We start from the raw sequence: 57,671 nt of genomic DNA on the forward strand, positions 1-57,671 counted from the left end.
GCTCTGCGTTGCAGATGATGAGAGTAACCTCGTCGCGGTACATAAATTCGTGGTTCGCGGGTTTCGGTAGCGGGCTCATCGCGGATAGGACCGGAATTGCATACCAGAATCGAGGAGGTTCGTTCCCACTCGATTCCAATCATCCGAATCGTCTCGAACCGGGAGAACGGCCGTTTCGTACGTTATTCCGGCACTCGTCCAATTTGATACCGATGACTGGGCTGCCTTCGGGACGATGAGCGGCTATATGCGACCACAGGGGCAGGTGCAAATTCTCTCGAACCGTATCGATTACAATCTGCCACTTCAGGCAGCTCTCGATGCGACTCACTGGCGCTACTGGGAGAACGGCCAACTGGCAGTCGAAGCACGGATGAGTGATTCCGTGTCCACGAAACTCGCCCGTCGAGAGTATCAAGTGACGATTCTACGACCCGGAATGTTCGGCGGTGCACAGATAGACTGCAATGATGATGGAACCCTCTCCGGTGCGAGCGAATCTCGTAAGGACGGAATGACCGTTGGTTTCTAGTATCTCGGTACCGCTCTTCCACACTTCGTCGACGTTGGGGCACGAGCGGTGAAGGAATTGGTGAAAAGTACATTGAAGACCCTCACAGCACTTATCGACATCCGTTATCCCAATATCGTGGAATCAGGCCGAATGAGACGGTTATAACGCTCTTCGTGGCGGATTATCCGTATGCGTGAAGTCACCTTGCGAATTCGCCACCATGGTGAACCTGAGAGTGAGGTGAGTGCTCAATTCCCAATGGTAACCATTCAGTCTGTCTCAGCACTCACAGGGAGTACAGCAGAACGCAAACGAATCTATAAAATCATAGGTCCAGAGAAAGACATCAATGAATTCATTACAACATTACAACAGGAAGGAAAAGTGTGCGACGCGAAGCTTCTTTCTCTACCCAAAAACGGTCACGCATTTGTAACGATCTCTCTCTCGATGGCTATCAATGGGATAGCATCATCCAACGACTAACCGACCACGGTGTGTACTACCGTGTCGGTACACGTATTACTGCAGGATGGGAACACTGGACGTTATTCCTTGAGGAAACAGATGAGTTGAGCGCTATCATTGCGGATATCGAGCAGGCTGGAAACGATGTCGAACTAGTAAGAGATATTTCTCTTTCAGAAGTCTCTGGTCGAACACAGCTCTCACTTTCACGGATCGCCGAGGATATCACTGAGCGACAGCGCGAAGTCCTCCTTGCTGCGGTTAATCTCGGTTACTATGGGCCGAACTCGTCGGCTTCGATAAAAGATATCGCACAGTCGATCGGCATTGCGCCGACGACCGCATGGGAACATCTCGCGAGAGCGGAACAAAAGGTGATGACGGGAGTCGCTACAAGCCTCAATACTCAGCAGTGATGTAAAGCAGAGTGGGTCGACCTCCGAAAACTCAGTAGTTCCTCAGGTTGGTGCGAAACTATTCGGGGGGCAGTTCTTCTGCCACCGCAAACAACAGTTAACAAATGATGAAAACTGGAACAGGAGGGTTCGGAATTCAATGAGCTCCTACTCTAAACAAGCATACACCATCCTCGGCAGATCTCGGTGGTGGCAGATCGCTGCTGCAGCCGTCATGATGGCTCTGGTCAGCCCGTATCAGTATGTCTGGTCATCGATCGAAGGTCCATTAGCCGCGGATCTGAGTATCCTACTCCCAGCGCTCGGACTTGTCTTCACATTGTTCGTGGCTTTTCAGTCACTCTCACAGTTTCCAGTCGGCTGGTGGCGAGACCATCACGGACCTCGCCTGATCAGCCTCATCGCCGGCGTCCTCGCGGGCGGCGGCTATCTCGGGCTTGCTTACGCGACAGAGGTCTGGCAGATATATATTCTGTACTCGCTCGGTGCTGTAGGCGTCGGAATCGTCTATACCGTCGCGATCAATACCGCCCTGAAGTGGTTCCCGGATTACCGAGGCCTCACGACCGGCATCGGTACGATGGCGTTTGCCGCTGGGAGCGCATTATTTATTCCATACGTCCGCACGAACGCGACGGTCGCTGGCTATTCGGCTGTGCTCAGAAACATGGGTATTCTTATCGGCATCGGAGTCATCGTCGGTGCTGTCGTCCTCCGTGATCCACCTGCGGACTGGTTCGCCGAATCGACGAACACGGCAGAGACGAGAGCGCACATGACAGCTCAAAATCAACGGGGATGTACATGGCGTGAGATGGTGCGGACCTGGCAGTTCTGGAATTTACTTGTGATGTTCGCGTTCGTAAACACGGCTGGGCTCATGCTGACAGCGAAGGTCGTTTCGTTCGCTCAGCAGTTCGGGCTTGCAGCAATTGTAGGGACTGCCTCGGCCACAATACTCGCTCTTGTCGGCGGGATCAGTCGTATCGTGGTGGGCGGCGTTTCCGATTGGATCGACCGCAAGTGGGCGATCGGCGTTTCATCTATCTTGACTGGAGTTGGCTTGTTCTTGCTCGTCTGGTTCGGACAGATTGGTTCGGGTCTGGGATTCATCTTCGCCGTCATCATTGCGACGTTCTTCTGGAGCCCGCAATTCGCTCTCTTTCCGAGCATTGTCGGTGATTACTACGGCCAGGCACACTCTTCGACCAACTATGCGTTGGTCTACCTCGGGAAAGTCGGCGGGGGAATCTCTGGCGGCGTACTTGCTGGCTCCCTCATCACGATGACCTCCTGGACGACGACCTTCATCGTTGGTGGGGCATTGGCGGTTGTCGCGGGAATCGGTGCATTCCTCCTTCGACCGCCACGAACCGTGAGATAATGCATGATCCAGTCGTACAGTGACCAGAGAGCAACAGAAGCAGTCTCCCGGAACCTCGTTTCAAAACGACCCATTTAACCGCTCATCCCGTATACGAACATGACCGTCGTGACTGTCAATGTCTACGATCACAACTCGTATATCCGAAAAACGTTGAGTTCGCTCGCTGGGCAGTCGACCACATCTTCGTGTTCGCTACCGAATGTGCGCTGTCCGCACTATTATGCGAACTAAAAGAGATAGTTACTAGCGCAATTGAGGCATCGACAGAACGTGCTGTCATCAAAATAGGGCGCAGTCGACGTCATATCAGACAGAGTAGATTTTATACAGCTTGCTGACACAACTGGTTGAAGATACTTGTACAAAGAGTGCCTCTTACTACTCATGACCTACTTGGAGAACATCACAGCCGACATCTCCGTCAGATCTTGTCGGAGATCGAAGGAAAAACCGCAATACAACGGGTACTAGCTGATATCGCCTACAAAGACAGCGTTACTCAGCCAATGATTGCAGAGCGGTATGGCGTCACCGAAATACCGTCCGCAACTGGCTGGAACGACTCGAACGGCTCGAAGATGAGCCGGTTGAGGAAGTCGTCTACGATGTTCATCGCTCTGGATACGATGCAAAGCTCACTGATGACCAACAGTTAGAAGAGACCCTTTTGCAGCCACCGACAGACGTTGGCATAAACGCGCCGGCGTGGACGCCGGTGCTCGTCCAGTAGTATATTGCGGAGACGTTTATCGTTGAGTATCATATTCGTTATGTGCGGAAACTCATAAGTGAGGCTGAACTGTCGTATACTGAGGGAGAAAGCTTTTGAAAGAGACAGCTGATGTCGCAGTAATGAGTCGCGGCCGGGAAAAAACGATCAAGTATCACCTTCCAGAAGAAACAATCGACAAGATGCTCCGTGAAGCCGAAGACGATGACCGTCTTCGGCGTATTGGCTTCGTCAAGAACCTCTATCAAGGAGATACAGTCTCGGAAGCTGCCGATCGTGAGGGGCGTTCTCCATCAACTGGAAACCGGTGGGTAGAAGCCTGGAATGAAGGTGGATTTGCCGAACTCATGCCGAGCTACGGGGATGCAAGTTCCCCGAAGCTCAACGAAGACGAACAAGACGAGTTGCTTGAACTCCTCCGCGACGGCCAGCCGTGGAAATCACAGGAGATTCAGCACCTTCGTAATGAAGAATTCAATGTTGAATATCACTCAGATTATCTCGGCAAATTTCTCCGAGATCTTGGATTATCTTTCACAAAACCCAGTTCAAAGCGGCCGTACCGCCCAGATGACCCAGACGAGATTCACGAAGAGCCCATCGATGACGCGCTTGACGAGGACGGAGATGCTGGACCCTATAGCAAACGAGAGGGTGCCGACGAGGAGGGTTGGGTCGTCGACGAGGATGTCTGTACAGATGGAGGAACTGTTATCGGCTTTCTCGATGCATTACACCCATAACTGTACGACAATTCGCGGCGCGTCTGGTACGTTGATGACCCACACATCGAACGACCATTGGTCAAAACCGACAATTCAGCGGGTGGGGATCTACGCCCTCAATGGAGAAAGTTTGGTACGTTCACTGAAAACGAATGGATAGGTTTGTGAGGTGTTGGTGATGATTCACGATCGGAATCCGCTGTCTCATGAGCTCGTCACAGATGTATTTGAACAGGTGACACAACAAGTTAGCTTCGCTAAGAAGTGGGGTAAGAAATTCTTTGACTTTCAAAATTATCTTGATCGTTACAAGACAGTCCGGCCGGAGTATCAGAACGCTAACCCACGTGCTCAAGAGACGTTCACAGACGGATTCGAAAAAAGCTGGGTACTCTGAAAGACGGCAAGTACGCGGTCATTACAATCGAGCAGACACGAAAAGTGATGCAAGCGTATCTCATCCACGAATGATTTCTAAAAGCTGAGCGCCCGACACCGGCAGCGTCGGGCGCATGGGATAGCGTCCAGTTGCTTAGAGGACTGACAGCAGCGGGTGAAACGGTGTTTTTTCGACTGTGGGAGCAATTTCACGAGTAACGCTACAATCCATTTGCTACAGGCACTTCAGAAACTATTCGGTGAGAAGATTACCGTCGTACTGGATAATGCGCTGTACTTCACGGCGAACGTCATGAAAGACTTCGTTGAGGACCCCCGGTTACATTGATCTACCTTCCACGGGGTTCACCGGAGCTGAACTCCGTCTAAGAGTGCTGGCGCCAGTTCATACAATTTCTTGGAAATCGCTCGTTTGCCTATATTTCTGATCTCAGAGGTACGATTTCAGTGGCGTTTGATGCTATCAATCCACCAGAACTGCACAGCTACTTATGCTTCTAAGTATGAGACCACGGCGCACCGCACTCAGGAGACACAACAGAGCTCATTCCGTCAGCAAGTGAGCGAATAGGTACGAGAGATATTACAGACGTTTGACTGTGAGCCAGGTCAATCCAATAACGAAGGTACCGACGCCGGAAACCAACAGTGTTCGTTGGTATCCGAACACCGTTGCAGCCCCGACACTGAGCGGCGGGCCGATCGTCGTGCCGAGTCTGAGAACGCTCGTCCGGATGCTCATGATACTCCCGCGAAACTCGTCTGGTGCTCGTTCGTTGAGTGCAGTATCCGTAATCGGTTCTGCGAGGCCCTGACCAAGGTCGAATAGTAAGAGTGCGCCAGCGACAATATAGATAGAGTCCGCGATGGCGACGGCGGGAGTCCCACGAACCGGGGACAGGCGTCGAAGAAAGTGACATCCAGATGTGCATAAATCTCCTCCAGGCGGGCCTCGTCCTCGGCGGAAAGTCCCACCACCGGCCGCGGCCCGGACCGCCGTTGAGCCCTGCCAGTTTCAAGCCGCGCTTGATCACGGGAGCGTTGCTCCCCGCCGATAGGGTGCTCCCGGTGCCCGGCTCCTTGCGGAGGTCCTCCAACGACCGAAGGCGCGCTGGCATCCGCGGGCCTGGGCCCAGTCCCCGGCGTCGAGCGCGTCGAACAGGCCAGGGCCGCCTCCGGCAGGAAGTCTCCGATGCTGGTCGTGTAGCCGGTCGCCCCCTCGATGGGTAGGGAGAACTCGACAACGTTGTCGACAGTGAACTTCACAGAGACCTCCTCCTCGCGCTTGCTGAGGTGGACGAGTACGGAGCGGGGAACCGTCAGACCGCGCTTGTAGATGACGATCAGAAGGTCGATCTCGTCGCAGATCCGGTGTTAGTAGCCGGCCAGCCCCTGCTCGTGGTTGTAGGTGTGGTTTGGGTGCATGCTCTCAGTCTGTCCAAAACGACGACCTCGTAGGCCTCAGCCAGATCCTTGATCTCGGGGACGTTCCCGGCGGCGCCAGCGACGTCGGTAGCGTCGTCGGCCGTCGCCTCGACGTGAGTCTCAAAGATCGCTTTCCACTCGGCGTCGATCAGTGAGTAGTACTCGCCGGTGTACCGCAGGAGACGAGCAGATCCGTCCCCGCAGCCTCCAGCGCGGCGAGGTTCTCGTCCAGCGCGTCGTGATCGATCGCGTGTCGTCGGCGAAGGGGACGACGGTGGTGAACCCGATGGTTTAGAAGTAAATGAGCAAGTGACTCCTGTCCATAACTCCTAAAAATCTACTTTTATTGGACTATTATATAGTCATTTATGAATTGAGATTCTTTGAATTTCACTAGTGTGAGCAGCGTATGCTTGATAGCAGTGCTGATTTATGACCTGGTATCAGCTGAGACCGAATCGAGTACAGGGGTTTTGAGATACCACTAATAACGGCGCTCCGTCAAAAGGAGCATGTGTCAGATTAGTTAACAAGACTGGCGGACACGCCCACTTTCTATCTAATAATCTCATATCAGAGATACTAGTTGGATCAACTCAGTGCTCTTCGGAGCACCCAGTTTAACCCCGATTTAGCAGTGCCATATATTCTGTGACGATCGATATTATTAGACTGAAACAATGATCGAACTGTTGGGATTACAAGCGTAGGTCTGTAATTCCAGTCCTACTTATTGAATCGGGTACACTCGGAACCGCGAATAACAACAGTTCACTTGTTATGATGATTGGGTAGCGTATACCAGATTAGATCGCTAGTCCAAGTATACGGGACTTTTATAAGTGTCGAGTGGCCTGCTACATCTACCATCATTTCCTAAGCTACTAAGCTAGAATCAGCACTCTGGCTCTGTTGTTACTCTCATCTATTGATATTCAATTGAGGGTTTCTACCATGCACTCACGACCGATACAAAGAAAGAAATCGCTCTGCGAAATCGCACGATGACAAAAGGATTTCAACAAGGCCAGTATTCCAGAGTTCAAACAGTGAATTCACCAGCTAAGAACTCTCCCACTACACCGGGGAGACACGTATTGAATCCGTGAGTTGGCCGGAAAAGTGCCTCGTACCTTATCTCTAGTAGGGCGCGAGTTAGGGTCTCATCACTGCTCTCCATTTCTAGATATCGGTTTGAAGCATCGTCGTCAACCATTTAAACGTCTGGACGACAGAGCATCATTCAGTCAATTATTTTCCCGAGTGCATCTACAACATGGTCAGCGTGGTTTTTATCGATGATTAGTGGAGGTAGAAGTCGTACGACAGTCCTGCCTGCAGGCAGTGCAAGGACACGATGATTTATCGCCAGCTCCTGTAGGATACGGTTGGCTCCACGTTTAACCTCAACACCCACCATCAACCCCTCGCCGCGGATATCCCGGACTCGATCACCGAGTTCCGCCTCTAACTGCTTCTGCAGGTATGTTCCGATCTCGGCAGCATGGATGGGGAGGTTTTCATCGGTAATCGTCGATATTGTTGCTTCAGCTGCCACTGAGATAAGAGGGTTCCCGCTGAATGTCGACGCATGGTCGCCATATTCTTCTGCAATCCAGTCGCGACAAAGCGTTGCACCAATGGGCAATCCGTTTCCGAGTCCCTTTGCACTTGTGAGTATGTCTGGCACAACGTCTACACGCTCACAGGCCCAAAGTTTGCCTGTCCGACCCAACCCCGTTTGAACCTCATCCAGAATTAGCGCTGCTCCAGCTTCTGTGGTCGTCTCACGGATAGCCTTCATAAAATTGGGAGAGGCAGGGTTGATGCCTCCCTCGCCTTGGACGGGTTCGATTATGACAGCCGCTGTATTGCCATCAATTGCCGTCGTTATCGCGTCAACATCGCCATATTGGACGAACTCTACGTTCTCAAGAAGTGGCTCATAAGGATCTTTGTATTTGTCCTTCCACGTAGTGGAAAGCGCGCCCATTGTACGACCATGGAATCCCCCTACTGTGGTGATGATTTTCGTGTTACCGGTGGCTGCACGAGCAAACTTCAGTGCAGCCTCATTAGCCTCGGTTCCGGAATTACAGAGCCATACCTTCTCGATACCACCGGGCGCTACATGTCCCAGTGTTTCGTAGAGCTGACTCCGCACTGCAACGGGATACGAGCCTTGCACATAGGTCAGATCCAAAAGCTGTGTTGTGATGGCATCTGTAACTCTATCGTGGCCATGACCCAACGGGACACAGGCGTAGCTCGCACCCATATCGAGGTATTCGTCCCCGTTGTCATCGTAGAGATACGGACCATCCCCTTCAACGATCTCGATAGGTTTCTCAGAATACACGAATCCACTCATGGTCAGCTATCACAGATACTACTCTGAAACGTGCTGGGAAATATCTGTCCCACTCCGCTACAGCAGCAATTCTGACAGACCTCTATCGAACGGTCTAATTATTCCTTGTGTTGTCTTGACACACATCCGCTACGCTTATTGGTAACCCCTTCCAAGAATTAGACTCATATGGGTATGGGTAACTTCGATGAACGCGAGTTTGAACGCCGTGAGAAGAAACTCTCCGAAATTGAATTAGACTCCGAAGAGCAACCGACGGAATATCAGGGTCAAATAACGTTTGACACGGAGGACACTACGGAAGCGTTGCTCGATCGTCTAAAAGAGATGAAGTCCAAGGATGACTGATAAATGATCAAGAAATAAAACAATTGTCCCAACTCGAGTGGATTGATACTGGGCTGGGGTTAAGTTCGATACAAGGTTAGTTGCCATATGGAATCCCTCCTGCTTGATTCAGAAGCAACACAATCAGTTCCGATAGAGGCAATAAACGATGCCGTAGTAGAAGCATTCCAAGCCTACGAACGAGGGACTGTGGTTATGCCACCGAAGTCATATATCGATCTGCCCCAGTATAATGGTGATTCTCGGTCAATGCCTGCATATGCGGGGACTGATTCGTGAGAGGGTGCTGCAATTAAAGGGGTTAACGTCCATCCAGATAATCCATCAAACAATAACCTGCCAACGGTAATGGGGATAATTATCTACTCCGATCCAGAGACGCTTAGTCCGTTAACTATCATGGACGCCACCGTTCTTACTCGGAAACAGACTGTGGCAGCTGCGGCCGTCGCTACAGATCATCTCGCGGTTGACGATGTTCACAGTTTAGGCCTTATCGGTGCTGGAACGCAATCGTATGCACAATTTGAAGCTCTCATCCAAGTCCGGCCAATCAACAAGGTCATCGTGAATGATGTGGACGATGACGCGGTAGACACATTCATTGACACGTATCCTGATTTCGAGATTCAGGCCGGTACCGTTCATGAAGCGGCCGCATGTGATATTGTCTCAACTGTTACCCCTGCTGAAGAACCAATTGTTCCGCTTAGCGCGGCCAATCCTCAAACACACATTAATTCGATCGGTGCCGATGCCGAAGATAAACAGGAACTCAATACGAATATTCTCACTGGAGGGTGTGTTTTCGTCGATAGTTTTGACCAAGCAATTCACGCAGGTGAGATCAACGTGCCGTGGGGTCGAGGAGATCTTGATGAAAATGATATCTACGCCGAGCTTGGTGAGTTAGTAAGTGCAACCGATGGGTTGGCAATACCACAAAATGAACTGACGATATTCGACAGCACCGGTCTCGCGATTCAAGATGTCGCTGCCGCGCATATCGCATACGAATATGCAACCGGACTAAAGGATATCCCATCTACGATCTTATTCTCTAAATGATATCTTCTGCGCTGCTCACGTCGCGATTTACCGTGCGTTGGGATATTATGGACCGTGGGTCACCCGTTCTTGTGAGACTAATAGCCCCATAGATTTGTCGAACAGGCGCACCGCAGGATGTGTCATCCAGCCGGTATCCCTATCTCCTCCGTTACAGGTGAGATTCGGGAGTCCCTTCTGTCGGATGTTCTCAACTCCATTCACGTCAGCAATGGCGACCAATCCACAATCTTCGTAGACGTACAACCCACGCTCGATACGCTGGCTATCGTCCGTGATCCCTCACGAGGTGCACGATTTTGACGTGTCATGTTCGCTCACGTGATCGACGCTGATGCTGTGTTCGGCAGCTTTGTATTCCACCATCTCGGTGAATCGGTCGAACGCCAACCCGTGCAAATCGAGGTTGCCGTGGTCGCCTCAATTAGTACCATCACTGAAACCAATCAGGTCGCCCACGGCGATCGTCCCAGCATTTCAGGTGGCACTTCGGCCACCACATCCTTCGAAACAGCGTGGAAGAAGTGGTGGCAGCGTTCGCGGCGTTTCCGGTCCAGCCGTTAGCCTCACGAGAATCGCTGTCTTCGCACGTCATTCGCACCTTCTGGAAGTAGTAATCGTCCTCCTTGAGTTAACCACCAGGATGCAGCAGGAGTCGTCACCGACTGCAACTGCCGGTAAATATAGATATCGGGTCGATATCCGCCACCCGGTGGATCGCCAACGTCTCGTCGATAATGCATATGTTTCACACGTGGATCGACATATGAACGGCAAAGCGGAAGATCGACTTGGAAACGACTGCGATTTTCTCAGATACCGACGGTGATCATTTAGTGCCCGGGTTGGTCGGCTGGCGCTTCCATGCTCTTGATCCGGAGGATGAGGATGTTGTTGGTATCATCCTTGTCCTCGAGAACTCCGTTGATGACCAGTTTCGATAGCGGCGTCGGCCGACGTTAACTTCGTCGCCCTCGGAGAAGCTACGGATGGAACCCTGGAGGTGGATTTCTGCACGGCAGAGTTCGGGGTGGTGGACGCTTAAGAGGTCAATTTCCCCGACATTGGCGTTCTCGACGGTTTCGCCGTCGTGGAAAAGTGGGACTGACGCCGGCTCTTTCATCTGTTCGACATCTAGCGCCTCGTAGGCATTCGCAGTGGGTTTGTATCCGCCCTTCGGCCCGGGACGCCCTCGACCAACTGGAGCACCTTGAGGCTCTGCATCTGGTTTCTAATTGTACCAGGGTTACGGTCGACTTCAGCGGCAATATCCTCGCCCTTGACGGCGTCCTCCGTCTCAGGATAGAGATTAATCAACGCCGTAAGAATAGTTTTCTGATTCGACGTAAGCTCGACCGACGACATACGATAGCCTTGGGTGAGCAACCGATTAAAGGTGTATGAAAGAAGAACACCTCGAAAGCGATCTAGGCGGCGACAACCGAAAACGAATTTGTGGCTCTCGCTCCCCGATCACGTTATCGAAGGCGAGCACATCTTCAGAACCGGTGTCGAGACTTTATCGATTAAATCTCGCATCCAATTCTCTGCCAACGACCACTCCCTCGGAATACCCGGCAACCTCGCCGACGAAATCAAATTCGTGCGGGTGAAGGACTCAATGATGGCTTCCTGGTCAACGTCGATGTCTGCTTTCACCTTGTTACAATCATCTCCATCCGTGTTCGGTTTAGCCGAGAAATTGGGAGATAGTGCATCGTTGACGAGGTTAGTGGTGTAGACCAGTGGGAGGTGATCACCGAAGACGTGAAGCCACTGAGCGTGAAGGGACGAGAGTTCTTCTGGGAACTCTCGCTCCCGACGTCGTATGATGTGCTCTGTTGAATAGCGGTGCTAGTCGGGATGGTCGAAATTTGAGCCACCCTGTTGGCCGCTGACGCTAGTGATCTCGAAGTCGGTGTCGTCTTACTGTGGCTCATAAGCCGCTATTCAACAGAGCAGTATGATGAGTTGTTGGAGTCGTAACTCAACGTGGTAGAGACCTTGACCGAGAAAAATGGCAAAGCTCGAACTGCGATCGAGGAACGCACTGGGTTTTCTTCAGAGATCCAAGTGCTGATGACCATCCCATATGTCAGCTACTTCCCAGCGTTACTGATCTACGCGAAACTTGAAGAAGTCGATCGGTTCGACACTCACTGGGAGGTTGTGGGTTATATGAGACTGAATCCGACGATCCGCAAGTCGTCCGACTCGTGGATCAACGGAGGTGTCTCGAAACACGAATCTGGACGGGTTCGGTGGTCCAAGTTCAGAGTGCGTACACAGCGGTGTACAACAGTAAAAGCGAGTCTCTGATCTGGTTCTTCTACCGGTTGAATTAGTCGAATGAATTTGAAGAAGGTGATTGTCGCAACGGCACAGAAACTACTCGACATTCAGCCGCCGCTCACGCATTCAACAATTCCCTCGCAAGAGCGTAGCAGATTTTCCCATTGAGTCAGTAGATGCTCGAATTCGGCGAGTCTCTTCGAAATGTCTTGGCTCGGCATCGCTGGATCGTCAGTCGAATCTTTCTTAGATCCACCATCCCTCGCTATTTATAGCGGGTCTGACTATGTCGCAGATGTCATCGTGAACTTTTTCTGATTGAACCGACAGTATAAGAGCGCCGATCGCCAACATCTGCGTATGGCGTGGTTAGAGCTTTCCATGGCTCAAAAGAAAATCCTAACTGCACTGATACAATTGTATGAACAGGATAAAGGATATATAAAGAGTGAACTCATCGCTGAGAGCACCGGATTCGAATCTGATAGCGTGCACTCGCAGATGCAGGAGCTCAAGAAGTTACAACTTGTCAAAGGTGTGATTGGACCGGTGGGTGCTTACAAGCCTACTGTTGGCGCATATGAAGTGTTGAACCGCGATGAATCGCAGAACACACCTTGATTTCACTGGTTCATAGCCATTTTTTATGTTGTGAATCCACACATCAGGACAAGTCCACGGAGCTCATCATATTGAGCTCGTACAAGCACTGTGTCGCCGAACGTGCTCTTGATTATCGAAATGACGGTTTTACAATCTATCGTTTTCGGTCGTGAGTTCCATCAATCCGCGTGTTGTACGCGTGATTGATGGGCCGGAACTTCCGATGTTTGATTAAGAATCTCACAGTGTTTAGGGGAGATAGTGGGATCGCTTCTATGGCATAGATTATTGGTGGGTTAGAGAGAGTTTCGAAGATGGGGTTGAGCGCTTCTTCTCCTGGTTTCGGAAAACCTCACAGAGGAGATAGAACGCTCGTAGATGCGTTGTGAATTTTTTGGAGTCGATACGATGCGGTGAGAGCCACCGTTGCGTCAGCGACGCGCGGGTCTCGAAGGTATTCATATAGGTATCTCTATAAACGTACTCACCGTCGCCGTGGATGATATATTCATGGTTGAATGCGTCGTTCTCGTCTAGCGGTTCGTACGCTCGAAAACCGTCGGTATCGACAGTCAATAACTCCTACTGACCGACCGCCTGCAGGAGTCAAATCATCGATATGTCGACGGCTTTCATCGGGATCACGGACCGCTCACCGCCGCCGCGATTCGCGAGAATAAATATGGGGAGTTTGTCCTCAGCGTACGTTTCACGTCCACGCGTCAACAGCCCACTTGAGCGCGATCAGCAGTCTCTCTCGCAGTCTTTGAGTCCGGCTTTCACGTAGAGTTCGTCGATCCGTCGGCAGCACTTCCCTTTGGAATTTGAATTATATGCAGCAAGTGCCAAACGACACTCCGGACGCTTCCCGCCGATCGGCGCGACTACTACGACGAAGTGGAGGTCCAGAACCGGAACAGCGAGTAACTCGCCACGATTAGTTTCGTCGGCTGTGTGGTCGTGCCGGACGGCATCCCAGGGTCACAAGTCGTGGATTGCACTTCATATCATTACGGTCGTAGTTGCGGTGGTCTGGCTATAGCTAGCGGCAAGGGTCGACGGGATTCTCTCTCGTCAGGGTCGCGGCGGAATCCTCAGTTCGCCATCGACTTCGTAGAGATAGCCCTTCAAAAGCAGTTGTTTGATGTGGGCCCGTGCATCAGTCTGTTCGACATCTTGCTCTATAAGATAGGTGATAGCATCCTTTTGGGTGATGCTCTGGTCATTCCCGGCCGCGTCGCGGTACTGCTCGATGTGGTTGAGTGCGTCTTCCTCACCGGAGCTGATCGGTGTCCGTGAATTCTCCATTGCAGGATGTATGTACGTCCCCAGAAATATATTCGCTGTCTCTCCGACGACTACATCGCCTGTACAGACCGTAACCGAATCACGATGCGTCATCCGCGGAGGATTTCAATATCATCCATCCTGACCACATATTTGTTTCAAGACAGACAAATACGTAAGTGAAAATATTATTACTCGACGCTATCAACCTCCTGAATACGCCCAATCATCGACCAAGTATCCTCATCTGGTCCCTTTCGGCCGACAAGAACGGATTCATTATCTTCACTCGACACGATCCGAGATAGGTTTTGGTCATTTTCACGGGTCCCTTCTGCCTGAAATTCCTGCTGGAAAAACTCCGCCTTGGATATCTGGAATATTATTTGCGTTCCATCGTGAAGTATTATCTTGACGGGACCAGGACTGAGGTTATGAATTCGTTTAGCAACGGGGTTGAGATCTGCCATAAGCTACCTACAAGAGGGTATAGTAAATCGTGTCGATTTGTGATAACTGGTATCATTGTTACTCGTTCACACTCCAACAGAATGTCTGGATTGGGGTTTATCTTCTTCGAAGATCTTCGCCAAACCTCTTGTAGTGAACGGAAGGATGCTGAGTTAGTCCGGACCCACTATAGTAATCCCGATGAGAAGCACATTCTGAAATCAAGAGCCGATCATCTCAATTCTCCGAGATAGGTGACAGATATATAATTCAAACTTTATGCTCCAGCGGTTCTACTGTTAAGAACCAATGGTTTGGTCTGTCCGGCTCGATGACGAAGAGCACGAAACAGAGCAATCTAACGACGAAATTGAAGGTACTACCTGCCCAAGATGTGGTTCAGACAAAATTATCCAACAGTCTAGCCGAGGGGAGCGGATCTGTGAAGAGTGCGGGCTCGTCATTGAAGAGGACTTGGTAGATTCTGGCCCAGAGTGGCGGGCATTCAATCATCAAGAACGACAGGAAAAGTCCCGTGTCGGGGCCCCGACCACCAGCACAACGCATGATAAGGGTCTGACCACCCAGATCGACTGGAAAGACAAAGACGCGTATGGGCGAGCAATCTCGTCAAAGAAGCGGTCGCAAATGCACCGCCTACGGAAATGGCAGGAGTGAATCCGGACGAAGGATGCTGGGGAACGGAATCTCCAATTTGCGCTCAGCGAGATTGACCGGATGGCGAGTGCACTCGGTGTCCCGCGAGACGGTCGTGAGGTAACGAGTGTCATCTACCGCCGGGCATTGGATGAGGATTTGATTCGCGGACGGTCGAAGGCGTGGCCACGGCTGCGCTCTATGCGGGCTGTCGGCAGGAAGGTATCCCGCGGTCACTGGAGGAGATAGCGGAGGTTTCACGTGTTGAACGCATCGAAATTATCGAAGAGACTGCTGATCCGTTACTGTCGGGCCGAGGACCATCCGGATTCGCTGCGACTGCGATTTATGCCGCCGCAATGTTCTGTAACGAGAAACGCACACAGCACGAGGTATCGGACGTGGCGCAGGTGACCGAGGTGACTATTCGCAACCGATACCAAGAACAGATCGAGATGTTAGATATACATCACTAGAAATGGCTACGAAATTCATCCGAGAGACATGATCAAACCCACAGCCGTCTCGGTACGCGACCTTGCGTGTGAAATTATGACTGGAGGGCAGACTCCTCTAAATTTCCTTGAGTCAGTTCTTGATCGTATTGAGGAAATCGATGAGTTGAACGCGTTTATTACGGTAACCGAAGAATCGGCACGGAACCGTGCTCAAATGGCCGACGGTGCAGCCGAACGTGGTGACGATCTCGGCCCACTCCATGGCGTGCCGGTCGAAATCAAGGACCTTCGGACTCGAAAGGCGAGGGTCCGGCATACGATGGGACTCGCACCGTTGACTGATAACGTGGCCGACGACGATTCCATCACGGTTGAGCGGCTGGAAGCCGCAGGAGCAGTGGTCGTCGGAACGAGCAATACGCCAGCCCTCGGTCACATCATCAAGACGGAGAACAAGCTTGTCGGAGTGACTCCGACACCGTTCGACCATGACCGGTCCGCTGGTGGGTCTTCCGGAGGGTCTGTAGCGGCGCTTGCGGCCGGTGCGGTACCGCTCGCGACCGGATCAGACATCGGTGGCTCACTCCGAGTGCCCGCCTCCTGCTGTAACGTCGTCGGGCTGAAGCCGACGTTCGGACTCATCCCCGAGCGCGTCCCCCGTGATGGCTTTAATACACACTCTCCGTTTTTTGTTGGTGGACCAATGCCACGGACAGTCGAAGATACGGCGGTTTTGCTTGATGTCCTTGCGGGCCAAGATGACCGTGATCCATTAAGCGTTCCTCAACCAGAGACAGACTACACGGGAGCGACTGATCGACCAACTAATGAGCTATCAGTTGCGTATAGCCCGAATCTGGACTTGCAGCCGGTCTCACCGGTGGTGCGTGAAATGGTCGACGACGCTGTTACAGAGTTGGCGGCTGCTGGCGCTACTGTTGATACTGTCGACATCTCACTGCCGTCTTATGAGGACCTGTCGATGGCGTATGTCACACAGGTTGGCGTCTTTTTCAGTGCGTTCGCCAAACATCTCGGAGACCAATACGGCATCGACTTTGCGACCGCCGACGTCGAAGACACAGTACATTCGACGATTGCATTAGGAACGGAAACAGACGCTGCCACCGACCGGTTACAGAACGTACCTCGCACTGCTGCATACGAGGAAATTCAGGACACATTGGCTGGCTACGATGTCCTCGTGACACCAACTCTTACTGTTCCACCATACAGTAAGCGTCTCGCTGACGGCTATCCAACGGAGATTGACGGACACTCAGTGATGGGTGTCCCGACAGACGTCATGTTGACATGGGTGTTTAACATGACCGGCCACCCTGTGGCATCAATTTCCGCCGGAATTACCGACGATGACCTCCCTGTTGGAGTGCAGATTGTTGGCCGACAATTCGCCGAGGAAGACATCCTGAGCGTCGTCTCTGCGATGGAGCGAGTCCAGCCCCGAACAGATCAGTATACTAACACGCAAATAGAGTGTCATTATTGGATAGTCTAGTGTTCGGAGTTGCTTGGGAGCTTCTCGAAAGCCAAGATAGTACCTATATAGACTTTCACACGAAATACACGGAGGATCAGTCGAGCATCAAACAATTCCCCGATATCCTGGGAAGATAACTGTACAGGTCGCCCTGTTGATCGGGACTACTATCGGAGTCATGGTGAGATATTCACTAAGTGTAACAATTCCATCAATATTTGATTTCAGCAAATGGTTATAATGAACGGGGCACAACGTCTCAAGTACAATGTCCGAGCAATCCGATCCCGAACTGCCACCGCTCCCGTACGACTATGATGCACTCGAACCGCACATTTCCGAGCAAGTGTTGGCGTGGCACCACGATACCCACCATCAGGGTATGTGAATGGCCTGGATAGCGCCGAAAAGACGCTGGCGGAGAACCGCGAATCAGGCGACTTCGGTTCCTCCGGAAGCGCGATGCGCAGCGTCACTCACAACGGCTGCGGCCACTATCTCCACACGTTGTTCTGGAACAATATGTCGCCCAACGGCGGCGGCGAACCTTCCGGCGGTCTCCGTGAACGCATCGAAGACGATTTCGATTCCTACGAGGGCTGGAAAGGAGAATTCGAGGCTGCCGCGAGCGCCGCTGGTGGCTGGGCTCTCCTAGTGTACGATCCGGTCGCCAAGCAACTGCGCAACGTTGTGGTCGACAAGCACGATCAAGGCGCGCTCTGGGGCGCTCATCCCGTCCTTGCGCTCGACGTCTGGGAGCATTCCTACTACTACGACTACGGCCCGGATCGGGGAAGCTTCATCAATGCTTTCTTCGAGGTCCTCGACTGGGAACACGCGACCGAGCAGTACGAGAAATCCGTCGATCACTTCGAATAAGATTATCCAGATCACCAGGTTGAGTAGGCGGCGTGCTTTGGAATCGTCCGAGACGGCAAAAAACCATCTCGTGATGACGAGGGAGCAGATCTCTCGAACCACTTTCCCTCGAGGCGGTTCACACTATAGCGCTCCACACATCAATGAGTCACGCTTGCACAGGATTGGATGTAACTCGCAACGTGGCTGCACCAAAGCCAAAGGCGATCGAACTCATCAGTATAACAAATTCCGCGTTTGCATTCTTCGTATCAAGAAGAAGTGTGAGTAGCGTGAGTGTCCCGGACATCACACACATGAAAGCTCCTACCAAGAAGCTCGACACAATAAAGAAGGGATCGGTAAAGCTCACCACGCCGAATTCAGGTTCGTAGATGCCAATCACGCTGAGTGTAAACCCGATGAATAAATACCCGAATAAGCAAACAACTACAGCAGTGGTGCCGAGCGATGACAGTCGGAATATCCGAAATAGTCCTCGCTCAAGCGGAGTTGATGGCTGCCGAGTTCGCCTGAGTGGAGGTTGACCCATCTGTTACGGCCACAACCCCCGGGCCTCGTGAATCTCAGCGATTCGAGAAAGCGCGACGATGTAGGCTGCATCACGCCAGGTGACATCACGGCTTTCGAACTCTGTTTGGACGTCACGCCAGGCGACCTGCATCTCCACTTCGAGTTCATCATTCACCCGTTCGAGCGACCAGGCTCGACGATTAATGTCTTGAAGCCACTCGAAGTAGCTCACCGTAACTCCACCGGCGTTGGCGAGAATGTCGGGAATCACTGCAACATCCCGTTCGGCGAGCATCGAATCTGCTGTCGAGGTGGTCGGACCGTTTGCTCCTTCGACGACGAGATCCGCAGCAATCGCTTCTGCGTTCTCTTGAACTGGGAGGTGAACGAATCGGAGCAGTTAGAGGGAGTACTCGCGACGCTGGAGGGGATCCGGAGGGACTTCAACAGCTCACGATCCGATGGCACGCGTGTCTCGCTTGCTGACCTGATCGTGCTGGGCGGCTCAGCGGCCGTCGAGAAGGCCGCATGAGACGCCGGATACGACGTGACTGTACCATTCGAACCGGGCCGCACCGACGCTACACAGGCCCAGACCGACGTCGACTCCTTCGAGGTGCTCGAACCGAAAAACGATGGGTTCCGTAACTACCTCGGAGACGAGCACGACCGCTCGGCGAAGGAGTTGCTAGTAGACAAGGCTGATCTCCTGAATCTGACGGCAGACGAGATGACGGTTCTGGTTGGCGGAATGCGTGCGCTTGGTGCGAACTACAAGGGATCCGAGCTCGGCGTCTTCACTGACCATCCGAAAACGTTGACCAACGATTTCTTCGTGGACCTGATCGACATGGACTACGAGTGGGAAGTGCCCTCGGAATCCCAGAACATCGTGGAGTGAGAAGCGTCTTCCGAAGCCCACGACATTTATGAGGTGCGTGATCGTGAAACGGGCGAAGTTGAGTGGGCGGCTACCCGTGTGGATCTCATCTTCGGTTCGAATGCCCGACTCCGAGCCATCGCAGAAATCTACGGATCGGGCGATGGATGTTTCCCGGCTGCGACCAGCCCGGTTGTGTGTGCGATATCCGCCAGATGCAAGGCATCGGCCACGTCGGCAGCCTCCTGAATCCGCCCGAAATCGATATGGCGTAGATACGCTGAATACCCAGAGATATTCATGTCTGGATCGAACGTGTTGGCGATCTCCGCAAGCTCGTCATAGTCGAGATATCCCGTTTCAGGGTCAACGTGGTAATGCTCGACATCGAACAGCTGGCCGCTGAAATTCGCTGGATGGCCGTGGCTGAGGTGGCCGCCGTGAGCGAGGTCTAGTGAGAGAATACGATCACCCGGATCCAACACCGCGAGATAGACCGCTTGATTGGCCTGAGTGTCGGAATGCGGTTGGACGTTGACGTGGTCGGCACCCCACAGTTCCATAGCGCGGTCGATTGCCAATTGTTCGAGTTTGTCGGCGTGCTCACAGCCGGCGTAGTACCGCGCCCCAGGATAGCCTTCGGCGTACTTGTTAGTGAGCGCGCTACTCTGAGCTTCTAAAACCGCCTCAGAGACGTGATTCTCGGAAGCGATCATCGTAAGCGTCCAACGTTGGCGGCGACGCTCATCAGTGAGCGACGCAGCAACCTCTGGGTCTTGGTCTGCGACTGCGGGGAACTGTTGCAATTCGTCGGGGGTCGATTGTCTCTGCGTCATGATGTGAGGATGTCTTGGTAGGCCTCGAGTGTCCGCTCGACGTCGGCTTCAGTGTGCGCGTAGCTGAGGAACTGACTCTCGAACTGGTTCGGAGTGAGCAGTACGCCATGCTCGGCCATCGCGGGCCAGAACACCCGTTTCCACCGGTCGGTCGCACCGGCCGCGACATCAGCACCGGTTTTCGGACATGTCTCGAACCGTGGACAGTCGCTCCGTTGCTCGCAGCCGCTCTGGCAGTGATCTGTCATCTCTGGCGGAGCATCACGCGTGAAGAGCAGTTTGAACATTGAGTCCGTCCCGGCGACAGTGTAGGCAGGGGCGTGGTCTTCGACAATATCCTCCAACCCACCTCGAAGCTGCTCACCGAGCTCGTTCACGTGCCCGTACACGTCGTTCTCCTCAGCGTACCGGAGCGTTTCAAGTCCGGCGGCCATCGTCACCGGATGGCCGTTGAACGTCCCGGACTCGAACACCTCCCCAGTCGGCGTGAACCCCTGCATGATCTCGGCCCGGCCACCGATTGCCCCGACTGGGAATCCGCCCCCGACGATCTTTGCGAACGTCGTCAGGTCCGGCGTAATCCCGTACTTGCCCTGTGCGCACTCAAGACCGCCGACGCGGAAGCCCGTGATCACCTCGTCGAAGATCAAAAGCGCGTCAGATTCGTCACACAGATCCCGGAGCGTCTCGTGGTACCCTTCGACCGGGGTAACGATTCCGTGATTGCCCAGTAGTGGCTCGGTGAGGACGGCCGCGATGTCATCGCCATGGCGCTTGAAGACACTCCTCACTGCCTGCTCGTCGTTGAACGGGACCGGCAGCGTCTGTTCGGCGAACGCCTGTGGAACGCCAGCGCTGCTTGGACGCGGTCGTTCTGGCGTGCCTTCGACAAGGAATGACTCGTGGCCGCCGTGGTACCCACCTTGCATCACGACGATTTTCTCGCGTCCGGTGTGGCCGCGAGCCAGACGGACAGCGGCCGACGTTGCTTCGGTTCCGGAGTTGACGAAGCGAAGCGTCTCGACCGATTCGACGTGCGACGCGATGAATTCTGCGAGCTCGATCTCGAGTTCGGTTGGCGCACCGTACATCGGTCCCGCGGTTACCGCCTCCTCGATGGCTTCACGAACTGGCTCGGGGAGATCGTGACCAAGTAGTAAGGGCCCGTATCCCATGATGTAGTCGAGATATTTGGTTCCGTCTGCGTCAACGATGTGGCCCCCCTCACCGTGATCGACGAACGCTGGCGTCGGCTGCGGATCGGCCCGAACAGGCGAGTTCACACCGCCCACCAGCGAGGTAAGCGCGCGGTCGTACAACCGCTGTGAATGCGATCCCGTCATTGTTCGATGTTACCCTGTTCGAATCTACTAACGTGTGCTATGGTGTCCGGCAGGCGTGCCAACCACTCTTGAAGCGACGCGGAGTGGTCCTCATGTTCGAGGATGTCATTCAAGCAGGACATCTACCAGTCTTCCTCGGCGTAGGGGTAGCTCCAGAGCGCAACCTGTAGCGTGACGGATTTAAACCACGCATGATACATCGCATTGACCTCTTCGGTACTGTGGTCACCGTCATCAAGGAAATCTCGAATCGTGGCGGTGATCGGGTAGATGAATGCGATGACGTATCGGAGGTCGATGTTCGGCACGGCGTCGACGTCGTCAGTCTGGTTCTTCTTTGTTCGATGATGCCGTCGAGCGATCTCGAACTGGTAGTTCAGCCACTCTTCGTCGTACGGCGTGTCACAGGTATCCCGAATCCATTGTACGAATCGGTCACGCACACGGTCGAGATACTCATCAATTGGCTCTCCGTCGGGCTGGCTGAAATAATAGACGAGGAAGTCGTGATCGGCGACGAAGCCGTACCAGACATCAAGGATTTCGTCGCCCTGTGGTCCGAGAATGTCACCAGCTTCCTGAAGGTGCTCCTCGTCCTCCTCGGTGAACATCACGGTCTGCTTGAGTTGGTCGAACTCGTCCATACTGATCGGGGCCTCTTGGACTGAGTCTTCGCCCATCGTGTAGCCGGGGATCTGGTCGTTGCTCATCTGGAATCACCTCTATGGTGCTACTACGCTTGGGGCCTAAAATGAAGTAGTTATTTTGAAGGTAGTAGCTACGATAGAGTGAACCAGGTAGTCTCATGGGAACAGAATCAGAGACCGGACTTCCGGAACCGACCGAGTGGAGTGGCATCTGGGAAGTGCTCGGCTGTAAGTGGACGTTTCACATCCTGCGATTGCTCGCCCGCGGAGATGCACAGTTCAATCAGATCAAACACAGTATCGACGGGATACCGGCAAGTACCCTCTCGACCCGGCTCAAGAGCCTGCAGGAAGAGGACGTCGTCGTCCGAGCGGTCGATGAGTCAGCGACGCCTCCGACTGTCTCCTACTCGTTGACTGAGAAGGGTGACGAACTCGCCGGGATTATTACGCAGATCGAGGAACTCGAACAGCGGTATGCACACGACTGACTACAGTTGTTCCGTGCTATGGTCGTGGAGAAACGTTCGATGACGCCAGTTCTGTGACGGAACACGAACTGTTTGCTACTCGCCGACTACGCCACCTCGCCAGCGATGATTCCAGCTTGAGTTCGGTACGATCCGGCTCGATTTCTGCTCAAAGCCTGTCTCAGCCCTCCATTGAGCTAGAACGAATGGGGCGCCGGCAGCGTCTGGAAGCCGGACGTTCTCGATCAGTCTGTCGTTGGATCGGGCATCTCTGAACTGGCGTCCCTCGCAGTGGCGAACTGCGGGATATTGAAGGCACAGTAGAGTGCGATACTGCCAACGAGTGCGGAGACGACGAATGCGGCTGAAAGGCCGTGTGAGAGAGCCTCGGCCGCCCCAGTCGGGGCAGTATCAGCTTTAAACAGTGCGCGTTGGAGGTCACCAAGGGTCGAAACGCCGGGAACGGCCGCCAGTTGACTGCGAATGAGTGCGTTCATGATAAATCCAATCATGGACACACCGATCGCCCCACCGAGTTGGCGAAAGAACTGCTGCGAGGAGGTTGCGAGCCCCATCTGTTCCGACCTGAGGTGATTCTGGATTACGGTAAGTAAGGGCGGCGTCACTGTGCCCATCCCAAAGGCGACGAGTACAATGACCACGAGTGACGTCGCTGGCGTCCAGAACGCCGCGGCAACGAAGCTACCCACGATACACGCAGACCCGATAATCGAGAGCCGACGTTAACCAACTCGCTCGGTGGCTCGTCCCGAGAGGAAACTCATTCCGGACCATCCGATCGAAATCGGAACGACGGCGATCGCTGAACTGTTCGCGCCACCGTGGATGCTCTGGACGAACAGTGGGATGTACGTCAGCTCGGCGAACACGACGGAGCTCGTGAGGAACCCGGCAGTGATGGTTGCGACGAACACCCGATCACCGAACAACGAAAGCGGAATGATCGGTTCGCTCGTACGGCGCTCGGCTACGCAAAATCCGATGAGGGCGACGATACTGGCTGCCATAGCGACGCCAGCAATAACGGGGTGGGTTTAGCAACTCGAGACCGAATAGTAGTGTGCCGACGCCAATTGCGATGGCAAGTGCGCCAGCGTAATCGATGTGTCCGTCGGCTTCGACCGTCATTCTTCGAGGGTGGTTGCGATGAACGCTACCGCGATGATCCCAATCGGAACATTCACGTAAAACACCCATCGCCAGCCGACTGTGGTGACGATTACGTAGCCGAGGGGTGGCCCGAGTACGCTCGCTATTCCCTAGATTGAACTCCCCAATCCGATTGCTTGGCCACGCCGCTCTGGCGGGTAGATCACGCCGAGGATAGTGTATGGAAGCGCGAGCATCGCGCCGCCGCCGATCCCCTGTACTGCACGGAAGGCGGTGAGTTCGGTCATACTCCCGGCGGCTCCCGAGAGGACGCTACCGGCCACAAATGTGAATATCCCAACGTAAAAGAGCCGCTTCCTGCTGTAGGCGTCGGCAAGGCGACCGAACAGCGGCATCGTCACTGCTGCGAAGAGCATGTAGGTGGTGAAGACCCACGAATAGAGTTCGAGCCCATCGAGTGAGGGGACGACTGTTGGCATCGCGGTTGTCACGACGGTCCCGTCGACGGCAGCGAGGAATATTCCGAGCAGGACACCAACAGTCACAAATCGCCGTTCCCGTTCGTCCACGAACTACACCTTTTCGCCATCGGGATTGGTATTCAACCGGTAGCTAGTAAGACTATCCATAGCGAGGATACTTGATTCGGCTACTTTAACGATAGCCTTCTGGGTTAGTGTACTATCCTGAAGATTGGTGGAAGAGGCGGTATGTAAGAGCCAGTCGAGAACGAAGGATAGTGGTCCGTACCCCCTGATGTAGTCACAGTACCGATTACCGCCGGTATCGACGATGTCGCCGCCTTCACCGTGAGCAACAGATGCTCACGTTGGCTGTGGATCAGCGCGCACCGGTGAACCGACACCGCCGACCAACGACTCGAGTGCGCGATCGTACAGTCGGGACGGGGGCTGTCGTTTCGATCTTGTGTCATATTCTCTTTTCACGGTGGTCTCTGAAGCCGCTGCTGAAATCCACTTACCAATCTCCGTCGTGTACGTAGAGGGAAGCTCCAGAGCGTCACCTGAAGCACGACAGCTTTGAACTATGCATGATACATCGCGTCAACCTCGTCGGTACTCATTCGTCGTCGAGGAAGTCTCAAATCGTTCCGGTAATCGGATAGAGCAACTCGAACGGTGGTACGCCCACGATGACCTACCGACTACAGCTAGTCAGTGAGGTATTCTCGGAGAAGCGTTCGATGACATCGTTTCTGAGTGGTGTTCTCGAAACAGACTAGGATGAGATGCTCCTCGTTACGAAGTCGATCGGTGAGTTCAGCGACTGCGTCTTGAGCATCCGCAGTTTCGGTGAGATGTGATCGGTACCGGTCCTCGAATTCGACCTCGTCCCAGGCAGCATTATGGGCCCCTTCGTCACATAGTCCTTGCATCTTGAAATCCTCGTGACGCTGTTTGAACTCATCGAGAAGATCTGGCGGGGGGCCAAGTGCGGGGTAGTTCTCGTCGATCGTTGTTCTGAACCAGCCGGTTGGCCGTCGAACTACCCCCACGAGCGTGGCCTCCGTGGGAATGTCTACGAGATCGTGCTGCAACGCTGCGACGTACGTATCCTCGAGGAGGTCGGTCGTGGTCATGATCTCTGTCTTGGCCGTTCGACGCCCAGAGTAGTCAATCCCCCGGTGGACGCCTGTGCTTCAATCTAGTGGGGCTTCTGTGATAAGACGAGAGTCGAGGATACGATCGGCCTATGCTGTCGAGGCCGTTCAACAGCCAGGATGACCGACATCGACTATACCAGCGGATTGATGCACTGCTGTCAGAGTGCAAGCCAAATAGAAATTACTCGTCCAGCAGGTGTCACATTGAGAACTGTTCCTCGATATCGAAAATCTTAGTCCGATTTGTGAGCAAAAAATAAGGGAATGTCGTGGCTCGTTCTCTTCGTCGCTGGTCTGTTCGAGATAGCTTGGTCGGTCGTCTTGGAATATTCTGACGGTCTCTCAAAACCGATCCTGACAGTGGGCACAGTCATCGCGCTCGTCATCAGTATGGTGTTACTCACCAAAGTGATACAAGACCTGCCGATCGGGACCGCGTATGCTGTCTGGACGGAGATCGGCACTGTCAGAACCGCTTCGCTCGGTATCGTCCTATTCGACGAACCTGCGACGAGTGTCCGCCTCCTCCTCATCCGTAATCGTCTTCGGAATCATCGGCCTCCAACTCGTCTCTGGAGGGCACTAACAACACGGCTCAAGTGTGTCATAAACTCTCCGCAGGGAGTGATTTCATCCACGTTCCGGTGAACCGCCCTCTCAGTAGATCTGAGTAAAGACCGACCGATAATCATAATATTTAATATGTTAGTAGATTGTATCAATATAAATTCCAGATAACGACAGTGAGTTTCGAAAACCGCCTCGATTCAACAGAGACAGAACGTCGACTCTTCGAGTCCTTCGTACAGTCCGCCGGAGAGATACTTGAGCCCGGTATCGCAGGCGACTGTAACGACAGTGGCATCTGGATCACGATTGGCGGCGATTTGCTGGGCAGCTGTAACGTTCATCCCAGTACTCGTTCCAACGAGTATTCCCTCTTCCTGCGCTATCTCGCGGACACACTTGATGCCGTCCTCATTCGGGATTGTGTACACCCGATCGTAGGCGTCGTCGTCAACCAGCGGTGGTGACCCGACAATTGCCGTCCCCTGTACACTGTGTTCACCAGTCGTTCCCTCTGTGAGGACTGGAGACTCCGCAGGCTCGACGACGGAGATTCGAACATTGGCATCGGCGCCACGAAGTGCTCGCGCAGTACCCATCGCACAACCACCAGTACCGACGATCATAACGAACTCATCGACATCGTGCCGCTGATTGAGAATCTCGTTCCCGAATGCCTCGTACCCGTCGAGCTGGTCATGGTTCTCGAACTGGTTAGTGAAGTAAGCGCCAGTCTGGTCACGGACCCTCAGTGCTTCTTCACGGAGGTCGTCGAACAGTCCATCGTGTGCGGTTCCATCGGGTGTTTCGACGAGGTTGACCTGTGCTCCAAGCGCGCGCATCGAGGCAATCTTCTCGTCTGCGACGCAGTCTGCTGTGACGACGTGAAACGGATGTCCGAGAACGGCACAGACGAATGCGAGACTCGTACCGGTGCTTCCACCGGTGAACTCAACGACGGGATCACCTGGCTCAATGTCTCCCCGCTTCCGGGCAGCCTTGACTATGGCAAGTGCCATCCGGTCTTTGAGACTTCCCGTAGGATTGGCTCCCTCCCATTTCACCGAAATCGATGCCCCTTCTTTGGGACGAAGTGATGGAAGATCAACCATCGGTGTTTCACCGATTGCCTCTAACGTGCTCAGATAGTTTCGAGAGCCCATACCGGGATAATTATTAGTCTAGGAGTTAGAGATACCGGTTAGATTGCTCTGTAACAGTTGGATTGGGCTTCGGTCACTGCTTTCCCTATACTAATCATTCATTGGACGGCGCATAGCGGTGTGTGAATTCTTCTATAACACCTCACGGATCGGCAAATTGGCGTTCGGAGGAGTCACCAGTCGAACTCCTGGTGAATCTGGCGGCCTTCATTGTTCAAAATGGGTCCGACAACGTCGCTGATGCCATCTAGGATATCCGCGGAACGGACCGTTGGCTCGTTTCCTGTGAACGCCGCGATTTCATCAGTTTCAACACTGTAGACGACGCGTCCGAACCCAACTGTCGTCATCCCGCCAGCACACATCGGGCAGGGTTCAGTGCTCGTATACATGACCATCGTAGACCGCTCATCGGCGTCGTATTCTCAGCACGCGCGGTACGCGAGATGGAGTTCGGGGTGGCGCCGGATATCGTCGTCCGTGATCTCGTGGTTCGAATCGCTCATGATGACTGTATCGTCGCGGACGAGCACGGAACCGAACGGTTCATCGCCACGAGCGGCAGCCTCACGCGCGAGCTCGAAGGTCTCGCGCATATGTGCGTCGCGACCAAACTCGTCAAATTTGGGAGTAGTCACAGTTGTATCGTAGTCTTTGCGGATAAAGTACTTGTTTGGAACGTCGAGTAGTGTATCGTTTGGTCGGCGACAAATCCTATCAGTTATCCTATCTTTCGGGGAGTGATGACGTTGGTTGTCGTAGCAGAAACGAAGTGTATGGCTGCTCGCTGGCTACGCATCCTCGTCAGCGATGATTCCAGAAATCGTGCATCGTGGGTGTGATACCGAAGAACAACACAACGATTACCGTGGCTGTGAGGCACGGCGCGCACCAGAGCATAACCCCAACACTACCAAGTAATAACATCCCACTCGCCGCCGGGACGAGAATATCAGAAAGCGGTACGTCCTTCGCGTCGGCATATTCGATGCGACCGTCTAGTTCGCGAAGATTCTCGGTTGTTGTATAGGTGAGGACGCCTCTGTACAGAAACCGCCGAGTCGTGACGGAGCCATCAGTGGGCTCCGTTCGCGATCGACGTCGACCGATTGTACGTTGTCCAACGTGTCTACTCATTATCGAATGAGGTTAAGGATTAGATGATGTTGTCTCACATCCCTAGCTTGGAACCTCTCGACAAGAACTGTTCGAAGCAGCATGGTCCCTGATTGCCTGGATATCGGTGGCAACGACGAACATATCCTGCCAATGAAGATCGAGTCTGGTGTTCTCAAGGTATCTGTTTCCAGTAGCGGTCCCCAAGCCTCCCATTGAATCATTGTTGAAATTGTTCGCAGGATCAGTTTGATCCCTCACCCTCCGATAATTGACTCTCTGAGATTCTGTAGTCCTGATAAGGAGTGGTTAAGTATCTGTAGTTCAGATCTACCTACTGAGGAATGATTTCAAGTGGCGGATAGAATGAAGGCTATTCGTATGCACGAATTCGGTTCACCGGATGTCCTCAGGTACGAGGATGCGCCCCGTCCGGAGCCTCTCGATGATGAAGTTCTTGTTCGGGTTCACGCAGCGGGCATCAATCCAGTCGACTGGCGGATTCGTCAGGGAATGCCGATGGTGTCGATGCTACCCGAGAATCCGTTTCCGCTCATTCTCGGTATGGACGTTTCGGGCGTCGTCGAGCAAGTCGGCGTGTCAGTCACTGGATTTGAGAGCGGTGATGCAGTGTTCGGTGTCAATGGCTTCCCGGAGTTAGGCTCCTATGCGGAGTATTCAGCAACATCTACTGAGCAACTAGCTCCGAAGCCCGAATCGCTTGACCATGGGGAGGCAGCTGGCGTGCCGGTCGTCACGCAGACCGCCTGGCAAGCGTTATTCGAGTATGCTGATTGCACGGCCGACCAGCGGGTCTTAATCCACGGAGCAGCCGGTGGTGTCGGACACATGGCAGTCCAGTTGGCGAAATGGAAGGGGGCAGATGTAATCGCCACGGCATCGGGGTACAGCGAAGAATATCTCCGAAATCTAGGAGTCGACGAGTTCGTGAACTATCGCGAAGAGCGCTTCGAAGCAGTGATTGACGACGTCGATATCGTGGTAGATACAATCGGGGGTGAAACCCAAGAGCGTTCAGTCGATGTGCTCACTGAGAACGGAGTTCTCGTTTCGGTCGTCGGACAACCATCCGGAGCGCTCGCCGGCGAACACGATATCGATGTGGCGGTGGTAAGTGGACGTTCGAATACGCCGTCGCTCCTAACCACGATTAGCGAACTGATTGACGCTGGGGAAGTGCGCCCCACGATCAGTGCTGAAATCCCGCTCGAAAATACATCTCGCGCACACGAAGTGGGTGAAACAGAGCACGTACAGGGGAAACTCGTTCTCAGAGTGGTATCCTAACAGCTCAACTTCGGACGCCCACGTAAGCCAACTCGACGGGCTGGAGTTGGTTGGAAATCGGCATTTAAGGTGTACAGATAGTGTTCACGATCTCGGTCTCAGCCGTAGCCTATCGACGATACTCGTCTCGTTGGATCAAGACGAGACAGACGCCAGAGTTCCCTGCTAGTCGTGAATCATGTGGTGAGATTCGACGCATCGGAGTACAGTGAGATAAAATCGGCAGTCAAAGCCGGTGTGATCTGCTTCCCTTCTGAATCCAGTGAACCATTAAGTAAATTGTGAAATCTTCCCCCCGATACTGATTCAGTGCGACCACCATCCTGTAGCGGATGACTTACAGGGTGCAATCACCGAGAGACTAGTAGAGCGAATGGAATGGATACGGAAGCTCCGGAACTCGCCGGCAGCAGCGGTGATCTTTGCGAGTACACTCGTGGCTGTCATGGGTGTCTCACTCATCAGTCCTGCACTCCCGGCGGTGCAGGAGGCGTGGAGCATTTCGGAGGCACAGGCCAGTCTCTTGCTATCGGTGTTTACACTGCCTGGGATCGTTTTCACACTCCCGATTGGGCTGCTGACCGACCGAATCGGTCGAAAACCGATTTTGATCCCGGCGCTCATTGTCTTCGGACTCAGTGGAGGTGGCATCATATTCATCTCTGATTTCACCCTGATTCTCGCACTGCGAGCGATTCAGGGAGCGGCGAGTAGTGCGATCACGATGCTCACGGTTACGCTCCTCGGGGATCTCTTCACCGGTGAGCAACGGCGGATGTTGATCGGAACCAACGCGGCGATTCTCGCGGTAGGTGCTGCCGGATATCCGCTACTCGGCGGTGTGCTCGCTACACTCGCATGGTCGGCTCCCTTCGCGTGTTTTCTCCTCGCGCTGCTCGTCGCTGTACTCGGCATAGCCTTGCTCGAGGAACCACAAAGGGACGAGAACAACTCGAATTCGAGTATCCGTGAGTTCCTCACTGGACCCACCCCGATGACTCCCTTCGTGGTGCTCTATCTCGCAATCTTCGGTATATTCATCATCCTCTATGGTGCGCAACTCACCGCCGTTCCGTTCTTGCTCGCCAACGAATATCACCTCTCTTCAGCGGGTATCGGTCTGCTCGTGGGATTACCCGCGGTTACGATGGGAGTGACTGCGATGCAGGGTGATCGCGTGCTTCGATCGTTCACGAGTTTCCAATCGATCGCGCTCGGATTCGTGAGTTACGGGATCGGACTCGTCGCCGTCGCCATCGCGGACTCTATCTATATTGTCGCTGGCGCACTCTTACTATTCGGCCTTGGTCAGGGCCTCGCAGAACCGATTACGGATACTGCACTCAACGAACGAGCACCAGACGAGTTTCGCGGGAGTATCATGAGCATCCGGACGAGCGTTCTCAGACTCGGCACGACGATCGGCCCGCCGCTCAGTGTCGGGGCTGCAACGGTGTTCGGATACCAACGAACACTGTTGGTATCTGGTACCGGTGTTTTCATCATTGGAATGACTTGGTTCACCGTCAGGAGTTTATAATATCTCGTCCCCTGGATCCTTAGAGACGAAGCGAAGTTACTGCTGTATCTCTCGAATGTGGTTCACTGTATCCTCGGCCAGCCGCCTAAAATCTGCTCTGGCTGGTATAATGTCTACAGAACCTCCGTGTCTGCGGACAGCACGCTCTGTCTGCCCCAATTGCACCAATAACCGTCTCCTCTGGCTCGGATTGCAGCGGGGAGAGAGCGTCACGTTCGGTAGCGATCTCAAAAAAATGCTCGACCGTCTTCGGTGACGTGAACAGTATGCCGTCTAATTCACTGTCTACGGCGAGTTTAACTGACTGGCTGGCAGTATCTGGTCGTTTCAAGCGATATAGATGCGTTTCATGAACAGATGCACCAGCTTCTTCTGGCCCCCGAATCAGTACATCACTTCCGTGTGCACTGCGAGCAATCTCCACCGTATTTCCTTCAACTTCGTCTGCCAACTCTTCGACGAGTCCAGTGGAAGTAAATGTCGAAGGAATCACGTCGACTGAATAGCCGCAATTTCGTAAGACAGTTGCTGTCTGGCGACCTACTGCACATACTGTCGTCCCATCTTGATACCATCCCTGCTCCTCAGCGAGTTCAACCCCGGTCGGACTAGTGAAGATGCAACATTCTACCTGCTGTGGAGCCTGCCCTGTTGGAGAAATGGACAACATTGGATCTGCGATTGGCGACATTTCCAGTGATCGAAGATAGCAGACGGCTTCGTCGATCCGCGTGTCGTCAGGGCGGAGGACAGCCACCTTCGGCTTAGGCATAGTCGTCGCTGATGAACTGACGTCCTTGAGAGAGGGGTGTCTGTCGTGGTACAGTGATGACGTTCATCACGAGGATTTCACCACTACGATCCTCCACGATATCGACTGCGGTTCGCATAAGCTGGGACACATTTTCGGGATTCGCGATAGGGACAACGAGCTGTTGGTCCGCATTCGACGGTGCCTGTTCGGCAACGACCGTCGGTGTCTCCTCTTCAAGCTGCACGGTTTCCTGTTGTTTCGAGTAGCCGTAGTAGACCACTATTCCGAGTGCCATCCAGACGACCGTTACGACAAGCGCGTACAGTCCCTCATTCCCTGAACCAGGAGGAGTGAGGCCGACCGCTTCCAAACCGAGGACATACACGAGAAACGGCATGAGGGAAACGAGGAGGATCATCCCGATTAGCGGCGGCCACGGCATATACGGAATCTCGAAGGTTTGCGGCAGGTTTGGATGGGTATGGCGAATCTTGATCACCGTCCAGTTGACTTGCAAGAACAACAGAATGAACATGATATCGGCTGCCACGGCGACGCTTTCGATCGGTAACAGGACGGCCATCGCAATGATGAGAATCGTTGAGAACAGGAGTGCATAGTATGGCGTCTTCTTCTCAGAATGAATAGAATCGAAATTGTCGGGAAGCGCACGGTCACGCCCCATTGCGAATGAAACACGGCTCGATGAGTACACCGTGGCATTGAGTGCGCTCGTGGTTGCGGACATCCTGCGATTATGAGGAGTGGAACGCCGTAGGGCAAGAATTGGCCAGCTGCCCGAATGAGCCCGAGCTCACCGAGCTCGCCGAGGAGTTGCCAGACGAATATCTTATTCGGTGGCTGGTTGATACCTGCAATCCAGAGGACCTGTGATGTCACATCAGCGCCATCAATAGCGGCGAATGCGACAAACACGTAGATAGGAATGACAATTATGAGCAAATAGAATACCGCCTTTGGGATTGTTTCGCCAGGGTTGACGACCTCTTCGCCGGACTGAACGATAATCTCGTAGCCCTCGAATGCGATTATCGTAAAGCCCATCGCGCCGAGTATGTCGATAATTCCCTCCGGTGCGAATCCAGGGCGGTCGAGGAATATCGCCGGCCAGTTAGGCTGCTGGACCGTCGTTAACGCACCGAAGATATCGAAGAGACCGAGAATTATGAGTTTGATCGACGTGACGGCGATGGCTACCTTCCCCGTCTCTTCTGCGCCTCGAAAGTGGATATAGCTGAACGCGAAGATGATTATGACAGCAACCGCATTCTAAATCATGTGCCGCGTGATGAACCCGTAGAGCACGAAGTCGTGTGCAAACTGCTCGGGGAACACTACCAAGACAAAAAATTCAATGAAGAAGACACCGAAGGTCACGGCGTACAGTGAAGCAGCAACGGCATGCGCGAACCAACTCAACCATCCGGCGTAGAAGCCGTTCGGATTGACCAGCGCTTCTTTCACCCAGAGATACCCGCCCCCTGCTTCGGGGAACGCTGCCCCGAGTTCGGCGTAGGAGATGGCAATGAAGGTCGCGACAATCCCGTTGAGAACGAACGCGAGGAGGAGTGCAGGACCGGCCAGTCCAACTGCAAACCCGGTCAGCGCGAATACTCCTGCGCCAATCATTGCCCCGACGCTGATGAAGTGATATCGGCTAGACTCAAATCCTGGGAGAGTTCTGTTTCGACCTCTCCGGTCTGGTCAGCTTGATCGGTTTCCGTTTCCGATGGATTATCAGACATAGTGTCGATATGTCTCAAACGTACCGTTGGTCTTCTTCATCTCTGCGCTACGGCCCACCTAGGCCAGCGAGACATGCTTGGACCGGCCCGAAAGTGACCCGCATCGTGGCTGCCCCGAATCCGAATCCGATTAAACTCAGCAATATGACAATCTCCGCATTTGCATCCTTCACATCAACAAGTAAAGTGAGTAGTGTGAGCGACCCCGACATCAAACATATGAACGCTCCCGCCAGGAAACTCGATATGATAAAGAAGGGATCGGTAAAGCCCATCACTGCGAATTCAGGTTCGTAGATGCCAACCACGTTGAGTGTAAATCCGATGAACAGATATCCGAATAACCAAACTACGACAGCGACGGTGCCGAGTGATGACAGTCGGAATACTCGGAATAATCCTCGCTCAAGCGGGGTGGATGGCTGCCGGGTTCGCCTGAACGGAGGATGGTTCATCTGTTAGGGCCACAACCCCCGCGCCTCGTGAGCTTCGGCAATCCGTGAGAGTGCAACGATATACGCCGCATCACGCCATGTGATGTCACGCCGTTCAAACTCTGATCGAACCGCATCCCATGCGGCCTGCATCTCCACTTCGAGTTCGTCGTTCACCCGTTCGAGCGACCACGCCCGACGATTAATGTCCTGAAGCCATTCGAAGTAGCTCACCGTGACACCACCAGCGTTGGCAAGAATATCGGGAATCACTGTGATATCTCGCTCGGCGAGGATTGAATCAGCCGTGGATGTCGTCGGGCCGTTCGCACCTTCGACGACGAAATCTGCCGCGATTGCCTCCGCATTCTCCTTTGTAATCACGTTCCCAAGAGCGGCTGGAATGAGAACGTCAACGTCGAGCGTGAGCAGCTCATCGTTTGGAATGACATTGTTGGCGTACTTCGTAACGGCTTCCGGCTCTTCGTCGTGCGAGGGGACTGCGGCTGTATCGATACCCGCTGGATCGTACATGGCTCCATTCACGTCGCTGATCGCGACGACTGTCGCTCCCCACTCGTCGAGTAGACGGGCAGCATTCGCACCAACGCTCCCGTAGCCCTGGATTGCGACCGTCGTCTTCTCGAGTTGGCGGTCATAGTACTCACAGACGAGCCGCGTGACGATCGCAACGCTCCGTCCAGGTGCTTCTTCACGGCCTTCACTGCCACCGACCGCCGGCGGCTTCCCAGTAACAACGCCTGGTGTTGTTTCGTCTTCCTGCATACTGTAGGCGTCCATGATCCATGCCATTGTCTGGGCATCTGTTCCCATATCTGGTGCCGGGACATCCCGATTCGGACCGATGACACTGCGAATCTCCTCTGTAAACCGGCGAGTGAGTCGCTCCTTTTCTCCGGCACTCAGCTTCTTCGGGTTGACGACAACGCCACCTTTCGCTCCACCGAACGGGAGATCCATGACGGCACATTTCCACGTCATCCACATCGCAAGGCCCACACATTCATCGTGAGTCACATCGGGATGGTATCTGAGTCCGCCTTTGTAGGGACCGCGCACGCTGTCATGTTGGGCACGATACCCGATGAAGACATCAACAGCGCCATCATCTCGTTCGATAGGAACAGTGACTTCGTGAATTTTCGCGGGATATTTGAGCCGTTCGACGATATTCGAATCGATATCGAGTTGACTGGCTGCATGAGTGAGCTGGCGACGAGCTGTTTCAAGTGCTGATTCGAACTCGGATGAGTCAGCTGAGCCCACGGCTGTCGTTGGGTTGTGCGGTGAGTTAGCAGTCATGGTTATTCGATTGGTGTACTACGGTTTCGCATGGGACTACTACAGTCAGGGCATCGTCCAGGATTCGATTCCTTAATCACGATTGTGCCACAGTTGAAGCACTCATATGGCGTTTCAGCGGTTGGATCGTAGTCGACATCTCTCATCGTCGCTTAGTGGTATGAATTGTTCAAGGATGATAATATCCCTTAAATAATCAACATAGGTCATGATTAGACGTTTGTTATTTAACCCCTATGAGGTAGCATCTCGAAATGTTCACTTATACTTATGCGTCGTGAAGGTGATGAGAGACGTCAATAGACATGCTGGTAACTCCGTAAGAGACGTACGAGGGGCGCAAACGCGGGTCTACGTCTACAGGAAGAGAACGAACCGGCCACCAGTGACGAACAGAACCCCTGTCATCACGACATTGAGGATTCAATCCCACATGCTTCCCGCTGAGCGATTCATTGCTTCATATTTCCCATGAAAACGTGTTATTCTGTAGAATAAATGAACCAACAATATAACTCGATGATTTCCAAATATCCCATTAATTATTTAGCCAGAAGTGGCGACGGCAGGGAGGCCGATCTCGTCAAACAGGGTCGAAAATAGTTTTCGTTGCACCGTTCGGACGTGCCGATAGAATGCTGGTGGCGAAATCCCAAGCGTCTCTGCAACCTCTTCGCCTGTCCTCTCGCGTGGTGATTCGAAGAATCCACTATAGTAAGCTGTTTGGATTACCTCGAGCTGTCGGTCAGTTATCTGTTCCAGAAACTGTGAATAGAGAGTGCGGGACGAGGTACGATCGAACGTTTGCTTCGACCGAAGTTCTACATCCTCGAATGTTTCAATGAGGAGTTGATTGATATGGCGAACGTCGACACTGCTTGGGACGTCAATGACGAATGTCGCGGTCTCACCGTCAGCTGTGCTATGTCGAAGGACAGCCCCGTGATCGGCCAAATCAAGCGCGAGGAACGGCTGGGAGAGTTGAAGCCGGAGTATCGCTTCATCGTCATCTTCACTGATCGGATGAACATCGTCAATCGCTACCAGTTCCTGTGCAGCGGCTACAACAGTCTCAACAGCAGCATCCGTCACAGAGACGAACACATATCCACCGTTGGCGGTCTGTTGGACGCCACCTTGGTAGGTAAGAGTACATTCCGCACGGTGGGCAAGCCGAGCAAACACGAATGTTGGGTCGTGGACCTCGAATTCAAGCCGGGTATTCGAGGTCGTCAACAGCGCGTTTTTTCGCTCAACAGCACTGGTGGCCGACGCAATCGTCTCACCCAGTTCTGCCAGAACAGCTTGCGACCGCTCATCGAACGCATCCGATGTCCCCGCATAGACTGTCAGTAGCCCGTATTTGAACTCATCGTAGGCCAGCGGCACGCTGAGAACCGAGAGATAATCACGTTCGAGGGCTTTTTTTCGCCACGGTTCTTGGCGAAGCCGATCGGCCACGTTCGAAATTTTTGTAAGCTCTTGGGTGGTTGCGGTTCGCCCCGCCGGATCTGCCTCTTCTGTTCCGACGGGGAATGATACGCTATCCAAGTAGCCCTGTTCAGCACCAGCCCAGGCTCGTGGCTGTACCGTCTCGGTGGTCGGATCAGTTATGCCTATCCACGCAAAGCTGAACCGATTCTTGGTCGTCAGCAGGTCACAGACGGCGTGCTCGATCTCGTCACGCGTCTCTGCCTGCACGAGTGCCTGATCAATCTCGCGAATGATCTCATTAATCCGGTTGAGTTGAGTGAGTTGACTATTTCGCTGCTGCAGTTCGCGATCCTGTTTCCGCAGCCGACTTTCACGAGTCACCCGATCAAGGGCGGCTTCGGCCGTCGCCGCGAGCAGGTCAGTAAGTTCCTGCAAAACCGCGTCGAACTGTCCGACGATATCGGATGCAGCAATGAACACTCCGTGCTCGCCGAGTGGGATATATGCTCCGCTCCGAATCTCCGTTGCGAGATTCTTGAGCCGATCAGAATCATGTACATCGTCGAAAAAGCGAGCCTCATCCTCAACGAAACTGTAACCCACGAGACTCTCGCTGTCGGTATGGAACGTTGGGAGCGGGCCATTCAATCGTGTCATCCCGGTCGAGTAAGCGACCGGCTCTAAGACGTTCTTATCAGCTTCGTAGAGGTAGACAGCACTCGCATCTAGATCGAGGACGGTCGCGGCGTCCTCGACGATCACTTGACTAATCTCTTGTTTGGTTTCGGCATAGAGAAGTTCACGAGTTGTTTTATGAAGCGCAGCCAACGCCTCCTCGCGCTGCTTGCGCTTCGTAATGTCACGGCAGCTGTAGAGGAGCGTCCCGTCCTGAATGGAAACTTCCCGAACGTTCACAAGAAGGGTATGTTCCCGACCCGCCTTGTCTGTAGCGGTGCATTCAATGTTCTTTAGTACACCGTCAGCTGCGAGTTCATCACGGTCGAATAGCGTCTCACCGAGGAGGTGATCAATCGTCCCTACGTCGTGAATCTCATCAGCTGTATAGCCGAAAATGAAGTGGACATTCGGACAGACATAGGTGAATTCGCCTGTATCGTCAGTAATCAAGACCGTATCGGTCATGTTGTTGAGTGTGACACGGTGGAGCTTCTCGGACTCGCGAAGCTCACGCTCGAGCGTGACTCGTTCGGTGATATCTACACCTTCAACTATGATGGAGACGATTGTCTCGGTTTCATCTCGAACAGGCCGAACCGAGAGTTCAATCGCTTGTGACTCTCCCTCTGCGAACGTCCGCGTAATAACTGTCTGAGTGAAGTCACCGTCGATGGCCCGTTCGACGATCCGGCGGACATCTGCTTGTGTTTCGTTCGATTGCGTCCACCAAGAAAGTGTCCAGAAGTGCTCACCAACGACTGCTGCTGTGTCGGGCTCGATCATCTCGCGTGCGGTCTGATTTACTCGCCGCAGCGAGCCATCCGGACCGAGTACCCATGTCGCCGTTTGGGTATCGTGAAAGATGGCGTCGAACTGTCGTGCTCGCTCTCGTTGGGTGATGGTTCGGCGAGACGTACGCACAGCGTGTGTAAGACGGGTCAAGATGTCATCGAAGAACTCCTCCTGTGGAGTTGTAACGGCGATGTAGTCTGTGACGCCAGCTGAAGTCGCATCACTGGCAATCGCTTCACTGCCCGATGCCGTACAGAGAATCACAGGAAGCGTCGTCGTTTCAGTACGAATTGTCTGCAGCAAGTCGAGACCCGATCTCCCGTCAAGAGCATACTCGCTCACAACACAGTCTATTGAATGCCGATCAAGCACTGAGAGTGCCTCGTCAGTGGTTGCAACCATCTGAATCGAGGCAGTCGTGTGCGTTTTGAGGGCCTCGGAAAAAGGATAAACCCACTCAGTCGTTCCGACGAGAAGCACGTGAGTTGAATTCAATGTGCGGAATGACGGTGCCATTTCCCGGACCTATGCATCTACTCGGGTTTAATGCACCGCCACTCGAATTCCGAGTACACATTTCTGGCAATCCATTCGATAATTCCTGTAACCTAAAGCTGACTAGATGGACTCGTCATGCGCAGCCCCCGTGAAATTTAGATCTGCCAATTTAACAGTATTTTGATATTATCCGCACCGGTAGGGAGTTAGTGAGGGGATCAATGTCTATTGAGACACACATCTTCGAAAATGATTGATATTATCATTACAGGCATGAATGAATGTCAATACCTCACAAAGCGTCCTCAACTAACCGATTCTGGAGCCTGAATGCTGTGTCGAAACGGTTACAGCACCGATATCGGCGTGAAGTTTTTCGGTTACGTACGACGACCCCGAACTCGTGCGCGAGGTCGTCAATCATGCCAGATGGAAACCACGAAGTCATCAAAGACGTAACTGCATTTGAGGAGAGTTTCATTCCACTCTCTCCTCATTGGTTCGAGTTCAGATAGCTGTCGGCTTGCGGTTTATCTCCTTAACCGAATACGGATGCTGATTGGATGTAGAACACTTCTTCCTGATTAATGTGTCGATGAGACGAGTGGGCGAAGCTCTCTCCAGGTTTGAGTGTGCGGTGGTTGATTGTCAGGTCGGTGGTGTTGAGTGGTTCTGAAAGTGGACGAGCAGTGCCTATTGAATTTGCCACCGCTCCATCTAGGATGTTTTCGTCCGGTGACGACTGTGGCTCGATATCTTTGATGGTTACTTTCTCCATGGTCGAGACTTCACGTCATATGAGATTCGCGTACATTTTTAGCTACCGTGCTTCCTCTCACGATGATCGAGGGACGAGGGGTGGGAGACGGCTGATCAACTCTATCCCTACATCGATCAGACCGAAATACGCACTCGCTACGAACTGTTGAATCCATCGTATCCCCCATTTCACGTTTCTATCCAAACGTGAAATTGGAGTATGAAGCAGAACGGGACTGAGACAGGGGTCGTCGGTATTCAGACGAGAATGTCACTGGGTGCTGGTGGTCCTTTAAGTGATTCTGGCGATAGACTGGAGATATAGACGGGCTCCTGCTCTCTTCCACTATTTTGCGCACGCTCTTCTGTCGGAGATTGTTGATACGGATGTCAGTGGAAGCCAGTCTGTGGTACTCGGCTGTTGTCACTGGTCACAGTATCAAATACGGACCCGGTTCAATCGCCATGAACCGCAAAAACAGCAGTTCATCAACAATGTACCACGCATGAGCGTTCGTCCTAAATGTACCAGAAATAGCCCGACACCGAGAACAATCATAGTCCAGAAAGTTAACTGAGCAACGAACCTTGTTTCACAAGATTGTCCCAGTTTATGAGCCACGCACTAGCGAACACTACTGTCCGGCAGGCCGATGAGTGCTGGGAGAGCGTCGTGTTCATCTGCTCTGTATCAGGACGTTCGCTCATCATCGGAGTTTCCAGAAATATAAACCATGTTATTTTTTAACTCTGTTATGAAATTGTCTTAAATTCTCAGCTTCTCTTTGGTCGACTGGAGCAAGAGCTGAGCAAACATTTTCATGGGACCGCGTTTCGGGACATCGCGAAGCACTGAAAGCGTACTGGGAGTTTCGATTCCGTCGATGTTGAACGTCCACCCAGTGTCCGCTTCGAACTGTTCCATAGCGTCTTCGACCCGATCAACCACTGCCGGGGGATGAAACGTCTTCACATCCCCACCACGCATCACGGTGTTTCCGTCTACGAACGCCGTTTCCACGTCAGTAGGGTTCGTCTGATTCACTACGTGAGCGAAGACGTTGTTCACCGGCACAAACTTGGGGGTACCCAGATCAAGCACGATCAAGTCTGCCCGTTTGCCTGCTTCGAGACTCCCGATCTCGTCGCCGACATTGAGTGCACGAGCCCCCTCAATAGTGAGCATCCGAACTAGCTCTTTCGAGGTGAATTGTCCTGTCCCCCATTCGAGATTGGCTGCGAGTCGGGCCTGTCTAGCCTCCCCAAAGAAGTTATATGAGTCGTGCCAGTTGTGATCGTCGATTCCCAGACCGACATCGATGCTGGCTGCCCGGAGTTCCAGAACCGGAGTCCACTGTGCATCTGGGTCCGGATTCCAGTAGCAAAACACCGACGGACAGTGGGCAATCGAAGCATCTGCCTTCGACATGCGCCGAACGTCTTCGTCGCTCGCCATTCGGAAATGAGCGGCGATCAGTCGGTCGTCGAGTAATCCGACGTCATCGAGCAAGTCGAGTGAGTCCGCAGCGCCATTCGCCCGTGCCATCATGTTGCTCTCTTCGAGTTCGAGTAGGTGAGTGTGAACCAGCACGTCGGGATACTCCGCGGCGAAGTCGGCAGTCCGCTCCCATAGCTCACGGGTACACGTCCAATCGTCGTGGGGGCATATCGTCGCCCGTATCCGACCGTCATACGTTCGGTGATAGTCATGAATGAACTTCTGGGCACGCGTGAGCTGCTCGTCGAGAGGGATATCCCAGAACAGATCGGAGATGGGAGCGCCGAAAAACGCACGGAGTCCAGCCTCACCGAAGACTTCAGCGCCAAGTGTCGGACGCATATCCATCGAATTGATCATCGTAACACCTCCGTTGAGAAAGTTTAACGCAGCAAGTTCATAGCCCGCTTCGATAAGATACTCGAAGTCACCATCACCAATGCGGCTATAGACTGCGGACAGATAGATCCAGAGTTCGGCGAACCCCAGTTCACTAACGCCACCGATAAACGGTGTTAGTTCGAGATGAGTATGGACATTAACGAGCCCTGGCATGACGAGCTTCCCCGTTCCATCAATGACGAGATCCGCGTCGATATCTGCATCGCCGGCTACCGATGGGCGAATCTCGATAAGCTGTCCATCGTCGATGACAACTGTGCCCTTCTCGAACAGATCCTGCTCATCGTTGACTGTCAGTACGATGGCATCGTGGATGACAGTGTCTGGATGTGTAACTGAGGACGTCATACATCGGGATAGAGTTAGAGATGGGAATTGTTTCTGCGGGTAATCATCGGGGGGTTTATGATCGGGTGATGTTCCGCTAGAGATGATGCCCGTTGGAGGTCCCGATGAAACACATTCAAGTCACTGCCACGCCCGATCCGGATCTGATTCCGCATGTCTACGATGTCGTTTCTGAGTCTGAGTCCGTAACTGAACTGAGAGTCCTCGACTGGAATTTAGTAGCGGACGATATCAGTACACTGCTTTACGCGATAGACGGTGGCGCCACTGAATTTCAGAGGGCTGCACGTGACACAGCGGGATTCGATAGTGTTACACTCACGAATGTTGATGCGGCGACCTCGTACGCGCTCATCGAGGCTCGACCGTCTGCAATTCCGTTCTTCAACACGATCGTGACAGCAGTGGCCCGCGCAGGGATGATCCTGCGTAGGCCGCTCGTGTACCGGAGTAACCGTTCGCACGGGCATGTCGTCGGAAAGCCGGCTCCACTCCAAGCAATGTTCGACGAGGTATCGGACGGTATCGATGTCCACGTGACGGCAATCGGCCCATTCCCTTGTGCGGCGGAGGATCAGGCGACAAGGCTTACGAACCGGCAGCGGGAGATTATTGAAACAGCGCTCATGATGGGCTATTACGAACAGCCACGGAAAACAACGCACCAAGATATCGCCGATGAACTTGGGTGTGGATTGAGTACAGTCACTGAACATCTACAAAAGGCGGAAGATACGCTGGTTCGGTCGACAATCAACGACGAAGTTCACTACCGACATTGAGTATTGCTTAGTGGTCTGAAGTCAGGCAGGTAGATTGCTCATGCCCGAGTGGGCTCGAATCTATACAAACGAACAGATTGCGTTGTTTCGCTGTTGGAGACGGCATGACGTTTTTCGGGCAGATTTATGGGATCTCGAACGCTCTGAGCCCCACGTAGCCTCCAAGTTGGAGAATAAGATCATCGCGATGCGTGGCGGCCGATCGACACAGCCGGTCGAGTTCGTCGTCGGTCAAGCAGTGGCACGTCTCGTCGCCACAGGTGTTCTTGCGGATGTAGACCGTACTGTTCGTACCACCTTCGTCTGTCGAGACAGTTTAGACGTCGTCGGACAATTCTCTCTTGAGAACCCGACGGTGCTTGTGTTCGATCATCTCGGCGATGTAATCCTACATGACTTTGAGCGTGGCGATATCCTGCTTTGAAATCCTATCAGACAGATAATTCTAGAGCTATTGGATGAATTGGAGCAATTTTTCTATCATCTTCTCTACCTCTTATCCAACAGCCGTCCGGACCTCCTTCCACGTGAAGTAGATGAGGAAGGGCGCAAGCCCCATGCTCATCACGGGGAAGATGATGTGGATGATGGTGGTGATCGCAAACTGAAGTCGACTTTCGATCACGGGATCAATCACTGATATCACCTTCTCACTAACAGTTGGACGAATCTCCCGTGACCGTGAGAGAATTTGCCCACGTTGGATCGATACAGCAGTCTCCTTCGCTGATATCTCTCATCGAGATGGATATCACTGGGGACGCCTTAAGGTGCCATCAGTGGAACTTCATTAGTCAAGCAAATCAATCGGCGGCAGATTCCCCATTCCTTGGAAATTCACCGAAGGGACTTCATGCTCGGCCGCTAAATTTCGGGTATCGAGTGGTGGCAAGGTCTACAGTTGGAGCCGTCACATAGCATCGAGGCGCAAGCCCACGACTTTCGTTGCGGATTCCCGAGGGAGTGCTCCCACAGCATCTCGTTCTGCTACTCGAAACCGCCGCTCGACCAGTCCAGGATGACACTATCGCGCGGATAAGCTATACGATGAATGAGGGTTGGTTAGTCGGGAATGGCGACTCCGTCACCCAACCAGATTCCAACTGGATCAGGAGCGGGCGTTTCAGGATTACTCAACCAGTCAAGATAGAGTGTACTATTGATCACTCCGACGTGACTGAATGCTTGGGGGAAATTCCCCCGATGCATGCTGTCATCATCTGCAAGGTCGATCTCTTCAGCTAACAGCCCGAGTGGACTGACATACTCGAGAAGGTTCTCGAAGTGTTCCTGAGCCTCTCTGACCTGCCCAGAGAGTGCGAGCACGTCAACAAGCCAGAATGAACAGAGTGTGAATGTGCCTTCGTCACCTGACAGCCCATCCTCTCCGTTGTAGCGGCGGACGAACCCCTCCTCTGTTTCGAGTTCCCGTCGAATGGCCGCAATCGTCCCTTGGATGCGGTCGTCATCGAAGGGGAGAAACCCAACTATCGGAATCAGTAGTGCCGTTGCATCAAGTGCATCACCGTCGAACGCACGAGTGAACGTATTCCGTTCCTCGTCGAATCCTCGGTCAAGGATGGTCGTCCGAATGCGGTCACGGACGTTTCGCCAGCGGTCAAGTGGAGCGTCCCAGTCACTCTGCTCGGCCAGTGCGATAGCACGGTCAAGTGCTGTCCAGCACATTATCTTCGAGTGGACGAAGTGACGTGGCTGACTTCGAACCTCCCAAATACCGCTATCAGGCTGCTCCCAAATCTCTGTTACGTAATCAACAATATCACTGTATGCACGCCAATCATTCTCGCCGAGTTCCCAGCCGTGATGGACGGCGACCGCCACTGCGAGAACGAGTTCGCGTTCTTCAAGGTCAACCTCGCCGTGAAGTCCGTATAATGGCTGAATTTCGCCAGGTGGCATTCGACAGAGCTCTAGGAACCATTCGAAGTAGTCACCTGCCTCCTGAAGATGTCCCATTTGCGTGAGTGCTTGTACGGTGAAAGCAGCATCACGCGGCCAGCTATAGCGATAGTCCCAGTTCCGGACGCCGCCGATCTCCTCGGGCAGAGAAGTGGTCGGAGCTGCCGCAATGGCGCCAGTCTCGGTGTGCGTCAGTAGCTTGAGGACGAGCGCCGAGCGGATGACGAGATCGTTCCAAGAACTGTCGAAAACGCCGTTGAATGTCTGCGTCTCATCGTTGTTGTGCGTCCACTCTCGCCAGTACGAGATCGTTCGTTCAAGTGCTTGCTCGCATCCTGTGGCGCCTGGTGAGGAAACGTCACCATGCGTCAGGACGAGCCATCGGCTCTCGTCCGTGTTGAGCTGAATGGTTGCGGTCGCACTCATCGAATCAGTTTCCGTTTGGAGGTCGATCTCGCTCGAGAGGGTGAGTTGTTGGCCACCACCTCTTGAGATAATATCGGCATCGTTAGAAGACACCTCCATGTCCGCCAGCCCGTAATTGTGCCGTGGAGCGAAGTCGATCTTGAGATTGACCGTCCCGTCAGTGCATTTGATCTTGCGATAGAGAGCCCGACATGGCTCCTCTATCTCGTCCTCGGTTGGTGGCATGAAATCGGTTATCTGAACTGTACCATCGTCGGTTCTGAACTCGGTTTGCAAGACGTTCGTTCGGAAAAGATACCTTTGTTCAGTTTCGAACGCTCTGACTGGGCTGATTCGAAAATGACCACCTCGATTGGCGTCGAGGATAGCTGCAAAGACGCTTGGTGATTCGACGTGCGGCAATGGATACCACTCGATTGCGCCACCCGGATTAACGAGCGCACAGGTCTCCAAGTTCCCAATAATTCCATATGATTCAATCGGTGGGTATTTATCCATCATTGGCGAGCCTCCCTCCCCGGCTGGCTTGGTTCTCAATGAACTGCACAGAGTAGATTGGTAGCGAGACAAAGCGAATCATATTTCACAGTACGGTGGCTGTGAGCATATCGGTTCGGAATGTGGAGGTAGATGAATATTTGGCTCCGAACATTTTACTGTGAAAGTGCGAGAGGAACGTCGAGAATAGCCAGTCTGGAACTTCCTCGCACATCAGGAAGTGCCATACTGCTCGGTCTTCTCGGCCAGCAACGAGTATAGTTCCTAATACCCCAGCTGCGATTCACGTCCGACGCGGATGGCGACGAGATTGTCTTTGCGAATGGGAATCCATCTGTCTCTCGAAACAACCAGGGGACAGACACTGGACGAGACACCGACGGGAGAGAACGACGGATGGAAGCCAAGTAGGTGGTAAACGAGCAGCGTACCGAGCCGGAGTGAGCAGTCCCGGGCGGGCACGATACAACCGGAAAGACGATCCAGAAGCGATATACCACTTTCAGTGATCCGAGTTGCCATTGCACTAAGAGCGAAGGGCACGGTCCCTCCCTCTATGCGTATTGGCGCGAAGACGATACGCTTCACTCGGGATACGTCGGGAAACCTGTTTCTCCCGAGAACACGTGACGGACCATACACCGGATTTGTCTGACTAGTGGTAGGTATTATAGTAACGGGTGTGGTGGAGACTGGCATGGAATCTGCCCTTCCGGATGATTTACCCGTTGATACGGAGAAGTTACTGACGTGGGAGACGGAGTACTGGAAGTGTGGAGAGCAAACGCCGGTTGTGTGGGCTCGTGACGATCCGCTTGATACACCGATCGGCAGTGTGCTCGCCAATTACGAGACGCCCGTCACTCGGGTCTACAAGTAAGACACTAGATAAAAAGGTGTAAGGGAAGTCTGCAAGCATTGTGATGTCTATCAAGACAATCAACGATTGGGTAGTGACCAAAGTGGTTATCCAGAGAAATTGCTGTACGAAACCGCTTTCTGATCGACGATGGTCTGGCTCTCGGGGACCTTTCCGTCGGGCGGCATACTGCCTTCGGCGGGGCCGCCAGGCTCGCCGACGACGATCCGACCAACCATGCCGAGGCTCTTGTGAGGGATACAGAAGTAGTCGTACGTCCCTGTCGTCTTGAATGTATGCTCGAAGGTTGCTCCCTGCTTGTTCAGAATTCCGCTGTCCCATGATTTGGCGCCATCAGGAATGCGGGTGACTGATGCACCTCCAGTTCCCTTTTTGTATGCTGTCGCAGAGTGGCTTCCGTTGTCGATCTCGAACGTAATTGTTTCACCAGATTCGACGAAGAGTCCAATCGGATCGAAGTAATAGGTGCTCCCTTCCGTGACCATCAGAACCGTGTTCGTGGCCTCGTTCGATGGTGTACCTGTTTCCTCACTTGCGTCAGGATTCGAACTACTACACCCAGCGAATCCGGTTAGCCAAGCGGTTGCAGCAAAGCCAGTGGTCTTCAGTATCTGTCGACGCTCCATAACCAAGTTTTGGGGACTCAGTGATAGACCACTTTGGCGGAATCCCGGTCGATGGGAATCCGCCATCAGATTGACTGTCACTCCGTCCAATCATCTACTGATGGCAACGTCAGTCACCTACGCTCGTCGGTTCTGGCGTCCAAGTAAATCCGAACGACGATGCTCATCAGGTCCGCGATGGAAACCCCTCATTTCAACCTCACAGGTGGGGGGTACCGGAGGGTTGTACGGCGGTGGTGTCGATGGTTGATCCGGTCATCGCGAGCCGACTCCAGTTTGCGATCACCACCATCGTCCACATCATCTTCCCCGTGATGAGCATGGGGCTTGCGCCCTTCCTCATCTACTTCACGTGGAAAGAGATCCGGACGGAACGACCGCTCTACGAGCAACTGCGCCGGTTCTGGACGCGGATCTTCGCGGTGAGTTTTGTCGTCGGTACAGTTACCGGACTGATCCTCGAGTTCGAATTTGGGACGAACTTCGCGGCTTTTTCGACAACCGCCGGAGAGCTCTTCGGCGGCCCGCTCGCTCTTGAAGGGATGATGGCGTTCATGCTTGAAGCGACGTTCCTCGGAATCTTCGTCTTCGGTCGTGACCGTGTCTCTGACCGACTTTACTTCCTGTCAAGTATTGCTGTCGGCCTCGGCACGTGGCTCTCGGCTGTCTGGATCCTCATCGCAAACTCTTGGATGCAGACCCCTCGCGGGTTCGAAATCGTCGTCGAAAATGGCAACCGCGTCGTGAAACTTACTGACCCACTGGCGGCGTACTTCAATCCGCGATTCTCCTATATGTTCGTCCACATGCAGAATTCAGCTGTCGAGTCGGTTGCACTCTTCATGGCTGGCGTCGCCGCTTACTATGTCTTCCGGCATCATGTCTGGGGCTACTCCATCGAACACATCAGTTTCTGGGAGAAAACGCTCAAGATCGCGCTTGTCGCGTTAATCATCACAGCGCCACTCCAAGTCCTGCACGGGGACGCCTACGCTCGACACGTCTACGAAACCCAGCCCCAGAAGTTCGCCGCGATGGAAGCCGTCTGGGAAACCGATTCGTACGTCCCCGAATACATCGTCGCATTCCCGACAAATGTGAATGATCTGCTGAACCCCCAGACCAAGGATCTCTTCGGGATCGGTATTCCGGGTGGTGCCTCATGGCTCGCAAGCGGGGGTGAACCTCAGGCGACGATACGCGGACTTGAATCGTTCTCGACGGAAGCCCCGCCAGTCGCAATCGTCTTCTGGGCGTTTCGCATCATGGTCGCGCTTGGGTTCTGGTTCATCCTGCTGGCGTTCTGGGGCACGTACCGCTGGTGGCGTGGGGAACTGTTCAAGGATGACCTCCTCCACAAAGCGTTAATGGGATCGTCACTCCTCGGGTTTGTCGCCGTCGAGGTCGGGTGGATCGTCACCGAGGTTGGCCGCCAGCCGTGGGTCATCCAGGGCGTCATGAAGACCGCAGACGGCGTGTCATCCGGCTTGACGAGTGGCGAAGCGACGTTCACCCTCCTCGGGTTCGTCACCGGCTATGCACTGCTGCTTGGACTGTACACCTACGTCGTCGGCCGCATCATCAGGGCAGGACCACCTGCGGGTGACGACCTCGAGAGTACGTCCGAGCCACCATCAGCGGATCCGGAGGTGACCACAAGTGATTGAGATCGGATTGCTGGCCACAGATCCGCTGTTCGGACTGCCGCTCCCAGAGCTCTGGTTTGCACTCCTGTTTTTCATCTTCGGGATGTTTCTCTTTCTCGATGGCTTCGACTTCGGCGTCGGGATTCTCTTCGCCACCCGTGACGACGAGCACGAGAAAGAGCAACTCCTCGCAGCTGTGGGCCCGTTCTGGGATGGCAATGAGGTCTGGCTCGTCGTCTTCGGTGGAGCACTGTTCGCCGCCTTCCCCGCCGTGTATGCGAATCTGTTCAGCCGATATTATCTGTTGATGTTTGCGATCCTCGCCGCGTTAGGGCTGCGGGGACTCGCGCCGGAGATGTACGAAGAACGTGACGACAACCAATGGCAGCGGTTCTGGGGCTACGCGTTCATCGTTGGGAGCACGACGACGCCGTTTCTACTCGGCGTGTTCGTGATGAACTGGCTCCTCGGGTTGTCCACACTCGTTACAGTACAAGGACTACTCGCTGGGGTAACGGTCGTCGCACTGACTGTCGTCGACGGCGCGGCATTCCTCGGCTTGAAGACGCGGGGATCACTCCGAGATGACGCACAGACGTACGGTATCCGAGCTGCGATCAGCTATCTTGTCCTTACGGGCCTCACGCTGGGGCTCGTCTACGTGACCACCCCAAGCCTGCGTGCCTCATTCCAGTCACCAGTCGTAGTCGTCCTCGTCCTCGTGACCGGGAGCCTGACAGCCGGCTACATCGTCGCGTCTCGCAACCAACGATATTATGTAGCCTTCGCGACCGCGGCCGGACTCGTCTTTGCGCTCGTCGCACTGCTCGCGGCACTCATGTTCCCGCTTATCGATCGAGCGGCTGAGCTGACAATTCGCGATGCCATCATATCGACGCTGCCGCTCAATCTTATGACGATCATGGCGAGTGTGCTACTCCCGCTGGTGCTCGTCTATTTCGCTATTCTCTATTCCGCGTTCAGCGGTCCAATCGAGGGCGAGGAAACCTATGGATGAGCGACAGACAATTCCGGAATCCACACCACGGTCAGGTTCGACCACTCTCAAGGATAATCAGCAAACAACCTCACTCAATTAGGCACGAATGACTACTCAAGCTCAATCCGGGATGAAACCGCATCTTGCATCGCGAATCGTCGTAACGTGGGTCGAACTCACACTCGGTGGACTCGTCGGAGGCATTCTTGGTACGTCACTTGGAGGTCCTCCTGGACTCATCATCTATTTCATTACAACCCTCGTGTCAGTCGGTATCGTCTTCTACAACGTCAATCAGCTCATCCAACAATGGATTGAATGACGGTGGGAACACGACTGTGAATAACGATCGAATGGGGTTTGATAAGGGTACTCTGACGTTTCAGTAGGTCTTCAATGACCAAATTCCTAGGATGTGTCCCGCATCGGTCCATGCTCCATCTGAATCATAGCTGATGAGGCGGCCGTCGTTCGTTCCGGTCAGGAGATTCCCGTCGACAGCCGTCCACGCGAGGACGACCTCGTCGGGCTCACCGGGATACGAAACTGTCTCGAACGTCTCGTCGGTATCCGTCGACCCTACTAGTATCGCGTCGGAATCATTCCCCCGCTCCAGGTTCCCGGTGAGCTGCGAGCGGTGGCCACGTAGAGACGACCATCGAGCACGAACTCTTCGCGGAAGTACTAATGATCAAGGTCCGTGTCGAGACGCGTCCAGGACAGCCCAGCATCGTCTGTTCGGTAGAGTCCATCACCGGAAGGGGCGATGTACTCATCTGGACCGAGAACGAGGACGTGATGGACGTCCTCGTAGATTCCGTCGTGACGCTCGGTCTACATTCACCCTGGTCATCGCTAACGTGGACGCCTCCGATCCCGACGCCAGCAATCACGCGATCGGGCATCTATCGGGCACACACCGAGACCCCGCTCATAGGCCTTGTTACGGCGGCGTGGCGTATGCCACTCGTCTCGGTCGGTCGCCAACTTGGCGGGAATTCGTTGAAGAATTTCGTGAGAACGACGTCGACATCGGTCTCGTGAACCAGCCGATCGAGACACTGGATGAAGACGATTGGATGGTCGAGATGATGGTGTTCGCCGATGTTGAGCAACTGAGCGATTACCTCACCCCCAGCCAGTGCGCCAAGTGACTCTTGACGTTTCTCGTCGCGGATCGCGACGAGAATCATCATATAGTACCTACTATACGAATTTTAAATTTCGGGCCCTAAGATTTTCTGGACTCTCCAAGAATTCCAAAAAGCTATGAGCGAACGAACAAGCACAGTACCCGAGTTCGCATGTAACATAATGACCCTTTGGCGTGTTGGTGCCGTGTTGTAAGGACCAAACAGTGTTGAATCAAAGCCTAAGCGAACTGCTCGAGCATTGGTTGAGAGGACTCACGACAGAACAACGCCCGAACGAGCGGATCTCTCTCGTATTTTTGAGATTCACTGTGCTTGCTATCCGTCTCGTGGAGCATTCTTTCGACAGGAAGCGTTCGAACGAGATCGATAAGCGTCGATGCTGTTTCGAGCTGTGTGTCTATGTCATCGAATCCGTTCAGAATAGCTGTCTCAGTCATCGAATTCCACGAAAAATGGAGTGTGCCTAGGCGAGTCGAGCAAGCAAGCGCTTACGGACGATGAGCAGACACGGAAGCACCGTCATGCACGCGATGAACGCATAGACGATACTGAGTCCTGTTACGATGCCAAATCGCTGGAGCGGTGGTGACAGCGCTAGTGCGAGTACACCGAAGCCAGCGGCTGTCGTTACGGCACTGCCGAGCAGCGCGCCACCGGTTCCAGTGAGTGCTGTCGTCAGCGTGTCTGCGAGTGAGTCGTGACGAGCACGTTCGTCGACGAACCGTTCGCTGACGTGGATACTGTAATCCACACCGAGTCCGATCGCCAAACTCGTGATAACGACGGTTTCGCTGTTGAACGGAATGTCGAGGACGGTCATCGTTCCGAGCAACCATGCGAGAGCAATGACGACGGGGGCGAGCGTTAGGACACCCAATCCTGGCGCCCGGTATCGCCACCAGTACAGCCCGATCAGAAGGGCAAGGATGACACCAAGCGTGATAGCGAATCCTTCGACGAGAGTTTCGAACAGCCCGCTCTGAACGACTGCAGTGATGACCGGGCCACCCGTTGCGACCGCTGTCACCGGTGCCGCTCCTTCGACCGAGGTTGCGACATCCCGGACATCACCTGCGACCGACTGAGCAGAGGCGTTGCCTTGCACGCTGACGATCAGTCGAGCAGATTCGTACGATCCATTGTCTGCCCTGTAGAGCACCGAGGAGGCCTGGTCGGGAGCGGCTTCAAACAGGAGATCGTAGATCATCGCAACATCTCTGTCCGGGAGGCCATCCCTATCTGTGTCACGTGCTTCGATAGCGGTGGCAACCGTTTGGTTTTCGGTGGCGACACTCCGAATGACGGACGCTGGACTCTCGATCGCGGCGCGTCCATCACCACCAACGACGATCGTCCCACTGCGGTCCATATTGTCGGTCGCGTTATCGGTGGCGGTGAGCACTGTCGGTGCAGTCACGTCACCGCGTATCAGTATCTGGCCCTCCGCGTCCTGTCCGCGTTGGCGGAAGTTGTCGCTCAGATAATCGAGATTCTCACTCACCTCGTAGTTACCGGGTGCGAACGGTCCTGGAAGCGAGTCCATCCATGCTGGCGCATCCTGTGGGATGAAATCGGCCTGGTTGAACTCCGTATCGATGCCGGTCGCGCTGTATGCACCTGCGGAGGCAAGCACCACCGAGATCACGAGGATGACGATGGGTGCTCGCTGGACGAGCGTCGAGACGCCCGAGAGACCACGGTTCAACCGTCCGGAGCCCACACCAACAGCGGGATTGTGTCGGTCCCAGCCACGGCGGTCGAACAACCGTTCGAGTTCGAGCTTGAGAGCTGGGACAAGTGCCGCAAAGACGAGGAAGATAGCGACGATGCCGATGCCACTCAGAATGGCGAAATCCTGAATCGATTCCAGCGGGCTGATGTAGTTCGAGAAGAATCCGACGGCCGTCGAGAATGCAGCGGTCGCCAACGCGAGAACGACACCGCCGATCCCGACTCGCATCGCGGTCGTGGGGTCCCGCCGACTGACGCTCTCATCGTCGGTGTCAAGCGCACCCTCTCGTGTCTCCCGATAACGCATGACGACGTGTAACGAATAGTCGATACTGAGACCGATGAGTAAGAATGGAACGGCGATCAGGGTCGAATTCGACGGGATTCCGAGCCATCCCTGTATGCCAGTATACCAGATCATCACGACGCCAATCCCAAAGACACCCACGAGCACGTCCATGAGATCACGGTAGGCAATGGCGAGAACGACAAGGAGGAGAATGATCGCAACGGGCGTAATAATGATGAACGTATCACCGATGGCCTGTGAGGATTCCGCATCGATGATACCCTGTCCGAACACGAACGCATCGGTAAAGCGCTGCTCGATCAGCGAATCGATCGCGACCTGGGCATCGTTCACCGTCTGGGTAGTGGTATCTGACCCACTCGGGCTCTGCTGAAAGACGAGCGTTGTTCTGGCTTCCGCAGTGGTCGTCCCTGGTTCGTACTCTGTCGAGAGGAATTCCGTCGGATCGCTGCCTGGAACGGTAGCATTCGGGGCAAGAATACGGCTGAGATACGTCTCGACCTGCTCGTCTGAGCTGGATTCAAGGGCTGCGATCTGCTGATCGAGTGCCGGTGACGACTGCTGACTCTGCGGTGGAGCTGTTGTCGTAGAATTGTTGTCGGCGCCCGAGGAAGAAGGCTGATCGGCCTGTTCGCGAGCGTACGCGATGTTCGCAACCACGTTCTCGATACCGATTACCCCCGTCTCGTTACGAAGCGTTGCGTTAATAGACTCGTTTTCACGGATCTCCTGCTGCAGACGGAGGCTTTGTAGCAACGACTCACGCGTGAGAACGTCACCACCTTCGTCTCTGACGACAACCTGTGCAACGACGGCATCGTCGGTCCCATACGTCGAATCGATCTGATTGAGCGCTGCCTGTTCCGATGAATCGATGCCAGCTTGACCGATCTGCCCCTCTTCGGTCGGGCCAACGACGGCACCAGCGCCAACGATGGTCGTGACAACGAGCAACAGAGCGATAATCAATGTACTGTGTGACGTGAGCATCTCCGCGTACCGAGACGTGAGCTTCCGGCTCATCGATCACTGCTACCTCCGGTTACAAAACCGGTTTCTGCGTTCGGTCGACTGATGGAAGGGTCGAGCCAGTCCATACACGTTCTCTGAGAGCGACTAATAAGGAGTGATGGACGATTCCCAGGATGTGGGGCAACTGAATATTGCTCGAGAGTCCCTGTTTACGTATGGCGTTTGATAAGATTACACTCGGTTGCTAGGTCTCGTAGAGTCCAACAATCATCACAACGAATCCGATAGAGAGTATCACACTTTCGAGGAGCATCCCGATCGTGACTGACGCGCCGCCAATGTGATGGAATACGCCAACGAGAAATGTTCCGAGTGTGATGATCGTTAACCCTACCGCAAAGTACTGGAGGCCAGCGATTCGCGTTCGGCTGTAGGCTCGATATGCCATCAAAGAGACAACCCCTCCCAAGAGAAGTGCGGTCATCTTGACGACGACGAGCAAGCCAACAAGTAGTTCCATTATGATTCCTCTTTCATTGCCGACCAGAATGTGGCCAGTCGTTCTTCTGCGTCCATCTCTGGACGCCTAACGCTCATGGTAAACTCGCCAGAATCGTCGAGATCGATCGAAACCCCCGTAAAGTCTCGTTCATAGAGCGTGGCGTTTGGCCCATCCTTCCGAACTTCCGTATACTCTGTAACGAGCGCAGCTTCGCGGAGTAATTCGAGCTTCCGGTACACTGTCGAGTTGGACAGGCCACATTCATCACAGAGTTCGCTCGCAGATTTTGGCGCATCCAATTGCGACAGTATTGTTCGACACTTACTGTCGTTGAGCGATTCCAACACCGCTGGGAGGTCAGAGTCATCCACTTCCTCCGATGGTAGTTGCGTTGCTTCTGTCGATGAGTCTACCGAGCCGGCGTTTGACGGGATCAATGATAGTCGATTTGAACCAACGTGTTGGCCACTCATGTCAGAGATGGTTTGCAATGTCTGTTATTTTGAGTGGCTGTGGGGATCATGTCTCGAAGTACCACTCCTAATGAGGGAGGGAATATAGGAATCACGATCAGTCCCAGGTTGTGGGAATGGGACGACTATGGTCTCTTTGTGCGGTTTCTGGTGGCCAATGAGCACTATCCCCAGACTTTGGGACTGCTCCATCGATGTTTATATTTCAATCCCGAACGTTCTATTGATGACTCACGAATTTACTCCCCGAGTCGAACCGAACTACACGACAACTGCTATCGAAGGCGACAGTGTACTTCAATCCAGGACCGGCATTGGATGTGACGTTGATCTGAGTACAGAGGAGCATCGATGACGTCCGTACTTGAGATGGTTTTGACTATCCACACGATCCTTGCAGCGTTGTGGACTGGCGGTACGGTCGTAATTGCAGGTACTGTCATTCCAGCAGCGCGCAGAGAATTGCTGCAGTCGAACGGTCTTACTCTTATTGCACGACGATTCTGGTATCTCACTGTTGGCTCAGTCCTGCTATTGTTGTTCAGTGGTGGCCATCTTGCAGGAACGCTCTATACCGTCGAAACACTGCAAGCGACGGGACGGGGGCATCTCGTGCTGACGATGGTCGGTCTGTGGCTGGTCCTTGTACTGTTGAATTTCTTCGGGTTCCGTCATCTAACTGGTGCTTCGTCAAATCAGCCAGTCGCTGCTGCAGCCACAAGGGCACGGCCGTGGTTTCTCAGCGGAAGTGTTGTCTCGATAGCACTACTCGTTGTTGCTGGGCTTCTATGAGTTGATACGAATTCCGATTGAGAATTGTATTGTTAGAGAAGCAAACGAAGAACGACAGATACTATTAGGGCTAACTCACTCAACGACGACCACTCCTTTCATCCCCATTGTCTTGTGGGTTCGCAGAAATATTTATACACATCGGTGTTTTTAAATAGATACTCAAAGACAGTCCCTTTTGCCTCAGTCATCTTGCTCTGGAAGGTTCCCTCCTGTACAACAACATTGTGTGCTCCTCCTTTCCCCGTCCACTTCCACGTCACAGTCGTTCCCGATTCGATCCTGATCGCTGGCGGTGCGAATGCGTATAGGCCATTATTTCCTGCAGCGCCCACAGTGACAGTGATCTCCTCGGTATTGGTCTTGTCTACGATCCCGTCGAAATTAGCAGTGTTGTCGAACCATCCGTCGAACGCTTGTTTTTCTTTGGTGGCAAGCGAATCGTCGTTCTTACTGGAATCGCCTGTGCTTGAACATCCAGCAAGAAGCGTTCCAGTAGTCGATATTGCTATTGTTTTCAAGAACGTTCGCCGTCCAATCGAAATTGTTGCCTTCACCACATATTCTTATAGGACTGTAGAACGATTAACGGTACTTTCGATTTCCATCAGCTGGGAGTACTCAAGTGGCGCTGGGATCTGGATGATGCAAGATGGCGCCACTGGTCAGACCAGCATTTGCACGAGCATATCAGCGAGTACGATACCGTTGTCGTTGATGAGATTGATCGCTCCGATCGGTCGCTGATTTCGCCGGATACGTCGAAGGCGTCTTGAGAGCACTGTTGATATCGATCTCGCCAAGCAGCCAATCGGCACAGTGGACGAAGATATCTGATGATCCGCTACGGCCACAGAAAGCATCGACGCGCGATCGTCGATGGCAAGTGGGTTGGATCCCCACCGTACGGCTACACTGTTGAGGAGGTTCTACAGCAAATCCCAATGAGTACGTATAAGCCCAGATCTTTATTCGTGAGGTGGGAAAGGACCAAAAAACCGAACGACAGCTGAGTTCTTCGAAATTCCCACCTCCTAATGCGGACCATCCTCAAGTGGGCCGAAGAGAACTACTGAAGTCAACTAGGTTGATTCGTCGCGCATGAGAATCCAACCTGTCCGACTGCAGGAGTTGGTCACACTCTGCCAGCAGGAGTGTCTCCGCTCGCAGAACGCTAGACGGCCCAAATTATCAGCAGACACAGCCATTCCGCAACCACTATGATCCCATACTTATTCGTCTTCTAGATGGTCTCAGCATGGTTCTACCTCATCGTCGCAGCATTCTTTGAAACCGGCTGGGCAATTGGTCTCGAATACTCCGAAGGATTCACGTAACTCGTCCCGAGCATCGTCACCGTCATTTCAATGGCCATCAGTGCGGTTCTACTAGCGAAAGCAGTCCAATCGCTTCCTATTAACAGCATACGCAGTCTGGACAGGTATTGGAGCCGCCACAACCGCCATTCTTGGTATTCTCCTCTTTAGCGAAACTTCAAGTGCAGCTCATCTTGGATTCATCGACCTAATCATCGTCGGCGTTGTCGGTCTCGAAATCACGGGACATTAACGTGTAGATAGCGGCCCAATCATCCTAAACGAAACGAATGTCAATATAGACGAATTCGGCTCGGTCGATTTGTCATGCGTAGAACTGACGAAATATAAGTTGTCGTGATAGTGTTCAATAGTTATTCGTGTCTGAGCGATCCACCTTCCTACCGTCAGCTTCCCTCTTCGGAGATCCCGAACAACGAGAGACGTATCCTGATTTCTCGCACGCATTATCAAGCCTAATTGGTTTACGGACGGATCGGTTGGTACGAATATGCGTCTCAGAGTGAGTCTCGAATGAGCGACGATGCCGATGGGCCAACCGGTGCGACGCTCTCGTATCGTAATATTCTCGAACGTGAGATGGAGAACGCGCTCAAGGAGATGGATCGACCGTTAGTAGGGACGTTTATCTCCGGCTTCTCTGCGGGGCTCAACCTCAGCTTCGGAGCGCTGTTTATGGCGATGGTCCTTACCTTCGCGGGCGGATTCGGTTCGGATCTCACACAACAGGTCGCACTCGCAGGCATCTCCTCGATCGCCTTTCTGTTCGTGGTCATCGGACAAACCGAACTGTTCACCGCGCATTCGACGATGGCTGTCC

General features: G+C 53.6%; 47 protein-coding genes and 18 pseudogenes (1 of these 65 only partly in view). 27 read left to right on the top strand and 38 right to left on the bottom strand.

Features of this window, described 5'->3' with window-relative positions; all coding sequences use genetic code 11:
* Positions 1 to 17 precede the first annotated feature (17 nt).
* The 4 genes and pseudogenes from MW898_RS21040 to MW898_RS21055 all read left to right on the top strand — a co-directional run bounded on the left by MW898_RS21040 (position 18) and on the right by MW898_RS21055 (position 4,637).
* Positions 18 to 532: pseudogene (locus MW898_RS21040) on the top strand (gamma-glutamyltransferase).
* Positions 533 to 900: 368 nt separating this feature from the next.
* Complete coding sequence (locus tag MW898_RS26050; RefSeq protein ID WP_248910279.1) at positions 901 to 1,398, top strand: helix-turn-helix domain-containing protein; 498 nt, start codon at positions 901 to 903, stop codon at positions 1,396 to 1,398.
* A 139-nt stretch (positions 1,399 to 1,537) separates the two neighbouring features.
* Positions 1,538 to 2,782 (top strand): OFA family MFS transporter, encoded by a 1,245-nt coding sequence (locus tag MW898_RS21050; RefSeq protein ID WP_248910280.1) that lies wholly within the window; start codon positions 1,538 to 1,540, stop codon positions 2,780 to 2,782.
* 855 nt (positions 2,783 to 3,637) lie between these two features.
* A pseudogene (locus MW898_RS21055) lies at positions 3,638 to 4,637 on the top strand (IS630 family transposase).
* A gap of 585 nt (positions 4,638 to 5,222) precedes the next feature.
* Here MW898_RS21055 and MW898_RS21060 read toward each other — a convergent pair.
* A complete protein-coding gene (locus MW898_RS21060; protein ID WP_277999982.1) occupies positions 5,223 to 5,540 on the bottom strand; it encodes an MFS transporter in 318 nt (105 codons plus the stop codon).
* 514 nt (positions 5,541 to 6,054) lie between these two features.
* Here MW898_RS21060 and MW898_RS21065 point away from each other — a divergent pair.
* Together MW898_RS21065 and MW898_RS21070 are read left to right on the top strand one after the other, a co-directional pair.
* Positions 6,055 to 6,219, top strand: a complete 165-nt coding sequence (locus tag MW898_RS21065; protein WP_248910281.1) for a hypothetical protein — start codon at positions 6,055 to 6,057, stop codon at positions 6,217 to 6,219.
* The gene (locus MW898_RS21070; protein WP_248910282.1) at positions 6,216 to 6,359 is read left to right on the top strand and encodes a hypothetical protein; all 144 of its coding nucleotides are present in this window, start codon (positions 6,216 to 6,218) and stop codon (positions 6,357 to 6,359) included. Before MW898_RS21065 ends, MW898_RS21070 begins: the two co-directional genes overlap by 4 nt.
* 948 nt (positions 6,360 to 7,307) lie before the next feature.
* Here the strand turns inward: MW898_RS21070 and MW898_RS21075 are convergent.
* A complete protein-coding gene (locus MW898_RS21075; RefSeq protein ID WP_248910283.1) occupies positions 7,308 to 8,435 on the bottom strand; it encodes an aspartate aminotransferase family protein in 1,128 nt (375 codons plus the stop codon).
* 168 nt (positions 8,436 to 8,603) lie between these two features.
* Between MW898_RS21075 and MW898_RS21080 the strand changes: the two genes are divergently transcribed.
* Positions 8,604 to 8,783 (top strand): DUF5786 family protein, encoded by a 180-nt coding sequence (locus MW898_RS21080; protein ID WP_248910284.1) that lies wholly within the window; start codon positions 8,604 to 8,606, stop codon positions 8,781 to 8,783.
* 87 nt (positions 8,784 to 8,870) lie between these two features.
* Positions 8,871 to 9,851, top strand: a pseudogene (locus MW898_RS21085) (ornithine cyclodeaminase family protein).
* Between the two features lie 282 nt (positions 9,852 to 10,133).
* On the opposite strand, the gene MW898_RS26260 reads toward MW898_RS21085, so the two are convergent.
* Together MW898_RS26260 and MW898_RS26265 are read right to left on the bottom strand one after the other, a co-directional pair.
* Positions 10,134 to 10,217, bottom strand: a complete 84-nt coding sequence (locus tag MW898_RS26260) for a zinc ribbon domain-containing protein (protein ID WP_373689902.1) — start codon at positions 10,215 to 10,217, stop codon at positions 10,134 to 10,136.
* A gap of 768 nt (positions 10,218 to 10,985) precedes the next feature.
* On the bottom strand, positions 10,986 to 11,216 hold the full coding sequence (locus MW898_RS26265; protein WP_373689897.1) for a hypothetical protein: 231 nt from the start codon (positions 11,214 to 11,216) through the stop codon (positions 10,986 to 10,988).
* 597 nt (positions 11,217 to 11,813) lie between these two features.
* Here MW898_RS26265 and MW898_RS21100 point away from each other — a divergent pair.
* Positions 11,814 to 12,311 (top strand): annotated as a pseudogene (locus MW898_RS21100) (transposase); the annotation flags it as partial.
* Positions 12,312 to 12,503: 192 nt separating this feature from the next.
* Positions 12,504 to 12,764 (top strand): helix-turn-helix domain-containing protein, encoded by a 261-nt coding sequence (locus MW898_RS21105; RefSeq protein WP_248910286.1) that lies wholly within the window; start codon positions 12,504 to 12,506, stop codon positions 12,762 to 12,764.
* A gap of 21 nt (positions 12,765 to 12,785) precedes the next feature.
* Here the strand turns inward: MW898_RS21105 and MW898_RS21110 are convergent.
* The 4 genes and pseudogenes from MW898_RS21110 to MW898_RS21125 form a co-directional block, all read right to left on the bottom strand.
* Positions 12,786 to 12,990, bottom strand: a pseudogene (locus MW898_RS21110) (IS5/IS1182 family transposase); the annotation flags it as partial.
* A gap of 60 nt (positions 12,991 to 13,050) precedes the next feature.
* Positions 13,051 to 13,544 (bottom strand): annotated as a pseudogene (locus tag MW898_RS21115) (IS1595 family transposase); the annotation flags it as partial.
* 276 nt (positions 13,545 to 13,820) lie between these two features.
* Positions 13,821 to 14,054 (bottom strand): hypothetical protein, encoded by a 234-nt coding sequence (locus MW898_RS21120; RefSeq protein WP_248910287.1) that lies wholly within the window; start codon positions 14,052 to 14,054, stop codon positions 13,821 to 13,823.
* Between the two features lie 170 nt (positions 14,055 to 14,224).
* Positions 14,225 to 14,503: a DUF8072 family protein gene (locus tag MW898_RS21125; RefSeq protein ID WP_248910288.1), complete on the bottom strand. Its 279-nt coding sequence runs from the start codon at positions 14,501 to 14,503 to the stop codon at positions 14,225 to 14,227.
* A 289-nt stretch (positions 14,504 to 14,792) separates the two neighbouring features.
* Here MW898_RS21125 and MW898_RS21130 point away from each other — a divergent pair.
* The 3 genes and pseudogenes from MW898_RS21130 to sod all read left to right on the top strand — a co-directional run bounded on the left by MW898_RS21130 (position 14,793) and on the right by sod (position 17,978).
* Positions 14,793 to 15,616, top strand: a pseudogene (locus tag MW898_RS21130) (transcription initiation factor IIB).
* 28 nt (positions 15,617 to 15,644) lie between these two features.
* Complete coding sequence (locus MW898_RS21135) at positions 15,645 to 17,117, top strand: amidase (RefSeq protein WP_248910289.1); 1,473 nt, start codon at positions 15,645 to 15,647, stop codon at positions 17,115 to 17,117.
* Between the two features lie 250 nt (positions 17,118 to 17,367).
* Positions 17,368 to 17,978, top strand: a pseudogene (gene sod / locus MW898_RS21140) (superoxide dismutase [Mn]).
* 535 nt (positions 17,979 to 18,513) lie between these two features.
* Here the strand turns inward: sod and MW898_RS21145 are convergent.
* Positions 18,514 to 18,864 (bottom strand): annotated as a pseudogene (locus MW898_RS21145) (Glu/Leu/Phe/Val dehydrogenase); the annotation flags it as partial.
* Here MW898_RS21145 and MW898_RS21150 point away from each other — a divergent pair.
* Positions 18,865 to 19,620, top strand: a pseudogene (locus tag MW898_RS21150) (peroxidase family protein); the annotation flags it as partial.
* On the opposite strand, the pseudogene MW898_RS21155 reads toward MW898_RS21150, so the two are convergent.
* The 3 genes and pseudogenes from MW898_RS21155 to MW898_RS21165 form a co-directional block, all read right to left on the bottom strand.
* Positions 19,530 to 20,207, bottom strand: a pseudogene (locus tag MW898_RS21155) (PLP-dependent aminotransferase family protein); the annotation flags it as partial. The pseudogenes MW898_RS21150 and MW898_RS21155 overlap by 91 nt on opposite strands.
* Entirely contained in the window at positions 20,204 to 21,550 is a 1,347-nt protein-coding gene (gene hemL / locus MW898_RS21160) for a glutamate-1-semialdehyde 2,1-aminomutase (protein ID WP_248910290.1), read from the bottom strand. The pseudogene MW898_RS21155 and the gene hemL, both read right to left, overlap by 4 nt.
* 122 nt (positions 21,551 to 21,672) lie before the next feature.
* Positions 21,673 to 22,260: a protoglobin domain-containing protein gene (locus MW898_RS21165; RefSeq protein WP_248910291.1), complete on the bottom strand. Its 588-nt coding sequence runs from the start codon at positions 22,258 to 22,260 to the stop codon at positions 21,673 to 21,675.
* 95 nt (positions 22,261 to 22,355) lie between these two features.
* Between MW898_RS21165 and MW898_RS21170 the strand changes: the two genes are divergently transcribed.
* Positions 22,356 to 22,688, top strand: a complete 333-nt coding sequence (locus MW898_RS21170; protein ID WP_248910292.1) for a winged helix-turn-helix transcriptional regulator — start codon at positions 22,356 to 22,358, stop codon at positions 22,686 to 22,688.
* A 224-nt stretch (positions 22,689 to 22,912) separates the two neighbouring features.
* On the opposite strand, the gene MW898_RS21175 is transcribed toward MW898_RS21170, so the two are convergent.
* From MW898_RS21175 to MW898_RS21190, 4 genes and pseudogenes are all read right to left on the bottom strand, one after another.
* On the bottom strand, positions 22,913 to 23,398 hold the full coding sequence (locus tag MW898_RS21175; protein WP_309242256.1) for an MFS transporter: 486 nt from the start codon (positions 23,396 to 23,398) through the stop codon (positions 22,913 to 22,915).
* Between the two features lie 12 nt (positions 23,399 to 23,410).
* Complete coding sequence (locus MW898_RS21180; RefSeq protein WP_248910294.1) at positions 23,411 to 23,695, bottom strand: MFS transporter; 285 nt, start codon at positions 23,693 to 23,695, stop codon at positions 23,411 to 23,413.
* Positions 23,696 to 23,812: 117 nt separating this feature from the next.
* A pseudogene (locus MW898_RS21185) lies at positions 23,813 to 24,367 on the bottom strand (MFS transporter).
* A gap of 602 nt (positions 24,368 to 24,969) precedes the next feature.
* The gene (locus MW898_RS21190; protein ID WP_248910295.1) at positions 24,970 to 25,398 is read right to left on the bottom strand and encodes a DUF488 domain-containing protein; all 429 of its coding nucleotides are present in this window, start codon (positions 25,396 to 25,398) and stop codon (positions 24,970 to 24,972) included.
* Between the two features lie 288 nt (positions 25,399 to 25,686).
* On the opposite strand from MW898_RS21190, the pseudogene MW898_RS21195 reads away from it, so the two are divergent.
* Positions 25,687 to 26,008: pseudogene (locus MW898_RS21195) on the top strand (DMT family transporter).
* A 181-nt stretch (positions 26,009 to 26,189) separates the two neighbouring features.
* Here MW898_RS21195 and MW898_RS21200 read toward each other — a convergent pair.
* The 3 genes and pseudogenes from MW898_RS21200 to MW898_RS21215 all read right to left on the bottom strand — a co-directional run bounded on the left by MW898_RS21200 (position 26,190) and on the right by MW898_RS21215 (position 28,289).
* Positions 26,190 to 27,152, bottom strand: a complete 963-nt coding sequence (locus MW898_RS21200) for a PLP-dependent cysteine synthase family protein (RefSeq protein ID WP_248910296.1) — start codon at positions 27,150 to 27,152, stop codon at positions 26,190 to 26,192.
* Positions 27,153 to 27,325: 173 nt separating this feature from the next.
* Positions 27,326 to 27,748 (bottom strand): annotated as a pseudogene (locus tag MW898_RS26270) (nucleoside deaminase).
* A gap of 208 nt (positions 27,749 to 27,956) precedes the next feature.
* The gene (locus MW898_RS21215) at positions 27,957 to 28,289 is read right to left on the bottom strand and encodes a DoxX family protein (RefSeq protein WP_248910299.1); all 333 of its coding nucleotides are present in this window, start codon (positions 28,287 to 28,289) and stop codon (positions 27,957 to 27,959) included.
* Positions 28,290 to 28,649: 360 nt separating this feature from the next.
* On the opposite strand from MW898_RS21215, the gene MW898_RS21220 reads away from it, so the two are divergent.
* On the top strand, positions 28,650 to 29,576 hold the full coding sequence (locus MW898_RS21220; protein WP_248910300.1) for an NADP-dependent oxidoreductase: 927 nt from the start codon (positions 28,650 to 28,652) through the stop codon (positions 29,574 to 29,576).
* Between the two features lie 373 nt (positions 29,577 to 29,949).
* Positions 29,950 to 31,116, top strand: a complete 1,167-nt coding sequence (locus tag MW898_RS21225) for an MFS transporter (protein WP_248910301.1) — start codon at positions 29,950 to 29,952, stop codon at positions 31,114 to 31,116.
* A gap of 85 nt (positions 31,117 to 31,201) precedes the next feature.
* Here the strand turns inward: MW898_RS21225 and MW898_RS21230 are convergent, their stop codons facing one another.
* From MW898_RS21230 to MW898_RS21270, 8 genes and pseudogenes are all read right to left on the bottom strand, one after another.
* A complete protein-coding gene (locus tag MW898_RS21230) occupies positions 31,202 to 31,888 on the bottom strand; it encodes a uroporphyrinogen-III synthase (RefSeq protein WP_248910302.1) in 687 nt (228 codons plus the stop codon).
* 4 nt (positions 31,889 to 31,892) lie between these two features.
* Positions 31,893 to 33,636 (bottom strand): annotated as a pseudogene (locus MW898_RS26275) (amino acid permease); the annotation flags it as partial.
* 458 nt (positions 33,637 to 34,094) lie between these two features.
* A complete protein-coding gene (gdhB, locus tag MW898_RS21245; RefSeq protein ID WP_248910304.1) occupies positions 34,095 to 35,393 on the bottom strand; it encodes a glutamate dehydrogenase GdhB in 1,299 nt (432 codons plus the stop codon).
* 2 nt (positions 35,394 to 35,395) lie between these two features.
* Positions 35,396 to 35,539, bottom strand: a complete 144-nt coding sequence (locus MW898_RS21250; RefSeq protein WP_248910305.1) for a rubrerythrin-like domain-containing protein — start codon at positions 35,537 to 35,539, stop codon at positions 35,396 to 35,398.
* 400 nt (positions 35,540 to 35,939) lie between these two features.
* On the bottom strand, positions 35,940 to 38,813 hold the full coding sequence (locus tag MW898_RS21255) for a bacterio-opsin activator domain-containing protein (RefSeq protein WP_248910306.1): 2,874 nt from the start codon (positions 38,811 to 38,813) through the stop codon (positions 35,940 to 35,942).
* Between the two features lie 520 nt (positions 38,814 to 39,333).
* Entirely contained in the window at positions 39,334 to 39,573 is a 240-nt protein-coding gene (locus MW898_RS21260; RefSeq protein ID WP_248910307.1) for a cupin domain-containing protein, read from the bottom strand.
* A 551-nt stretch (positions 39,574 to 40,124) separates the two neighbouring features.
* Positions 40,125 to 40,262: a hypothetical protein gene (locus MW898_RS21265; protein WP_248910308.1), complete on the bottom strand. Its 138-nt coding sequence runs from the start codon at positions 40,260 to 40,262 to the stop codon at positions 40,125 to 40,127.
* Positions 40,263 to 40,320: 58 nt separating this feature from the next.
* The gene (locus MW898_RS21270) at positions 40,321 to 41,802 is read right to left on the bottom strand and encodes an amidohydrolase family protein (RefSeq protein WP_248910309.1); all 1,482 of its coding nucleotides are present in this window, start codon (positions 41,800 to 41,802) and stop codon (positions 40,321 to 40,323) included.
* A 104-nt stretch (positions 41,803 to 41,906) separates the two neighbouring features.
* Between MW898_RS21270 and MW898_RS21275 the strand changes: the two genes are divergently transcribed.
* Positions 41,907 to 42,584, top strand: coding sequence for a helix-turn-helix domain-containing protein (locus tag MW898_RS21275; protein WP_248910310.1), 678 nt, complete (start codon positions 41,907 to 41,909; stop codon positions 42,582 to 42,584).
* 127 nt (positions 42,585 to 42,711) lie between these two features.
* Here the strand turns inward: MW898_RS21275 and MW898_RS26280 are convergent.
* The 3 genes and pseudogenes from MW898_RS26280 to MW898_RS21290 form a co-directional block, all read right to left on the bottom strand.
* A pseudogene (locus MW898_RS26280) lies at positions 42,712 to 42,858 on the bottom strand (site-specific integrase); the annotation flags it as partial.
* A gap of 234 nt (positions 42,859 to 43,092) precedes the next feature.
* Positions 43,093 to 43,221: pseudogene (locus tag MW898_RS21285) on the bottom strand (cytochrome ubiquinol oxidase subunit I); the annotation flags it as partial.
* 425 nt (positions 43,222 to 43,646) lie between these two features.
* Complete coding sequence (locus MW898_RS21290; protein ID WP_248910312.1) at positions 43,647 to 45,431, bottom strand: glycoside hydrolase family 15 protein; 1,785 nt, start codon at positions 45,429 to 45,431, stop codon at positions 43,647 to 43,649.
* A gap of 477 nt (positions 45,432 to 45,908) precedes the next feature.
* Here MW898_RS21290 and MW898_RS26570 point away from each other — a divergent pair, with 477 nt between their 5' ends.
* Positions 45,909 to 46,058, top strand: coding sequence for a DUF6788 family protein (locus MW898_RS26570; RefSeq protein WP_507237222.1), 150 nt, complete (start codon positions 45,909 to 45,911; stop codon positions 46,056 to 46,058).
* Between the two features lie 67 nt (positions 46,059 to 46,125).
* Positions 46,126 to 46,308 (top strand): hypothetical protein, encoded by a 183-nt coding sequence (locus MW898_RS21295; RefSeq protein ID WP_248910313.1) that lies wholly within the window; start codon positions 46,126 to 46,128, stop codon positions 46,306 to 46,308.
* Between the two features lie 86 nt (positions 46,309 to 46,394).
* Here MW898_RS21295 and MW898_RS21300 read toward each other — a convergent pair whose 3' ends face one another.
* Positions 46,395 to 46,934 (bottom strand): plastocyanin/azurin family copper-binding protein, encoded by a 540-nt coding sequence (locus MW898_RS21300; RefSeq protein WP_248910314.1) that lies wholly within the window; start codon positions 46,932 to 46,934, stop codon positions 46,395 to 46,397.
* A 242-nt stretch (positions 46,935 to 47,176) separates the two neighbouring features.
* Here MW898_RS21300 and MW898_RS21305 point away from each other — a divergent pair, with 242 nt between their 5' ends.
* The 3 genes from MW898_RS21305 (at position 47,177) to MW898_RS21315 (ending at position 49,902) form a co-directional block, all read left to right on the top strand.
* Positions 47,177 to 48,601 carry a cytochrome ubiquinol oxidase subunit I gene (locus MW898_RS21305; RefSeq protein WP_248910315.1) on the top strand — a complete coding sequence of 475 codons (1,425 nt, stop codon included), beginning with the start codon at positions 47,177 to 47,179 and terminating at the stop codon, positions 48,599 to 48,601.
* Positions 48,594 to 49,598, top strand: a complete 1,005-nt coding sequence (gene cydB, locus MW898_RS21310; protein WP_248910316.1) for a cytochrome d ubiquinol oxidase subunit II — start codon at positions 48,594 to 48,596, stop codon at positions 49,596 to 49,598. The genes MW898_RS21305 and cydB overlap by 8 nt, the downstream gene beginning before the upstream one ends.
* A gap of 88 nt (positions 49,599 to 49,686) precedes the next feature.
* Positions 49,687 to 49,902 carry a hypothetical protein gene (locus MW898_RS21315; protein ID WP_248910317.1) on the top strand — a complete coding sequence of 72 codons (216 nt, stop codon included), beginning with the start codon at positions 49,687 to 49,689 and terminating at the stop codon, positions 49,900 to 49,902.
* Between the two features lie 277 nt (positions 49,903 to 50,179).
* Here the strand turns inward: MW898_RS21315 and MW898_RS21320 are convergent, their stop codons facing one another.
* From MW898_RS21320 to MW898_RS21345, 6 genes are all read right to left on the bottom strand, one after another.
* Positions 50,180 to 50,485 (bottom strand): hypothetical protein, encoded by a 306-nt coding sequence (locus tag MW898_RS21320; RefSeq protein WP_248910318.1) that lies wholly within the window; start codon positions 50,483 to 50,485, stop codon positions 50,180 to 50,182.
* A complete protein-coding gene (locus MW898_RS26055; RefSeq protein ID WP_309242244.1) occupies positions 50,486 to 50,776 on the bottom strand; it encodes a hypothetical protein in 291 nt (96 codons plus the stop codon).
* 176 nt (positions 50,777 to 50,952) lie between these two features.
* The gene (locus MW898_RS21330; RefSeq protein WP_248910319.1) at positions 50,953 to 51,171 is read right to left on the bottom strand and encodes a hypothetical protein; all 219 of its coding nucleotides are present in this window, start codon (positions 51,169 to 51,171) and stop codon (positions 50,953 to 50,955) included.
* A gap of 26 nt (positions 51,172 to 51,197) precedes the next feature.
* Complete coding sequence (locus tag MW898_RS21335) at positions 51,198 to 53,798, bottom strand: efflux RND transporter permease subunit (RefSeq protein ID WP_248910320.1); 2,601 nt, start codon at positions 53,796 to 53,798, stop codon at positions 51,198 to 51,200.
* A gap of 193 nt (positions 53,799 to 53,991) precedes the next feature.
* On the bottom strand, positions 53,992 to 54,267 hold the full coding sequence (locus tag MW898_RS21340) for a DUF7521 family protein (RefSeq protein WP_248910321.1): 276 nt from the start codon (positions 54,265 to 54,267) through the stop codon (positions 53,992 to 53,994).
* Positions 54,267 to 54,722: a winged helix-turn-helix domain-containing protein gene (locus tag MW898_RS21345; protein ID WP_248910322.1), complete on the bottom strand. Its 456-nt coding sequence runs from the start codon at positions 54,720 to 54,722 to the stop codon at positions 54,267 to 54,269. The genes MW898_RS21340 and MW898_RS21345 overlap by 1 nt, the downstream gene beginning before the upstream one ends.
* A 351-nt stretch (positions 54,723 to 55,073) precedes the next feature.
* Between MW898_RS21345 and MW898_RS21350 the strand changes: the two genes are divergently transcribed.
* Complete coding sequence (locus tag MW898_RS21350) at positions 55,074 to 55,514, top strand: hypothetical protein (protein WP_248910323.1); 441 nt, start codon at positions 55,074 to 55,076, stop codon at positions 55,512 to 55,514.
* Positions 55,515 to 55,612: 98 nt separating this feature from the next.
* Here the strand turns inward: MW898_RS21350 and MW898_RS21355 are convergent, their stop codons facing one another.
* A complete protein-coding gene (locus MW898_RS21355; RefSeq protein WP_248910324.1) occupies positions 55,613 to 56,074 on the bottom strand; it encodes a halocyanin domain-containing protein in 462 nt (153 codons plus the stop codon).
* Between the two features lie 687 nt (positions 56,075 to 56,761).
* Between MW898_RS21355 and MW898_RS21360 the strand changes: the two are divergent.
* A pseudogene (locus MW898_RS21360) lies at positions 56,762 to 57,083 on the top strand (DMT family transporter).
* Positions 57,084 to 57,364: 281 nt separating this feature from the next.
* On the top strand, positions 57,365 to 57,671 hold the 5' portion of the coding sequence (locus MW898_RS21365) for a formate/nitrite transporter family protein (RefSeq protein WP_248910325.1). It continues 539 nt past the right edge of the window; only the first 307 of its 846 coding nucleotides appear in the window; it begins with the start codon at positions 57,365 to 57,367; its stop codon lies beyond the right edge, outside the window.

The sequence above is a fragment of the Halocatena marina genome (genome assembly GCF_023276375.1).
In the GTDB taxonomy this organism is placed as follows: domain Archaea; phylum Halobacteriota; class Halobacteria; order Halobacteriales; family Haloarculaceae; genus Halocatena; species Halocatena marina.

What these genes read in the sequence shown, in the direction of transcription:
- MW898_RS21050 (WP_248910280.1), top strand. Translation starts at nt 1,538, where the DNA reads ATGAGCTCCTACTCTAAACAAGCATACACCATCCTCGGCAGATCTCGG.
- MW898_RS21075 (WP_248910283.1), bottom strand. Translation starts at nt 8,435, where the DNA reads ATGAGTGGATTCGTGTATTCTGAGAAACCTATCGAGATCGTTGAAGGG.
- MW898_RS21080 (WP_248910284.1), top strand. Translation starts at nt 8,604, where the DNA reads ATGGGTATGGGTAACTTCGATGAACGCGAGTTTGAACGCCGTGAGAAG.
- MW898_RS26260 (WP_373689902.1), bottom strand. Translation starts at nt 10,217, where the DNA reads ATGGTGGAATACAAAGCTGCCGAACACAGCATCAGCGTCGATCACGTG.
- MW898_RS26265 (WP_373689897.1), bottom strand. Translation starts at nt 11,216, where the DNA reads ATGTCGTCGGTCGAGCTTACGTCGAATCAGAAAACTATTCTTACGGCG.
- MW898_RS21105 (WP_248910286.1), top strand. Translation starts at nt 12,504, where the DNA reads ATGGCGTGGTTAGAGCTTTCCATGGCTCAAAAGAAAATCCTAACTGCA.
- MW898_RS21120 (WP_248910287.1), bottom strand. Translation starts at nt 14,054, where the DNA reads ATGGAGAATTCACGGACACCGATCAGCTCCGGTGAGGAAGACGCACTC.
- MW898_RS21125 (WP_248910288.1), bottom strand. Translation starts at nt 14,503, where the DNA reads ATGGCAGATCTCAACCCCGTTGCTAAACGAATTCATAACCTCAGTCCT.
- MW898_RS21135 (WP_248910289.1), top strand. Translation starts at nt 15,645, where the DNA reads ATGATCAAACCCACAGCCGTCTCGGTACGCGACCTTGCGTGTGAAATT.
- hemL (WP_248910290.1), bottom strand. Translation starts at nt 21,550, where the DNA reads ATGACGGGATCGCATTCACAGCGGTTGTACGACCGCGCGCTTACCTCG.
- MW898_RS21165 (WP_248910291.1), bottom strand. Translation starts at nt 22,260, where the DNA reads ATGAGCAACGACCAGATCCCCGGCTACACGATGGGCGAAGACTCAGTC.
- MW898_RS21170 (WP_248910292.1), top strand. Translation starts at nt 22,356, where the DNA reads ATGGGAACAGAATCAGAGACCGGACTTCCGGAACCGACCGAGTGGAGT.
- MW898_RS21180 (WP_248910294.1), bottom strand. Translation starts at nt 23,695, where the DNA reads ATGGCAGCCAGTATCGTCGCCCTCATCGGATTTTGCGTAGCCGAGCGC.
- MW898_RS21190 (WP_248910295.1), bottom strand. Translation starts at nt 25,398, where the DNA reads ATGACCACGACCGACCTCCTCGAGGATACGTACGTCGCAGCGTTGCAG.
- MW898_RS21200 (WP_248910296.1), bottom strand. Translation starts at nt 27,152, where the DNA reads ATGGGCTCTCGAAACTATCTGAGCACGTTAGAGGCAATCGGTGAAACA.
- MW898_RS21215 (WP_248910299.1), bottom strand. Translation starts at nt 28,289, where the DNA reads ATGAGTAGACACGTTGGACAACGTACAATCGGTCGACGTCGATCGCGA.
- MW898_RS21220 (WP_248910300.1), top strand. Translation starts at nt 28,650, where the DNA reads ATGCACGAATTCGGTTCACCGGATGTCCTCAGGTACGAGGATGCGCCC.
- MW898_RS21225 (WP_248910301.1), top strand. Translation starts at nt 29,950, where the DNA reads ATGGAATGGATACGGAAGCTCCGGAACTCGCCGGCAGCAGCGGTGATC.
- MW898_RS21230 (WP_248910302.1), bottom strand. Translation starts at nt 31,888, where the DNA reads ATGCCTAAGCCGAAGGTGGCTGTCCTCCGCCCTGACGACACGCGGATC.
- gdhB (WP_248910304.1), bottom strand. Translation starts at nt 35,393, where the DNA reads ATGACTGCTAACTCACCGCACAACCCAACGACAGCCGTGGGCTCAGCT.
- MW898_RS21250 (WP_248910305.1), bottom strand. Translation starts at nt 35,539, where the DNA reads ATGAGAGATGTCGACTACGATCCAACCGCTGAAACGCCATATGAGTGC.
- MW898_RS21255 (WP_248910306.1), bottom strand. Translation starts at nt 38,813, where the DNA reads ATGGCACCGTCATTCCGCACATTGAATTCAACTCACGTGCTTCTCGTC.
- MW898_RS21260 (WP_248910307.1), bottom strand. Translation starts at nt 39,573, where the DNA reads ATGGAGAAAGTAACCATCAAAGATATCGAGCCACAGTCGTCACCGGAC.
- MW898_RS21265 (WP_248910308.1), bottom strand. Translation starts at nt 40,262, where the DNA reads ATGAGCGAACGTCCTGATACAGAGCAGATGAACACGACGCTCTCCCAG.
- MW898_RS21270 (WP_248910309.1), bottom strand. Translation starts at nt 41,802, where the DNA reads ATGACGTCCTCAGTTACACATCCAGACACTGTCATCCACGATGCCATC.
- MW898_RS21275 (WP_248910310.1), top strand. Translation starts at nt 41,907, where the DNA reads ATGAAACACATTCAAGTCACTGCCACGCCCGATCCGGATCTGATTCCG.
- MW898_RS21290 (WP_248910312.1), bottom strand. Translation starts at nt 45,431, where the DNA reads ATGATGGATAAATACCCACCGATTGAATCATATGGAATTATTGGGAAC.
- MW898_RS21295 (WP_248910313.1), top strand. Translation starts at nt 46,126, where the DNA reads ATGGAATCTGCCCTTCCGGATGATTTACCCGTTGATACGGAGAAGTTA.
- MW898_RS21300 (WP_248910314.1), bottom strand. Translation starts at nt 46,934, where the DNA reads ATGGAGCGTCGACAGATACTGAAGACCACTGGCTTTGCTGCAACCGCT.
- MW898_RS21305 (WP_248910315.1), top strand. Translation starts at nt 47,177, where the DNA reads ATGGTTGATCCGGTCATCGCGAGCCGACTCCAGTTTGCGATCACCACC.
- MW898_RS21315 (WP_248910317.1), top strand. Translation starts at nt 49,687, where the DNA reads ATGACTACTCAAGCTCAATCCGGGATGAAACCGCATCTTGCATCGCGA.
- MW898_RS21320 (WP_248910318.1), bottom strand. Translation starts at nt 50,485, where the DNA reads ATGCCCGATCGCGTGATTGCTGGCGTCGGGATCGGAGGCGTCCACGTT.
- MW898_RS26055 (WP_309242244.1), bottom strand. Translation starts at nt 50,776, where the DNA reads ATGATGATTCTCGTCGCGATCCGCGACGAGAAACGTCAAGAGTCACTT.
- MW898_RS21330 (WP_248910319.1), bottom strand. Translation starts at nt 51,171, where the DNA reads ATGACTGAGACAGCTATTCTGAACGGATTCGATGACATAGACACACAG.
- MW898_RS21335 (WP_248910320.1), bottom strand. Translation starts at nt 53,798, where the DNA reads ATGAGCCGGAAGCTCACGTCTCGGTACGCGGAGATGCTCACGTCACAC.
- MW898_RS21340 (WP_248910321.1), bottom strand. Translation starts at nt 54,267, where the DNA reads ATGGAACTACTTGTTGGCTTGCTCGTCGTCGTCAAGATGACCGCACTT.
- MW898_RS21345 (WP_248910322.1), bottom strand. Translation starts at nt 54,722, where the DNA reads ATGAGTGGCCAACACGTTGGTTCAAATCGACTATCATTGATCCCGTCA.
- MW898_RS21350 (WP_248910323.1), top strand. Translation starts at nt 55,074, where the DNA reads ATGACGTCCGTACTTGAGATGGTTTTGACTATCCACACGATCCTTGCA.